Raw genomic sequence first — 57,671 nt, 5'->3', positions numbered from 1 at the left:
CCTGGGCGAGGTTGGCTCCGCTGAGGTCGGCGTTGCTGAAGTTGGCATGGTCAGCACGCACCTGGGCAAAGCTGGCCCCAATTGCCCGGGCCCGGGTCAAGTTGGCCCGATCGAGCAAAGCCCCTTGTAAATCAGTCCCCACCAAATCCGTGTCGCCCAAGTAGGCATCGCTGAGGTTTACCCCCGCCAAGTTGGCATAGCTGAGATCGCAGTGGCGGCAAACGGTGTTCCGAAACAGCCGTTGCAAATCCGTCAGGCTCTCGGCCCGTACCGGCAACGCCATTAACCCCCAACCCCACAACAACACCCCCGCCATCAGCAACCCTCGCAGCACTTGGGCGGGGCGAACTCGCAACCACCCGGCCCGATCGATCCCGATCACCCAGCAAAACAACGGGCGGCGATGATTGACCACGGGCCCCGAATCCGGGTCAGCGTTGGTCATTGGGGCTGAAATTAGAGGCATTCGTTCCTTGAACCTCGGTCTAAGACTGGTGGCTGCCCGCTAACGGGGGAGGCCGCGATAGCGTTGGTTGCGGTTGTGGTTGCGGCTATATTCCCGACCAAACACGAAGGTGGGCATATCGTCGCTGTGACCCATCACGATCAGCGTATCGCCCGGATAAAGTTGCGTCGATTGGGGTGGGTGAATGATGGTGTTGCCGTCCTTTTGCAGCAGGGCCACAACGATGAACGTGCCATGGCCACGCACTTCCACGTCCCCGATCGTCCGGCCATCCAAGGGGGATTGGGGACGCACAGGCACTTCGTCCAGCTTCACATCCAACCGCGACAGCATTTCGCTGAGGGTGGCTCGGCCCTTGTCTTCTTCCAAAAAATAGAGGGCAGAGGGGTGATTCAAAATTTGAGCAATCCGCTCTGCCCCAATATTAGCTGGCAAAACCACTCGATCGGCCCCGGCCAGCTTCAGCTTGTTTTCGGTGCTGGCCGCTTCGCCCCGAGCCACGATCGTCATGTGAGGATTCATGCCCCGGGCGGTCAGGGTAATGAACACATTTTCCGCATCATCGGGCAACACTGTGGCGAGGGCCTTGGCCCGCTCAATGCCCGCCGCTCGCAAAACCGATTCATCGGTGGCGTTGCCTTCATAAACCAAATAGCCCAGATTGACACCCCGCTCCACCCGATCAGGATTGGAGTCAATCACCACGAAGGGTTGGCCCGTTTCCACCAGCTTGCGGGCCAATAGCCGACCAATGCGGCCCAACCCGCAGATGATCACATGATCTTTGAGGCGATCGATATCTCGACTCATGCGCCTGGCCCCCAGTAGCCGATTCATTTCGCCCTCGGCCAGGGCTTGGAAGACCCCCCCTACAGTGTAGACCGCCGAAGAAGTGCCCGCGATGATCACAAAAATCGTGAAGGCCCGCAAATGGGGGGTCATGGGGCCAATTTCCCCATAACCCACGCCAAAGACGGTGATGATGGTCATGTAGAAGGCATCAAGGAACCCCCAACCGGCGATCATGTAGCCCGTGACGGAGATGATGAGGGTGACTGCAAAGAACGCAGCCCCAATCCAAATTTTTTGGAACGGTCGTTGGTCGATCGGACGAAAACGGCGACGTTCAGACACCTGGAAGGAGGGGGGAGAAAGGGGAGGAGGCTGAGCGATCGACCCGATCGCGATCGAGAATCAGCACCCGTGCATCGTAACGGCTAACAATCGCAGGGAAAAGAGTCTCAAATTCAGGAAATTTTCAGACTACTTCCAGACTAATTTCAGACCATTCTGTGGCGGTTGCTCAGCTAATCGTAGGGCGAATTCCACTTGTAATCAGCCATCCTGGACACAACGACAGGCCGATGAGGCTTCGCAAAACTGACAGGCTTTGTATTCCCGATCGGGATCCACGGGATATTCCCCTGCGGCCAGGTGGTGGCGCAACCGTTGCACCAAGGCTCCCACCTCTGGGTTGTCACTGGTGAGCGATTGAGGCGAGACGAGTTTCGCTTCCCGCAGGCTGTAGTAATAGGCCTTGGCGACGGGGGTTTCGGGAGCCAGTTGGGCGGCGGCGCTGGCATAAACCAACAGTTGCACATCCAGGTTTGCTTGGCCGGTTTGGTCTTTGACTTTGGCTCCTTCAGCTTTGCCGGTTTTGTAATCAATCAGAACCAAGCCATCGGGGGACTGATCCACCCGATCGATCATGCCCTTCACCTTCAGGCCCAGCCACTCCCCTTCAAAGGGCACTTCGCAATGGAGGATTGTGGACTCGGCGGGTAAAAAGGTGTCTTGCAAAATTAACCACTGCAATTGGGACAGGAGTTCTTGGCGCTGGGCTGTCCAAGTGAGGTGGCGCGGCAGTTGCAGTTCGGTGGCCGCTTCGGTCAGCCAGGTTTCGAGGGCCGCCAACCGTTGCTCAGGGTCATTGAAAACGGGCGCTTGCCGATCGCGCTGTTGTTCCCCCAGCTTTTGCAAAACGCGGTGGTAAAGGTTGCCTTTGCTGTTGCGGGGCAAGTCGGCTTCGGCTTCTTGGGGTTCTTGGAGCCGCAGAACGCGCCGCGCGAAGTATTTGAACGGACATTGCCCCAGATCGGTGATTTGAGAGGCGCTGAAGGTATGTCGATCGGGATCCATGGCAGCGAGGGAGCCAAGGAAACCGTGAAACGCCAAATCTTCCGGGCGATCGGGCTGGCCGCCGCGCAATCGTTGGCATTCCATCCGCCAAGCTCGCTCGATCGCTAGGCCTAAGGGATCCTGGGCCAGGTCTGCGGGGCGATCGGGGCGGGTTAAAAACCGCTGCCAACTGGCCAAAGGGCTGACATCGGGAACCGGCTCCGGCTCGGTGGGTTTGATTTGGGGATTGCAGAGCAGGGCGCTGGGGGATTGGGGTTGCTGGCCGTGCCACTGGGGATAGCTGAACACCAATTGCTCTTGGATGGTGGCAAAGGCGGCGCTGTTGTGGAGGCGTTCTTGATCCGCCAGTTCGGCAGTGCCAGCCATCGGAAACCCGGCTTGGGTGAGGGCGCGTCGATCGAACCAGTCGAGGGCTAGATCTGGGGCGATCGGGGCGGGCCACCAGCCTTCCACCATTCCCAGGGCAAATCCGTAGCGATATTGGGCCCCAATCAGGCTGGCGGGGTTGTGCAATTCCACGCCCCCTCGGCCGGGGTGACGGGGCACGGAAATGAGGCTCAACAGTTCCCGCAATTCCTGGGCAAAGCTGGCCAGGGTTAAGGTTTCGTGGCTAGGACGGGCTAGCTCAATCAGGTGGTGATTTAGGCTGCTGAGGGCGTTGGCTTCACTGGGCCAATGCTGTGCGCCCGATCGAATCTCCAGCGATCGGGCACAGTCCTGCACCCAACTCACCCACTGCTCACGGGTGGCACTGCGGCGGGCCGATTGGGCCGGTGGGGCCAAATCGGTGAGATCAAGACCGGCATGAATCCAGGCCTTGGGGCGATCGGGGCGTAGGCGGCGGGCCGTTTCCCATTGACCTTCTAGGCGATCGCGCCCGATCGGGTGGCGCAATAATTGCACTGCTGGCTCATAGGCCCATTGTTGTTGGGCCGCTTCCAGCAGGCATTGCACCCAATGGCCCACCCGCGTTTGCGTGAGGGGCACGCCATACAGCAACCGCACCGGAACTTCAAATTCCTGCGCCACCTCCAACAACTTGGGCCCGTAGCGTTGCTCATCGCGGGCAATCAGCACCATTTGGTTCGCCGGTACGCCCTGATGAAGATGCTGTTTGACCTTGGCCAGAACCCAGCGCACCTCATCCTCCAGGGTGGGAAAGGCGATCGCCCGTTGCCAGGCTGGGCATTCGGTTGGGGAGGCTGTTGCCTCAGATTCCGCAGAGAATTCCGCAAAGAATTCCGCAGCCGATCGCACCGTCCAGCCCCGCTGTTCCCAGGCCGGCAGCAGCCGATGCAAAGCCGGGTGGTCGGGCCACCAAAGGCAACTGCCGGGCCCCGCCAGGGCATCGATAAGGGCGATCGCATCGGGAGCCAAATAACCATAACCCCACAGGCCCAACGCCAGGGGATCCACTGCGCCCTGGACGATCGCCTGAGCCGCCTGTCCATAAATTTGGGCCGCATCTAGTCGATCGGCTGGTCGATCGACAGCCCGCCGCTGAATGGATTGATCGCCCAGTTCTTGATCGCTTAATTTTTGATCGCCCGCTAATTGCAGCGCTTGCAAATAAGCCTGGGCGATGGTCACCAACCGCCGCGCCCGATCGCTCAAGGTAGGTTCCTGGGCCGCCATCGCCAGAGACCAGCCGTTATGCAACATTTCCCGAATCACAGGGGCGATCGTATTGGCATATTGACCCGCTTCCACCTCAGGCCAAACCGCCGCCACGGCCGATCGCAAAGCCCGCTGACGCATCAGCACCGGAGCCAGGTTGCCATCCAGTCGCAACCGCTTCAGGAGTTGATCGAGCGATTGGGCCTGCACCCCGATCGCCCGGGCCGCTTGCCGAGTAGGGGTCAGCACCCAATCAAATGGGCCCCAAAGACCTTGGGCGATCGCCCGCTGCACCTGGGCGGCCTTGGCTCCCAGCCAGATTGTTCTTGAGGTGTTGACGCTCGATCGGTTCGCGGTCATGGACAGTTGGGGATCCTGAAATTGGGCATCCTGCGGGCATCGGGGAAAGTAGTCGATCGCAAAGCCTAGCGGCGACGGCGACCAGAGCGGCGCACCCGATCCCAGGTCGATCGCACATCCTGCAACGAGAGACGACGACGGCGTTTGTAATCGTCATCATCATCGTCATCGTCCTCCACCGCCACTGCTGGATTGTCCGGCGGGGCAGATTCCGTCACCGGCAATTCAGCGGGCGGCAATTCAGCGGGCAGTTGCGCCAGCAGGGTGCGGGCTTGGGTGGCAGCATCAAAATCTTTCTGTTGCGAAAACAGCTCCACAGCTTTGTTTAAGTCCGATCGGGCTTGATTGGCTTGGTCTTCGGCAAAATGGATCACCCCTCGCAGCAGGTAGGCCGTCGCCCGCTGGTTATCCAGGGCAATGGCTTGATCCAAGTCCGCCATGGCCCCGGCCGCATCACCAAATTCATAGCGAGTTTCCGCCCGATAGAGATAGGGATCAACAAAGTCACCCTTGGCAGTAATCGATCGATTGAAGGACTCCAATGCCGATCGATAGTCTTGGAGGGCCACTTGCGCCAATCCTTGCCCCAACAGGGCCTCCGCCATCTTAGGATTGTGAGCCAGGGCCTGCTGAAACCAAGCGATCGCCTCGCGGTAGCGTTCGTTGTTCAGTTCCTCAACCCCACGATTGTTAAATTCCACCGCCTGCACTGCCACAGCCAATTGCTGTTCGATCGCCGCCAGGTTCGATCGATAGGTGGCTAGCTTGCTTTGAATCACTGCCCCCGTCAACGCATCCGGCGGCAGACTCGCCAACGTTTGAATGGCCAACTGCCATTGCTGCTTGGCCTGTTGCCAAACATCTGGCGGGTGGGGCGGATTTTGCACCAAGCGGGCGGCTTTCATGGCCGCATTTTCAGCGGTGTTCAGGCCCCGGGCGATCGTCAGCTCGCGGTTAATGGCGGATTGCTGTTCTTTGAGCGTGGGCAATTGGGCTTGGGCCTGGTCATGGGGCAACAGGGGCCAAGGGGGAATCAATTGCAGCCAGTTGATTTGCTGGGTGAGTTGCTGGTTGGTTTCCGCAAGGCGGGGAATTGAAGGAGTCGATCGCGCTTGGCGGGCCTGGGTGAGCAAGGCGGGCGATCGACCCAGCAGCCAGCTCGTTAGCCCCCAAAGCCCACCCCCGATCGCCCCCACACCCAACAGCAACCAAACCCAACCCGAACCGCCAGACTCAGACGTTGTGGTTGTGACTTTTGGCATGGGCGAATGGTTCGGCCCTGAAGCATTGTGAGTGAGCCGATAACCTACTCACGAAATTTTATCACCGCCAATATAGTGCTGGACAATCTGGACAATTAGGATGCTTCTGATTTGCCGGTGTTTTTAACTCGCATGATTTTGCCCAGTAGGTCAAACCAAAAGGGTGCGCCCATCGCGATCGCCAAGCCCGTGACCAGCCAGCCCAAAGCCGTGCGAATTAAGACCCAAATCACTTCTCCTTGGTTTTTGGGTTTGCGATTGTCGTAGCGCAGTTGCTCATTTAGTTTGTTGGAATCCCAGCCGATCGGGAGGGTGGTTTCATCCAAAGCCGCCTGCATGTCCTGGCTAACTTCCGACCACTTGGGCAGCATGGGCCGCGAAGGAACTCCAGGGGCACTGCCCGTTTGGACGACTCGATCGGCGTAGGCGTTCACCGCTTGCCGCAGGGCCGTATCCCGAGACAGCTTGCTCACAATGTTGAAGGTGTCGGCGTTGCTGGCCACCGCCAGGATAATGCCCAACAGGATCGAAACCCCGCGCGCATTGCGGCGATAGACCCCCGATGCCCGATCGCGCGCTCGATCGTACCAACCTTCCACTTCCTTTTGGAATTCCTGGAAATCCTCTTGCACGGAGGTCGCCCGCGATCGGGCCCGTTTTGCCAGCAGCAACAGGTTGTCTTGCACAGGCTCGGGTAACAGGTTCAGGGCCTCTTCCAATCCTTTGCGAGTGGGGTCATTGGCATCGCGCAATTCGGCAATCACCGATTGCACTTCCTGGTAGATGGCGCGTTTGTGGCGCAACCCATCCAGCACTTCTTCGGTGGAGGGCAACAGGGCCGCCAGCAAAATCGTGTGGCCCTCGCGGTCTTCAAAGGTGTCGTCCCGCAGGATCACCAGTCGATCGACCTCGGGCACATGGGCCGCTTGCAGAATGCTAATGAGCCGATCGACGGAGTTCAACACTCGAGTGAGACTGATTTTGAGGTCAAATTTGCCCGATCGATAGTCGGTGGTGATGTCTCGCAGGCGTTGTTCAAAGCGATCGAGCAGTTGGGTCAATCGCGAATCGCTCAGTTGTGGTTGCAACAGTTGGCGGGTTTGTCGCCCCAAATCTTGGGTAAATTGCTCAAACCGCCGCAGGCTGACAGTACGAATTAGCTCGGGAATTTTGGCCGAAGACAGCAACGCATCGGCAAAGGAACTGGGCGGAATATGGGAAGGGGCGCTGGTATGTTGCCCAAAGATTGGATTGCTGAGGCCAATCAGGTTACAGAGAACCCGAAATCCCTTGCGAAAACCGGTGGCTAACAACCCCCGAGCCTCTTGGTTCAGGCTGTTGATGGTGGGGGAATCGTAGAGGCGTTCGGTCAGTTGTTCGGCACGGGTGCTGTCGCCGGGACGCTGGGGGGCGCGGCCGTTGACGGTGGATTGGCTGCCGCCGCCCAGTAATTGGGCGATCGACTGTTTCAGATGAGCGGCTCGCCATTGCAACAGGGTGGCAATCAGTTCTTGAATTTCCGAAGCCAACAGACTGAGGGTTAAGTAAACGAATAGGAGGCCGATAACGATATCGACGATGGGTGAAAGCTGCATCTTAAATGGTTAGGTTGAATGGCTAGGTTGAATGGTTCGGTTGATTTAGCTGGAAATTTTTGAAGACGCTATGGGGCCCACGATGCCAGCCAGTATAAGCCGGCCGATCGGGGTCGGGCGTGCGGTCTGGGCCCCACGAATGGCACCGTTGCCAACGACCATTTCAACGGCCATGTCAGCCTCCGAAAACGGATTGATTCTGGGTTTTCGGGCCCCTTAATTCGCTAGATTGGGCATTGATTTCAACCTCGCGATCAATTTCCCAATCCCTTTTCCCCATCCCTATGGCCCCTAATCCTGACCCGGCTGGTTCTTCGGCCTCGGTGCGATCGTCCCGTATGGGAGCCATGGCCCGGCAACTGTGGCGCAGGGACGATCGGGCGGTGGATTGGGCCTGGGCGATCGGGCTGGGATTGTTGGCCCTGGTGTTGTATGGCATCAATTTGGGTGGGTTGCCCCTGCGCGATTGGGATGAGGGCACGGTGGCCCAAGTGGCCCGGGAGTTGGCCCGCGTCCCGATCGGCTCCGAGGCTTGGTGGTTTCCCACCTTGCACGATCGCCCCTATTTCAACAAGCCGCCCCTGCTCCATTGGGCGATCGCCCTGTTGTTTCGGATTTTTGGCGAAAGTGAATGGGCGGCAAGACTGCCCGGAGCCTTGCTGGGTGCGGCGGCCGTACCGCTGGTTTTTGCGGTGGGGCGGTTAATTTTCACCCACCGGGCCGCCGCCCTCTTCAGCGCCTTGGTGTATCTCACCTGGTTGCCCGTGGTGCGCCATGGGCGGTTAGCCATGTTGGATGCGGCAATTGTGGCCTTTGGGTTGCTGGCCTGGTGCTGTCTGTTGCGGGCTCGGCGGGATTTGCGGTGGACGCTGGGAATTGGGTTTGCCCTCGGCGCGATCGCCCTGTTGAAGGGGCTGGTGGCCCTGTTGTTTGGGGGGCTAATCTTCGGTTTTTTAGTCTGGGATACGCCTCGGCTGTTGCGATCGCCCTATCTCTGGCTCGGGGGGCTGTTGGGCTTGGCCCCAGCCCTGGCTTGGTATGGGGCCCAATGGCAACACTATGGCCCGACCTTTTTTGAGACCAATTTGCTGAATCAGTCCCTGCGGCGGGTTTGGGATTCCGTGAGCGATCGGGGCGGCCCGCCTTGGTTTTATCTGCAAGAGCTGTTGGAATTGGCTTGGCCTTGGCTGTTTTTGTTGCCAGCGGGCTTCCAAGCGGCCTGGCGCGATCGGGATTGGCCCTGGGGCAAGTTGGTGCTGGTTTGGAGCTTGGGCTATCTGCTGCCCATTTCCGTGATGGAAACCAAACTTCCCTGGTATGGTCTGCCGCTCTATCCCCCCTTGGCCTTGGCGATCGGGCCCTTGCTGGGGTCTTTGTGGGAAGAACCGCCGGCCCGATTTGGGCGATCATGGCAGGTGATTTTTGGTTTGTTGGCCTTGGGTGGCGGAGCTGGAGCCGTTTACTTCAGCTTCTTGGCCACACCATTGGAGCCGATGCTCGCCCTGGCGCTGGCGGCCTTGGGGCTAACGGGGGGAGCCGTGGTCTTGTTGGCCCAGCAGGGCGATCGACAACTGATCCCCGTGGCGTTTTGGGGCATGTTTGTGGGGTTAACGCTGTTTTTTTCGTCGGGCAGTTGGCTTTGGGAACTGAATGAACAATATCCCGTGCGGCCGGTGGCTAATCTGCTGCGATCGGTCGCCCATTCTGGCTCAAAGGTTTACACGAGCGATCACACCCAACGCCCTTCCCTAGATTTCTATTGCCATTGTGAAGTGATTCCCGTGCCTCAATCGGAACAGGCCAAACATTGGGCCGATCGCCGCGTGTCCCTGTGGGTAATTCGGCCCCAAGATCGCGATCGGCCTCCGTTTAAAGCAGGAATTTTAATTGGCAAAGCGGGCGATCGGTTGGTGATTCGTCGGAGTGAATAATCGCCCCCAAACTTCCAGCGCTGCGGCTTGTGACCCTGAAGCTTTGATTGCTGAAATCAGCATTAACAGGCTATGAGCGAAATTTCCCCGAAACCTGCTTTCAATTGCTTTAATTGGGAGTGCTTTTGGGTGTGATCTTGGGTGCCATTTTGGGTGTGAATTGAGCCACCGATTCCACTTGATCAAAAAATCGGTAATCAATACAAATGACCCCATTGGGCTGATGGGTCAGCATATCCACAAATCGGTGATTTTCTAAAACATCAGAAATTGCATAAATATGGCGAGCATGAACCGTTTGGCTCAGTTCATCATCAATTCCAGTCAAGGACACCACAAAGGTAGCATTGCTATTGCACAAAGACTCGATCGAGCGGTCAAACAAGGGACTTTGTTGATCGATTCGATGCATCACCAACCAAGACAGGGCAAACATGGGCGAAGTCGATCGCACCAACGATAAGTCCTGAATCTTGCGTAAATATTCCCCTTCCTGAGTGACCGTATCCTCAATGAAAACCAAACTCACCTGGGCTTCAATAATCTGATTTTGCCGCTGATTGGCCATCCGAAACAGCAACGTGGGTTGACCTTCATGGGTTGTTTTCAGGAGCGCCTGACTAAAGCGCACTTGAGCGGTGGGCCGCGAAAATCGGGCAAACATTAGCCCCGTTGCTCCCGAAAATCCCATCAGCCCCACCAAGGCTTCAACGGCCGTGAGCATCTGTGTCCAAGGCTTGGCCGGATACATTGCGCCATAGCCGATCGTTGCCATGGTTTGCACACTAAAAAAGAACGCATCCATGAAAGATTGCGGTTTGGCATTGGCGATTCCTTCGGGTTCCAAAAGGTATAACCCAGCAAAAAGGAAATTGGCCAGCCCATAGCCCACAATAATCGCTAGCCAAAACTTCGGCCAGCTCAAGGTTAGTAATAAATGGTAGGCATCTTCCCAAGGGTGGAAACGGTGTCCCATACGCACGATGCGTAGCCGTTTGCGATCGGAAGTCACTTGGCCATGGGGTTCTTTGGGGGCGCGAGCTTGACCCGATCGCTTGAAATTCAACATAGATAGACCCAGAGAAGATAGACCTAGACCCAGAAAAATAGACTCCCCAAGGATAAATAAATATCTAAAATCTAAAAATAGATGTCTAAAAATAGATTTTCAGAAATTTCCCAAAAATCAATCTTGAAAAAGAGATCTCGAAATAAATCCCGAAAACTCGTAGGGTGGGCATTGCCCACCGAAATACCTACCGAATCGTTGCTTCATATCGAAACAGAAAAGCCCCAACGGGCGATCGCCCCATTCCCACCCGCATCTTAGCAAGGGTCTTGTCCCACTGAAAAACCCAAAAAAATACCCCCAACCTGCTCAAGGAGCACTGGGGGCATGGGGCTAACGCTCACTGAAATATTCGAGTTTCGCAAAATATCAGCCAGAACAAATTCAGGAAAGAGTCCAAGGCAGCCAGCCCGCAAGCCAACTACCTTGGATCAGAACCTTTCATTCAACCGATACCCTGCTCTACCGAACAGCATTCGAGAAAGAGTTCACAACAAAAAAGGTTTGAGACAAGTTCAAGACAATTCAGCTTAGGAACCACTCAACGAAACCCAAATGACTTCCGGGTGGCTCAAACCCCAGCGAGGGTTGCTTAGCTCATGGCGACGGAGCTGGGTTCGCAGGAGATGGCGATGTCGTGCTGCATTTTGCCTTGGATGCGGCTGAAAGTAGACGACAGGTGGCCCAGACCCAATTCGGCTGCTGCGCGATCGAGTGCCAATTGTTCACGAGCAGCGGCTTGATGATGACGGGACATCATTTGGACACGAGCACGAGCGGAGATCGATTGGGTAGACATAACAGAACCTGCGGTAAGGGGTTGGCTGATCGGCGAAGTGACGGGGCGGCTAGCGGGGACGCTGCTGGGCGCGAAGGCCTCAGCGCCCGTGCGATAGGCGACACCCCGATAGGTCAGATCATTGACTGGTTGCGGCGGAATGCTTTCGGCATGGCGAAAATGCACTTCCAATCCGCGATATCGACCAGTGTGGCCCGTTTCTACCGTGGGCAGAGGGGTTTCTGTGCTGTCGTACCGGACACCGCGATAAATGAGTTTCATGAGGATCGCCTCCAGGAGATGCGTTCAGGATCTGACTGAGGCGCGTTCCTTCGGGATTTGCGGGTTGTGGATCGGTGGTTAGGACTTAACCCAAAATCGACATTGACCTAGAATCCCTACTTCCGTCTTTCTTTCTAACTAACGGCTGCAAGGGTGACCTGCGAGCTGTGGTGTTAGCGGGGAAAGATGAACGATTGGTTTCTGTATCTAAAGATACGGTTTAAGCCCAAAATAGTCAAGGGGCACTTAATATTTTGTGAAGCAAAGATCGCTGGGGCTGATGAATGGGCGGCGATCGAACCGTTGGCCCTCGCCCAAAACCCTTGCCTGGAAGCTGCTGAGGGCGATCGAGAGCCTTGGAAACTGCATCATGGATCGATCGCAAGTTGAGGATTCGATCGCGATGATCTGGCGAAAAGTTTTCTGAAAGGTTGCTGAAAGGTCGATCGGTTCCCGCCTTGCCTCCTTTCTTGTCTAAATTGCTTGTCTAATTTCTTGCTCAATTGCTTGCCTAGTTTTTGGGCAATCCCACTCATCACCACCACAGATCGTCACTGATCTCTACTGATCGCCACTCATCACCACCGCCATCGGCTCGCAAATCTTGCAAAATCCCGGTACCGCGCCGCTTGAGATGAATCAGCGGTTAGAATAGACCTCCTATCGATCCCGGTCAGGCTTGAGTCCAGTGACCAACCTGCAAATTTCCGACTGGGTTCAGAGCGCGACGGAGGGTTAATCAACAGCGTGGCCGACAAGCAAAGTGGGTACAAAATTGTCGCTGACAACCGCCAAGCCCGCTACGAGTACGAAATTTTGGCAACCTACGAGGCGGGGGTTGAACTCAAGGGCACTGAGGTGAAGTCCATTCGGGCTGGTAAGGTGAACCTCAGGGATGGTTTTGCCCTCATCCGCAATGGCGAAGCGTTGCTGCTGAATGTGCATATTTCACCCCACGACACCACGGGCAGCTACTTTAACCACGACCCTCGCCGCACGCGCAAGCTGCTGTTGCACAAGGAAGAAATCCGCAAACTGGTAGGACAGGTGGATCAAAAGGGGCTAACCCTGGTTCCCTTGCGCATGTATTTGAAGGGGGGATGGGTCAAGGTGGCGATCGGGCTGGCCCGAGGCAAGAAACTGCACGACAAGCGGGAAGACCTTAAGCGCAAGCAAGATCAGCGCGATATGGAACGGGCCCTCAAGCGGTAGCTCGGTTAGTCGGTTAGTCGGTTAGTTTGATGGTTGATTGGCCATGAATTGCGATCATGGATTTCGATCATGCGTTTTCGAGCATGAATCTTCGATCATGAATTTTCATGATTTGTTTTCATGATTTGATCGTCATTTGCTCGTTTGAAGTGGGTTGATTTTGCGGGTGTGTCTCGGGCCGTTGGTATAACACAGCAAGGCGGACTCCTTGCTTGACCGCCCATGAGGCGTTTTGGATGCGTTGTTTCATAACTGGCGATCGGGTGAACACAGCAAACGCGGGGAGCCTCAGCACCCGGTGGCCGTTTGTTATCTTCCTGGGGAGGGGCCTTGGCCAAACGGGTCAGATAGGCCCAAAACCGATCCAAAAAACGATGGGAAATTTGCGGCGAAGATGGCTGGCGGCGGGCTGTTGTGCTTGGCTTTGGGGAGGCGCTGCCGGGGCCCAAGTGGGGCCGATCGCCCCTGATGGCACATTGCCGGAACCGTCGCGCATCCAAACCACGGGCGACACCATCCAAATCGACGGGGGCACCCGATCGGGTGGGAATCTGTTCCACAGCTTTGAGCGCTTTTCGGTCCCTGAGGGCATGACCGCTTGGTTCAACACGGGCGCGGAGGTGCAAAACGCCATCACTCGGGTGACCGGTGGCCAAGGGTCGGAGATTTTGGGCACGCTTCGGGCCAATGGCTCCACCAATCTTTTTTTGCTGAATCCAAACGGAATTCTGTTTGGGCCCAATGCCCAGTTGCAACTGGGGGGCGCATTTTGGGCCAGCACGGCCGAAGGGTTGGTGTTTGGTGATGGGGTGACTTTTGATGCGGGGCGATCGGGTGGGCCCCCGCTGTTGTCTTCCCAGGTTCCCTTGGGGTTGCAGTTAGGTCAGCAACCGGCTCCGATTCGGCTGTTGGGGAGCTTGGTAGTGGCTCCGACCCAGCGGTTGTCGTTGGTGGGCGGGGCGATCGATCTGGCGGGCGGGCGGGCCGTGGCTCCCCAAGGGCAAATTGATCTGATCAGTGCGGCCGGTGGTACGGTGCGCTGGCAAACCAACGGGCCGATCGGCCTGGGTACGGCCCAACGCAGCGGCGTGATCAATTTGGATCAGCAAGCCGCGATCGATGCCAGCGGCCCCGGTGGTGGCCTGCTGAATCTTCAGGCGGGTCAAGTGGCGATTCTCAACGGCTCCACGGTCACGGCCCTCACGCAAGGAGAAATAAACGGCCGAGGGATCGCGATCGGGGCTAATCAAGTGGTGGTGGCGGGCATTGATCCCACTGGTCAACAGCCTAGTGCGATCGTGACTGACACCAGCGGCTCCGGCCGAGGTGGCTCGATCGTCATTGAAGCCAACCGTTTTAACACCCAAGGGCCCGCCCTCCTCTCCGCCAGCACCTTTGCCTCCGGCCAGGGCGGCGACATTGATGTTCGTGCCACCGATGCCATCACCCTCAGCGGCCTGGGATTGCAGTTTGTGAACGAGGTAATTGTTGGCGGCAGCCTGGTGGGGCAAATTACCCCCGAAGTTCGCATCGCTGGCCTATACATCAACACCGCCGGTCTGGGGAATGGGGGTTCCATTCGGCTCAATACCAGCAACCTCACAGTTGCCGATGGGGCCGTTGTGTTTGCACCTACCTTTGGCACAGCCCGAGGCGGCGACATCATCATCGATGCCGAGCAAATGAATGCCGCCAGTTCCCTGATCAGCACGGGCAACGCTCGCGAGTCCACGGGCGAAGGCGGCACCCTCACCATTCGTGCTGGATCCTTGCTGGTGCAAGGGGGAGCGCTACTGGTGACGGTGAATTTAGGTAATGGCCCCGGCGGCGCTTTGACGGTTCAAGTCCGGGACGGTATTGAAATTAAAGATGCAGTGCCCCTTGCTTCCGTGGCCAGTGGGATTTTTACGAACACCATCGCTGGCAATGGTCGGGGCGGAGCCATGCTCATTGAAACCAATACCCTCACGGTGCGTGATGGGGCATTTATTGGGGGGCAGAGCGGGGCCAACATTCGGATCGGGGTGTTCGCAATGGGAGGAGTACCCGGTGAAATCACGATTCGGGCCGCCCGCCAAATTGACCTGATTGGTAGTTCCGGCGATCGCTTGTTCTCCAGTGGGATTGCCACCGATACCTTCACGGAATATCCGGCCGGCAACGTGTTGATTGAAACGCCATTCCTACGGGTTTTGGACGGCGCAACCCTCTCTAGTTCCTCGTTGGGGTTGGGCCAAGGGGGAGACATCACCATCAAAGCCGATCGCATGGAAATTAGTGGGCGATCAGCCGATGGTTTCCGCAGCGGGCTGTTGGCGGTTTCCGGGCGGGCAGATTTGCCCCAAATCACTGCCACGGGCAACAGCGGCAGCTTGAACCTACAGGTGGGCGATTTGGTGATTCGCAACCAAGGAGAAATTGCCGTCAACAGCAGCCTAACGGGGGATGCGGGCAGCCTCAGCATCACGGGCGATCGCCTACGTTTGGAAAACGGCAACATCACCGCCAACACCGCCTCCGGTCGTGGGGGCAACATTGATGTGCAGGTGAACACGCTGCAAATGTTGGCCGGCAGTTCGATCGCCACCAACGCCGTGCGCAGTGATGGCGGGAACATCCGGTTTCAGGTCTCTTCCCTGGCGGCCCTGCAAAACAGCGATATTACGGCCAATGCTCAGGCGGGGCGGGGCGGGCGCGTTGAAATTCAGGCGGATACGGTTGTGGGAACAGCCTTTCGACAGCAGCTCACCCCCCAAAGCGACATCACGGCCACTTCGGGGCTGGGAGCAAATTTCAGCGGGGCGGTGCAAATCAACACCCAAAATTTCAATGATGAATCGGGGTTGATTGACTTACCGGAAGATACTTTGGATCCAACGGCGGCGATTATTATCGGTTGCGCAGCGGATGAGGGTAACCGATTTGTGGTGACAGGGCGAGGGGGAGTCCCGGCGGAACCCGATCAGCCAGCCAGCAGCGCGGGGGCCTACTGGGATGATGTGCGGTGGTTGGACGGTAATCTGGCGGGGGAGGCGACGGGTACTCCTGATCGGGCGATCGCCCCGAATCCATCCGATCGCCCAGTGCCTACCGCAGCGCTTTCTGAGCCAGTTTCTGAGTCAGCACCTGAGCCAGTTTCTGAGCCAATTATTTCTGAGCCAATTATTGAAGCCCAGGGTTGGGTAACTCGGGCCAACGGTTCGATCGCCCTTGTGGCCAATCCGGCAACGCCCCAGTTGGGTTTCCCGTTGAACTGTCGCCAATTCCGCCAGCCCCACTAATCCAACCCAATCCCCATCAGGCTAGTTGCCCAATACCTACAAATCCCTAGCGCACTTCTACCTAGCGCACTTCCAATCGTTCCGTAATCCAAGTCATGCCCTCGGGGCCCACCAAAACAGCGGAAATCCAGCGAGATCCTGGGCTGTTGGGCGCGCGCCCCACCTTGAACAACCCTCCAGCGGAAATAGGTTCTAGGGCTGCATTTTGGGGAATGGCATACAGTTCCGGACGCACAGGCGTATCGATCGCGCTGCCAGCCAACAGGGTGTCGCCCAACGGATCTTGAACGATCGCATCGAAGGTGTAAGTATCCCCTGGGCGCACTCGCTCCGGCAGCCGCACCCTCACGCGGGGTGGTTTGCTGCCCCATTGGGTGGTGGTGCGCTCATCAAGCAGTTCTTGACGGATCACCAGGCCGTTTTGAATGGTTTGGCGGGCCCGCACTTCCGTGACCAATTTGGCGGGCCCGAGGGTGGTGTTGGCTTTGGTGGCCGTGATGTCGGTGCGGGTTTCGAGAATCCAGGTGTCCCGATCGCGATCGGCCTTTTCAACGGTGGTGCTGTAGGTCACCTGATCAAAGGATTGCCAAAACTGACTGAGGGAGCGGCCCAACTCGTCGCGGCTGAGGCCATCGGCGCTGCGGAAGTTGGGGGCGAACCGTTGCAGCAAACCGGCATCTTTGGCGCTGGCGGCGCGATCGATGTCGCTCAACAGGGCTTGCACGCTGGGATCGATCGTCACGGCGGCGGCGGGGTTGACGGCAGTGCCCATGGCCATCAGCAGACTGGCTCCGAGGGCGAGTCCCCACCGGCTAGCCCACTGGATCGGTTGCGGATTTCCCAAGACGTAACAAGCGCGAAGAAGCATGGAATGATAATTTAGGAAGTCGGGAAGTGGCCGGATTGATGACTCAAAGGGGGCGATCGGCCGGATCGCGTCGCTTTGGGATCAAGTCCCGCCTTGCCTGTCCGATTGTAGCGGTTGAAAGAGAGAAACGGTTTGACAGCAACCGCCCCGCAGCGATTGTTAGTGGCTGCCAGTGGCACGGGGGGGCATCTGTTCCCGGCGCTGGCAGCGGCCCAAGAGTTGACCGATCAATGGACGATCGAATGGCTTGGTGTGCCCGATCGCCTGGAAACCAAGCTGGTGCCCGATTGCTTTCCATTGCACACTATTCCGGTGACCGGTTTTCAGGAGCGATTGAGCTGGAAAACCCTGGCCACGGCCTATGGCTTGGTGAAGTCTGTCTTTGCGGTGCGTCGGCTGTTGCAGCGAGGGCAGTTTGCTGGCGTGCTGACCACCGGGGGATACATTGCCGGGCCGGCCATTGTGGCCGCTCGATCGCTCGGGTTGCCCGTGGTGTTGCACGAGTCCAACGCCATTCCTGGCCGGGTCACGCGCTGGTTTGGTCCCTGGTGCGACACGGTGGCCGTGGGATTTGAGGCGGCGGCCCAGCGGTTACGCCAACGAAAAATTGCGGCCCTCTGTACCGGCACACCGGCCCGCGATCGATTCTGGAAGCCAGAACCGCTGGCCTTGCCCGTGCCGGAGGACGCGCCGTTGATTGTGGTGGCCGGCGGCAGCCAAGGGGCCGTGGCCCTGAATCGGTTGGTGCGGGAAGTGGCGGCGGCTTGGTTTGCGATGGGGGCTTGGGTGGTGCATTTAACGGGCGATCGGGATCCGGATGCGGCCAGCTTGGAACATCCCCAATACATTGCCCTTCCTTTCTATGACGACATGGCCAGCCTGCTGGGGCGGGCCAATTTGGCCGTTAGTCGATCGGGCGCAGGCACGCTAACGGAATTGGCCGCCACCGCCACCCCTTCGATTTTGGTGCCCTATCCCTTTGCGGCGGATGATCACCAAACGTTTAATGCGCAAGTCTTTGTAGAAGCGGGGGCAGCACAGGTGTTTCCTCAGGGGCAACTGTCTCCCGATCGCCTGCGGGATTTGGTTTTGGAGCTGCTGGCGAATCGATCGCGCCTGGACACCATGGCCCAGCGGGCCCGCGCCCTGGCTGTGCCCGACAGTGCCGCCCAGTTGGCCCAATTGATGACGGCGGCGATCGACCGCGCAGCCCGCCGCCCATGACGGCCCCACGGTTCACCCCTTGGAGCGATCGGCTCCGGTGCTGGCTGTTTCCGGCCCAGCCCCAACGGCGCGATTGGTGGGGCTGGCTGTTGGCCAGCGGGGCGATCGCCCTGGCCATTGGCTGGGCCGGCTATCGCCAGGCCACAGGCGGCCCCTACATTGTCCAAGACGATGCCCGCCAGCATGTGTTTTGGATGCAGCGCTGGCTAGACCCCACCCTCTTTCCTCAGGATTGGATTGCGGACTATTTCCAATCCGTGGCCCCGGAAGGCTATCGCACCCTCTACCGGTTGCTGGCTTGGGCGGGGTTGAATCCGCTGGCGGTGAGCAAAATTCTGCCGATCGGGCTGGGGTTGGTGGTGGCGGGGTTGGCTTTTGGTTTAACCACGGCCCTGTTGCCGATTCCGGTGGCTGGATTTTTGGGATCGGTGCTCACCAGTCAAGTGCTGGCCATGACCGATGACTTGGCCTCCGCCACCCCCCGATCGTTCCTCTACCCACTGTTTTTAGCCTTTGCCTGGGGTTGGATACGCTCCAGCCTGGGTTGGGTTTTGGGCACGATCGGGCTGCTGGGCCTGTTCTATCCCCAATACGTCTTGGTGGCCTTGGGTATCTTGGCGATCGACTGGTGTTGGCGCTGGCGCTGGCAGTGGCCGGCCGGATTGCGAGCGCTAATGGTCAGCCCTTGGGGCCCCGCCGCCACCCTGACTCAGCGGCGCGATCGGCTGGCCCTGGGCGGTGGGATTGCGGGGATCGCTGTTCTGGGTCTCTATGCCTTGCAAGCTTCGGACTATGGCCCCGTGGTGACCGTCAGCCAAGCACGATCGCTCCCGGAATTTTTCTCCAGCGGCCGGGCCAACTTTTTTGATGACAACTGGTTTGACTTTTGGATTTTGGGGCAACGCAGCAGCCTGTTGCCCAAGGATCCATTCACACCGGCCACCTTGGTTTTGGGGTTGCTGTTGCCGGTGGTCTGGTGGCAGCGCGATCGCTGGCGTTTGGGTCAACAACTGAGCGATCGTCTGGCCCTGTTGCCCATTTGGCTCGCCTCTGGCATCGGTTGCTATACCTTGGCCCATTTGCTGCTGTTTCGGCTCCATCTACCCGGTCGCTACACCCAACACAGCATTCGGATGATGTTGCCGATCGCGGCGGCCTTGGTGTTGACGCTGCTGCTGGATCAACTTTTGGGCGCTGGTCGATCGCGTCCTGGCTTAACTGATCCAGTGATCAGCACCCAATTCACCAACCCCGAAGCCCACGCCCCATTCCCTAGCCCAGACTCAACCCCAGCGATGCCCCCAGCCTCATGTACTGGCCGAGGGTTCAAGCGCTTGTTAGCGGTGCTCTTGGCGATCGGGCTATTCAGCGGCGCAGTACTCTATCCCCTCAGCCTGAAACGCTTCCCCAAGGCCAACTACGTCGCGGGAGAATCGCCGGGCCTGTACCAATTTTTTGCGACCCAGCCGGTGGATCTGCGGGTTGCGTCCTTGGCCAAAGAGGCCGATAATCTGCCCACCTTTGCCGGGCGATCAGTTCTGGTGGCCCGTGAATATGCCATTCCTTACCACTGGGGCTATTACCGCTTGTTTCGACAACGGATGATGGATCTGCTGCAAGCGCTCTATAGCCCAAATCTGGCAGCGGTGTTGGCCTTCAATCAGCAATACAGCATTGATTTTTGGCTGCTCGATCGCGACACCTTCACGATCGATTACCTGAGCGCAAAGGAGCGGCGGGCTAACCGCTGGTTACGCCAATTTCAACCGGTGCAACAGGAGGCGCTCGATCGCCTCAATCGCGGCGAAAAGCCAGCCCTGAGCAGCTTTTTAGCCCCCGATCACCCCTGTCAGGCCTATCAACAACCGGATTTGGTGGTTCTCGATGCGAAATGCCTAGCCAAGGTGGCCGTCGCGGCCAGCCGTTGATTAGCCCTCGGCCACCCGCCTGATTTCGCTGAGCACCGCTAGACATGAGCGATTTTGCCCCTTTGCCGTTGCCCCTAACCTTGCCATGTATGCCCTAAGACGATCGAGCTGGCTGCTGTCCCTGGTTTTGGTTCTGGCGATCGGGCTGGGCCTGGGGTTGCGGGTCACCAACTTGTCCCAGAAATTTCACTGGATTGATGAAATCCATAGCGCCATGCGGGTGGCCGGCGTGGGCAAGGAAACCGCCGTGGCTTGGGCCACTCGGGCCGCCAGCGCTCGCCAGCCGGTGACCATGGCCGACCTGATGCAGTTCCAAACCCTGCCCGCCAATCAAAATCTGCTGGAGGGCTTGCGAGCCACCACCGTGGCCCTGGCCACGGACAATCCCCAACATCCCCCCCTGTTCTATGGATTTGCCAGGGTGTTAGCCGGGTTTGGCGGCCGGGCGATCGATCAAATTCGTCTGACTGCTGCCCTGATCAGTTGGCTCACCTTTCCGGCCATGGTTTGGTTGGCCTGGGAACTCTTCCGCTCTTGGGCCGTGGCGCTGCTGTCGGTTTTGCTGCTGAGTCTGTCGCCGCTGCACTTGGTCTATGCCCAAGAGGCCCGGGAATATAGCCTAGTGGTGTTGTTGGTGTTGGTGTCCGGGGCCCTGTTGGTGCGGGTGCAGCGGGCTTGGCATGAGTCCCGCGCCTTTGACCCGGCAGGCCGACTGCGACGGGTGCAGCGGGGATGGCTGGCCTATGGCGGGGCGATCGCCCTGGGTTTGTATGCTCACCCCACCTTTGCACTGACGATTTTTGGCCATGGGCTGTGGATGACCTGGCTGGAACGGTTTCGTTGGAATCGTCAAATGCGTGCTTGGGCGATCGCGGCGACGCTGGGTAGTGCGGCCTTTTTGCCTTGGTTGGTGGTTTATTTGATCCACTTTGACGGCATGGCTTGGGTGGGGCGCGATGTGGGTTGGCTGACGATCGGCCGGCGCTGGTTGATTGGCTTGGTGGGTTTGTTTGCGGATGTGCAGGGCCTGACGAGCGATCGGCTGGTGAATGTGGAAACGGGCCAAGACGAAGCCCAATTGGCAAGCTGGGTTTGGTGGGGCGTGCTGTTGCCAGTGGGGGGCTTGGTGGTTTGGAGTTTCCGGATTCTCTGCCAATTTGCCAATGAAGCGGCGAAATGCTTGGTGCTTTGTGGGTTGGCTGTGCCCTTTTTGGCCCTGGCAATTCCCGACTTGATTGATGGGGGGCAGCGATCGACCGTGCCGCGTTTTTTGTTGGGCCCCTCGATCGGGGTAATTTTGGCAGTGGCCTACAGTTTGGCGGAATTTTGGGTCACGCCACGCGCTTCCCGTTCCCTGGCGGGGCAATATGGCCGGCGAGTGGGTCAAGTCGTTACCGTGCTGTTGGTGTCGGTTAGCCTTGCTTCCAGCATCGCCATGGTGCGAGCGGATACTTGGTGGAACAAATACAGCAGTTTTTACGATGGTCAGGTGGCCGCCGCCCTGGCCAACCGCCCTAACCAATGGGTGCTGACGGGGCCGGAAAAGGTGGGCCGGGCGATCGGCCTGGGCTATCGCACCGATCCCGCCGTGCAGTTTCTATTCGTGCGATCGCCCGCTGATTTGGCGGACCAGCCCTTGGGCAATCGGGTTTGGCTTTATCGCCCCTCCCGCGAAATCCTGGAATCCCTACAGGGCCGGGGTTGGCAAATTGCCCCCACCGTTGAGCGCGGACAACTGCTAGAAGCCACCAAGGACTCCTAGGCCGGCCCGATCGTGGAGCTACCTGATTAACCCGATTTAGAAGCTGGCAAGGGGACTTGAACCCCTGACCTACTGATTACAAGTCAGTTGCTCTACCAACTGAGCTACGCCAGCGATTGGCCATCCTAGGGATGACGTTTGATACTTTAACCCACAACCGATCACGCTTCAAGGGTGGCGATGAAGTTTGATGAAGTTTGCGGAAACTGCCCCGATCGATCTCGCCAAGTCTTGCGCGCCAAGTGTTGCCCGTCCTCACTCAGCACTAGCCCAAGGCCAAATGTAATTGAGCCTAGTAGCGTGGCTGCCTTAATTCGCTGGGTTAAATTACATGGCTGTTATCGCCACCAAATCGTTAGGCAGCAAGGGGCTTAAGCCCCTTGTTACTACGACTGGCTCCGTAACTTTGACCCAATGTATTAAGCCTGTCATGCCACTAGGGCGCGACCGATGGGCGATGGGATTCAATCAGGGCCTCAATAATTTCCTCAGCCTTCGCCTTGCTGCTGACCGCAATCCCCTTATCTTTGGCGAGGGTTTTGAGCTTGGCCAACGCAACCACACTGTAAATTTTCCGCAGTTCGGCTTCCTGGGGATCAACAACTGGGGCTGGCGACTTGGCCGGCGGCTCGATCGTCAGGGTGATTTTTGATCCTTCGGTCACCACTTCGCAAAGGCGATGGATCGATCGCTCCAAAGAAGCAACTATTTCCTGTGCGGCGCTGCTGGAGCTGGTTTCGCTTGTGGGGCTGGGTGGTTGTGGCTGCGCGATCGGGTTCCCAGTCTGGCTGAGGTTTGCCAACTGTTGGCTGAGATCGGTCATTTGGCTTTCTAGCTTGGCCAATGTTTGCGCTGAGTTGGCATCCCCCAAAGCCTGGCGATCGGCAACGGTCACTCCCGCAAGAGACTGGGTTAGTTTTTGATCGAGGAGTTGCTCCAACCGTTGGGTTAATTGTTCTTCCAGGCGCTGGCCAAAAGTTGGATCGATACCTGGTTCTACAACTGGCTGAGGGCTTGGGTCGGGGTTGGCAATCGAGGCCGACGGGGGATCGCCTTCTAACAAAACCGCTAGCTCTTCTTGGGCTAATGCCGCTTCCGCATCACTCAGGTCAAAAACCCAAGCCCACAGCATCCCAATGTCTAAATCATTGGCCACCACCACCCAATCAGCCCCGTGGATTACCTCATATTCCACTTCATCCCCAAGCTGATCGGTGCGGCGAACCAAAATCGGGATCAAATTGCTGTTGTGATTCTGCAAACTCCACCGCAGCTCCTCATAGCGATCGGGTGAAATTTTCGGTTGCGATCGCATCCCCACCAAACAGGTATGAACCTGACCATGGTTAACGGGTTGAATCTTCAAATTTTCGCGAATCAGGCGGCGACGTTCTTGATAATCGCTCATGGGTTAGGTTCAGCGCCAACACTAACTTTTTGAATCAAATCTTTGGCCAAATTTTCAAAGGCCGCCAGGGCATTTTCAACGGAATTGCGATCCTGAGATCCCAGATTCTCATCAAAATCAGCCGCGCAAAGAGGATAGCCTTTCGACTGGGATTTGGACAAAACATTTAACCGAGGAACCCAAGTGGCCTCGCGAAAAAGCGCCGTGCGATCGCCCCCCGGGAGCCGATCGAGCTTGGCGTTCAAATCATCCACCATCGCTTGATTAAAAGTCTTGGACTGGCGATCATACATACTGACGGCAATACCCACAATTGGCAGGGGTGTTTCTCGGAATTGCCCCACCTCTTCCACTTGGCTGAGCACATACTCCAAGGCGCGAATGGGATAGGGGGAAAGCTGCGTGGGAACCAGAACTCCCGCCGAAGCCATCAGAGAAATTCGGTTCACTTTCCCAAAGGAGGGCGGTGGGTCAACGAATACAAAATCATAGTCATGGTTTTTGAGTTTTTTGGCCAGGATTCGATCGCTATCCACTAACTGAATGAGCTGATTTTCCATATTGCTAAGCCGAATATGGGAAGGAATCACATCCAAAGTCACATTGCCCCAACGTTTACTGATGGTGACGGAGGCGGCCGTGGTTTTGGGTTCCGTCAGCAGGTGGGTAATATCCTTGCGTCCCGCTTTTTCAATATCTTCCAGGGGATCAATTCCGAGGCCGGTGGTTAAATTCGCCTGAGCATCAATATCAATCAGCAAAACTCGCTTGCCCATTTGGCTTAGGGCAGCGGCTAAGTTGATGGTGAGTGTCGTTTTACCGACTCCACCCTTGTTGTTAAAAACCGTGATGATCATAGACTCTCGCCGTTGAGGTTCTGGGTCTGAGGTTTGGCGATCGTGAATCGCCAACAGGCTCATCATTTTGGGATCGTGAGAAAGCCGCGCGATCGCCCGAATGAATTGGTGATGAACCTTTCGATGGCTATCGGCAAAGGCGGCCATGACCCGATCGCAATTGCGCTGCCACAGCAACGATCCCAGCAGCCGATAGTTATCGTAAAGATCGGCTCGCTCAAACTCCCACAGAATGTGAATTGCCCTACCATCGTTATAGAGCAACTTGAACTGATTGCCATTGGTTAATAGGCCCAACAAACTGCCTGATTCACGGAGATATTCCCGCAGTTGCCAGCTATTGTGGGCGATCGATTTGTGGGGCGCTTTGGCCTCAATGACCAAATAGTGGCTAGAGGGAGCCGCTTGCTGGGCCTTGACTAAAAAATCAACTCGTTTTCGCCCAAAGGGAACCTGTTGGGTCACATCGGCTTTGTCATAGCCGAGCAGCATCAGCAGCGGGGTCAAAACTCGATCTTCTAAGGCTTTTTCAGTGGTGCAGGTTTCCACCCGATCGAGCAGGGCTGTCCATTGTTGCTGAAACTCCTCGGGCGTGAGCATCATCGATCAAGAACTCATCGCGAACTGACGACATCAACAGAAAATAGAGAGCCGCTGAGCGGCCATAATTCTAGCAGTTATGTTGCAGTTGTAAGCACACCTGATTGGTGTGAGTCGCACCGGGATCAAGCCATAGCAATTGTTCGCCCGTGTTTAAGGCATTGCGCGGCCCTGTCCAGGGTTCCAGACAATAGAAAGGTTTACCCTTCAACGTCCAAAACACCAAGGTGCGGTAACTGGCATCAAACTCCAGGCTGAGGGTTTGTTGTTGCTGACGATCTGTGACCGTGGCCGACAGGCGATCGACCACAGGAAATCGCAGATCTAATTCATCTTGCTCAAAATCCAAATTGCCATCAAACGCCCCAGTTGATTGGCGCTTTTGATCAAAATATTCAGTAACAGGAAGATCGATCGACAGGGCCGATTTATCCGCCACGTTGAAGTAGGGATGCAACCCAGAAGAAAAGGGCATGGGGCGATCGCCCAAGTTGTGATGGTTTTGAATAATTTCTAACTGATTGCCCTGCAATCGATAGGTGAAATCCAATCGAAACTGGAAGGGATAAACGGCGAGGGTGGCGGGCGTGGCATCGAGGGTGAGGGTAATGCTCGCTGCGGCGCGCAAGTCGGAGCCAGTGACCATCCAAGGCAAATCGCGCGCGAAACCATGCTGCTTGAGAATGCCCGTTTCTCCGCTGGGTAGCTGATAGCGATTGTCCGGCAAGTTCCCACAAATGGGAAACAGAATGGGGATGCCGCCACGAATGCTGAGGTTGGGATCTTGATAGCGATCGCGATCGAGATAAAGCAACTCTTGGCCCTGAATTGCCCAGCGGGTGATGATGCCGCCGCGATCGGGAACCACTTCCAAAACGGACTGGGCAGCCCCATCGGTCAAGCGAAAGACCGGCCACTGTTCAGCTAATTCTTCAACTTGAAACATGAGGTTCTGAATCCTGAATGAGTGGCAGAGGCTAGAGCGGGGCTGCCCTAGTTCATAGGGTCAAGGTTGCGGGATCAGTCGTTATCACAAGGGGCTTAAGCTCCTTGCTGCCTAACCGTTTGGCGGCGGCAACAGTCATTGGGACTGACCTATCAAAATCCGCTTGTCATGCGACTAGAACGGGGCTTGACCAGTGAAATTCCCCGGCGGTGAATAGCGACAAACCAAGGTATCGTTACCACCGCCCGAGGCCAGACCGCAGCCCACTTGCGTTGTATTGCGCCAAACGATTTGGGTGTAGTGTCCCACATCGGCCCAGTTGCCGGTGGTGCTGACGTTGGGGAAAATTCCCTGCTTGAAAAACCGCTTTTCGGCTCCCCACAAATCCACCAACGCTTTGGTGGAATAGGCCCCACTGGTTCCTCGGGCTAAATTTTCGCCCTGGCCGGTGTTTTGGGCATGGTTAAAGGCTCCGGTGGATGCCAACTGGTTCGCCCAGGCCTGGGCATCCCTGGCCAAGGAGTCTGACCAAGTGAGAGGAGCAACGCCCACGGCTGATCGATAGCTGTTGTGGGTGGTGAGGATGTCGTTCGTGAAGGTGCTGGTTCCGCCGCCGCTGGTTCCGCCGTTGTTGGTGGTAGTACCGGCCGCGCGGGCCACAGCATCGGGGGTAGCCCCCAAAAAGAAGGCAATTTCTTGACCGGCCGCATTGGTCACTAGCGTGCCGGTAATGGAGCCGTCGCCGTCGGGATCAATGTCCACGCCCACGGTGCTCTGGATCGTTTGGCGAATGGTGGCGGCGGTGGCATTGGCCGGCAGGGTTAAACCCGGAGGCAAGATGCCGCTGCTGCCTTGCAGGAGACTGACCAGGAAGCTGAGGGAATAGCTGGTGGCTTGGAAGCGCATATCGCTGGCATTCAGATTGTTGAGTTGCAGGCGATCGACCGTGGGATCAAAATCCAACACCACGTCCACATTGCTGAGACCAGTGGCATCACCCCGCAGGCTGAAGGTATCGGTTCCTGCACCGCCGATCAGCACATCGCTGCCCAAATCGCCGCTCAGGAAATCATTGCCCGCCCCGCCCAGGAGCAGATCGGAATCGCGCCCTCCCACTAGCGTATCGTTGCCGTCGCCACCCGCAACCCAATCGTTACCCAAGTTCCCAGCCACGAGGTCATCCCCCAGCCCGCCATCGAGGTCGTCTTGGTCGCGACCGCCCAACAGGCTGTCGTTTCCACCGTTGCCTCGCAGCCGATCGTTGCCCAAGTTGCCATAGATAAAATCGCCCCCTTCGGAACCTTGAACGCTGTCTGCACCTTCCAGGGCCCGCAACCCTTGGGGGGCGGTGGCGAGCAAGTTGGCCGGAACGGTGTAGTTATCGTTACCGGTACTCAGATCAAAAAATCCTTCGGGAGAAAGACCAGCCATAGCTAGGAACACCAGGGGAATGGAGGATTGGGATTGGGGCGATCGAGTCGGTGTGGGTGCTTGAGCCAAATCAACCCAGCCATTAACCCAGCGATCGACCCAGAGATCGACCTAACCCCAAGGCCAACATACCCAGGAAATCCCCAAGAATCAGGTTAGGAACGCACATCGATCGACCCGTCGGGCCAAAAAACCACTCGAAACTGAGCCAAGGGAGCCAGTTGCACCTTGCCGTTGTCGCCTTTGATGGCGCTGGCGGCTGGGTTCAGCAATGGGCCCAGGGGGAAGGGTTTTTGGGCCGCATTGCGATTGGCGGGATCCGCGTCTACGGCGATGCCAACAGCGTTGGTGCGCACGTCATACATCAGGGGCATACTGGGCGCAGATTTGCCCTGCCAGGCGGTTTGCAAGCTCTTTTCGAGCTGGGCGCGGGCAGTTTCACGGGCGATCGCGTCGCTGAGGCTGGGATTCTGAATTCGGTTAACAGCGGCATTGCTGGCGTTCACCGATTCCATGGGGATCACTTGCACCCCCTGGGCAGCGCTGAAGGAGACCTGGAAAGTGGCTAGGGGTTCCCCAGTATTAGCCCGATCGAGGGGCTTAAACAGCAATTTGGGCAACGGGGTACGGGCGATCGCCTCTTGGGCCATGGCGTTTTCCGGCAAATAGCCCACGATCGAGCCATCTTCGCCCACGCTCACCCGGTAGTTCAGGGTCAGGGCCAAATTCTGGCGATCGGTCCAAGCCTGATCCAACTGACCGAGGAGATATCGCTCCAAGGCTGCCAACTGTTTGGGATCCGTCACCGGCTTAGCAGGAGTCAACAGCGTATCGGCTCCTTCTCCGGCCAGGGGCGAGGGCACTGGAACCGACGAGGGGGGAATGGCTGCACTCGTGCTGGCTGGGGATGCCGCCGGGATCGATCGGGTTTGGGTTTGGGGTTTGGTGGGGCTGGGGGCGGTGGCCGGTGAGGGCGCGGGCAAGGCCGACTGATTTTGAGGCGTGGGTGTGGGCGTGGGCCGCAACAGATCCTTGGGTTGTTGCACCTTGGGCACGGGCAACATGAACAACAACCCCGCCGCCACGGCCAACCCGGAAGCGCCCAAGGCCACGGGAGCCGCCCGTTGCACCAGCGGTTCCGCCTGCACCAGGTCATGGCGAGACACCGGAGAGAACACCTGCTGGATGTCGGGCAAGGTTTTGGGATCGCCGTAGAACTGGTCGATCGTTTCCACCAAGTCAAACAGTTGCAGCGGGGTCAGCAATAGCTCGATCGGCTGCGGCGGGCCATCGCCGGGCCCCTCCGGATTCGGCGGCGGCATCACCAACAATCGATGTTTGCCTCCATCGGCTGCCACAACCGCCACATTGGGCTGACTGGGATCGATCGCTGTGGGTAACTGGGGCGATTGAATGCCGCTGAAGCAACCCTGGGCGTATTGACTCACCACCTGGGCAAACCGCTCAAAAAAGCTGCGATCGCACAAAAATCCCTGGCCATGGGCAGGAAACTGACAATTCACCGTCAACAGCACCGATAAAGTCGGTCTTGCTTCCCCCACCTCTGCCAATGAATCCATGCCCTCCAGGGTCAGGACACAATTGGGCAAGCTGTACTGTCGTTGAATTGTCACGCCACTTCTCCGTCAAACAAACTAATCCAAAAGCGTTCCAGCCCCGCCGTTGACGAACAGTACAGTAACTGTTCCAGCAAGCGGAGGGCCAGGGTATTCAGGGCCTCGTCGGTGTTGTAAACCGTCACGGCCGATCGGCGTGGATTCATCCGGGCCCGGAAGTGGGCCCGGAACCGCTCCAGATAATCCGCCAGCCGAAAATGGTGCTCGAAGGATAGATCCTGCTCCTCCAGCCGCTCGCAAGCCAGAAGTAATTGCCGAATCAGCACCGTCAGTCGCTTGGCCAAATAAACCACAATCGTGGTCAGGGCCTTGGCCTCATTCAAGCTCAGGGGCCGCCGTTGCACCGCCCGCCGCAAAGGATTCGTGGCTCGCAGTCGCCACAGGTTAACCTTTGTGCCAACCACGCTCGTGATTCCCAGCTCTTGGGCACAGTAAAGAATGGCCTCAGACCCGCTGAGATCAAGGGCTTCGATCGCCAGGAGCATCAAGTCCAGTTGTTGGCGGGCCCGCCGGGGACATTCACCATCTTTCACGGGCGGGTTGGGCAACCGCTCCAAAATCGGCGGGATCTCCGGTGAATCTGCGGGAACAGGCGATCGATCGGCAAACATTGCACTCGAAGAAGTCATCGGCACAGAATCACATCAGCAATTCAATGAAACCATTGATTAGAAAATCATTTCGATCCATCGGTCAATCCGTCCAATTGTCCTTGCGGGGGCTGGGGGTCAATCCCGCCCAAACGAAGACCCCAGGGATCTGGGGCGATCGGGAAGGATCAGGCAGCCTGTGCCACTTGGGCGATCGGACTCTGAACAATCCTGCAATCATCCCGTAAGCACCACCCCCCGGACGATCGGTTGCAAAATTCAGCCCTGCAATTCAGCGATACTGATTTCGCGCTGAATTTCACACTGAACTTCGCCATGATTCCGCCGAATGATCCCCACCAGTTTAAGCAGTTTTAGGCAATCTCCTGGAGAAAACTCAGATGACCACACCCCAATCCCAGCCGACGGATTTGCATCGTCTGGTTCGTGCTATTCCTGATTTTCCACAGCCCGGAATTGTTTTCCGAGATATTACAACCCTTCTGCGTGATCGGGATGGTTTGCAACAGGCCGTGGATCACCTACACGATCGATGTCATGACCTACGCCCGGATTTTGTGGCCGGCATCGAAGCGCGCGGGTTTCTGTTCGGCCCGGCTTTGGCGTTGGCCTTGGGTGTGGGCTTTGTGCCCCTGCGCAAACCGGGCAAACTACCCGCCGCCACCCATGGTGTGGAATATGACTTGGAATATGGGCGCGATCGCCTGGAAATTCACCAAGATGCGATCAGCCCCGGTTCACGGGTGTTGGTGGTGGATGACGTAATCGCCACCGGGGGCACTGCCGCCGCCGCTGGGCAACTGATCCATCAAATCGAAGCAACCCTAGTGGGCTATGGCTTTTTGATTGAACTCCAAGACCTGAAGGGGCGCGATCGCCTGCCCGATGTGCCGGTTCGATCAGTGCTGGTTTATTGATCAGCAAATTGACCGGCTCCTCACCCCTTTGACTGGGCCCTGAATCAGCGCTGGTTCGTTGAGCGGGAGATTAGGAACTAAAGATTGGTTTGTTGAGCAAGAATGTTGACTGGGTGTGACCAGTTGGGATGGACTCCGATTGGTAACTCTTAACCATTCTTAGCAACTTGATCGAGATGCGTATTGGCAACCTTATTTTCTTGACTTGCTTTGGAATGGTCTATTCATTGCGATTTTTTTCGCAAACTCACTCTGTTTGATTCATCCGAGCATGTGATGTGTGATCGAAATCAACGATCAAAGAGATCAATCTCAGATCCCCATCGCAAGGTGTGATCAAGATCAATCATCGAAGCTTTCAGCAAAACTTCATCAACTCCTTAAGAACCATCTGCACAACTTTATCCAGTCTTTACCTAATCGCCCTGGCCCTTCCCATAGGATTACATCAGTAGCAGGTTAAGTCAGCCCAGTGCGCCCAAAACCCTGATGGCTGACCAGCGCAAAAACAAGCGCGTCCTAGCTGGGTGCTCCTTAAAAACAAGCCCAAAATTTTTAGCCCAAGTTAGCTCAAGACTGTTGGAGTCGAAAACATGGTTGGACTTTTCCCCAAACTGGTCGTAAGCGCCTCAATGGCCGCTGGCGTGGGGTTGTTTGCCGGAGCACCAGCCCTCGCCGCCAGCCTCCAAGGTGCCAGCACCACCGGCAATATCCTGGTGTATTGCTCGAACGGCACCAACACCTTTCTGTGCGATAACAGCAACCTCGGCACTGCCCTGCAAGGGGATTTGACCGCGCCGGGTGGCAACGTCGAGCTATTCGCAGACAGCGAAACTGCACCCGGTCTAGCCAAGTTCCTGAGCGGTACCTACAGCACCCTCACTGGCACTCTGAATGGTCAAGCCATTGAGTTCCGCAGCCTGGTTAAGTCCGACTGGACAGCCCAATTTACCCAAGCTTGGCTGACGGATGTGGCTGCCCAAAACGGCATTAGCAGCATTTTGACCGGTAATTTTCTGTCAGAAGCGGTTGGCTATTTCACCTCCAACACGACGGAAGCCAATGCTGCTTTGGCCAGGCTGAGTGACCCGAACGTCGCCTTCGTGAACCAAGACCTGGTAAGCGGGGTGATTTCGGTGGGTCTAGCGGGTCACATGGACGTGACCAGTATTGTGTCGGGGCTGATTGCCACCAGCAAAACCCTGACGAATATTCAAAAAACTCAGTACAGCAACGTCATCAAGGCCCTGGGAACGCAAGGGGTGAAGCTGCAAGCCAGCGAGCTGGTGAAGGTGCTTTACGATGGGCAAGAAACTGTCCGCTACGGTGGTCAGGGGATCGCTTCTGGTCAGGTGGAAGCGGGTGATGGCAAGTCCCACAACGGAACCTACTTGGTGCAGTTCCAAGGCAAGTTGCCGGAACCGCCGGCCGCCACGCCGGAGCCGTCTTTGATGGTTGGTTTGGCTGCGGTGGGTAGCTGGGTGGCGCTAAAGCGTCGCCAAAACCGCGCCTAATTCGCCTCAGAAAGTCGCTCTTGAAAATTGAGCTGAAAAATGGGGGGTGATGCCATGAACTTGGTATCACCCCCCATTCGTTTTGGGACTTGTTTTGAGTCTGATTTTGATTCTCGGGGATCAGCGATCGGGTCTGGGATCGCTGATTTTGACTGTAGTTGGCAATCTGAATTGAGTATTGACATCCTCCCCAGCCTAAAGAGGATTGAGCAGTCAGTACTGACCAATTTTGACCAGTACTGACTGATATTGAATCTGCCCAGTTGACGATCGCTAAACTTCGCTCCAACCCGTGGGGGAAGGGAGGGGAACCTGTTCGCCGGGGCGCGATCGAGATACTTGCTGCATACTGGCCGAAAGCCACAGAAACAGCTCCTGGAAGCTGAGACCTTTGAGCTTCAGGGGCGATCGCACCGTGAGGGATCCCAGCCGCTCCATGTCTGCACCTTCAACACCCACGGCAAAAAAGGCGAGTGCTTTACGGGCTTCTTCATCGCGAATTCGGGTGGCGGCGGCTCCCAGCACTTCCGCATCATCACTGGGCGCACCGTCAGTAATTAAGAAAATCCAAGGACGGTAGTAAGCCACGCCATTGCTGCGATACTGGGCTTTACGATCGCGCAGCAAATCCAAGGCCGCATGGATTGCAGCTCCCATGTAGGTCATGCCGCCGGCTCGGAGCCGAGGCGCTTCAAAACTATCGGCCGTCACAAAGTCTTGAAGCACTTCCACCCGATCGGCAAAGGTTGCGATCGCCACTTCCACCCGTTTCGCTGCTAGGGAGTCGCCGTTGAGATCAGCCTGGAAAGCTTGCAAGCCAGCTTCCAGAGCGGTTAAAGGCGCGCCCTGCATGGAGGTTGAGACATCCAGCAGCAGCACGCAAGGGCAGCGCGGCTCTGGGTTTTCTGCGAAGGCGATCGCCTCTTCAAAGTCAAAATTTCCAGACACCATTAAAACTTCTAGACACGACGGAAGCGACGAAAATGACTCGGCTAGACTAGGACTCAACCTGAGGATGATCAACCGCTGACTCCCTGCGGACTGCCAGAGCTGACCACAGCTCTAGTTTTCCAAGCAAGACGAGGTTAGAGTGCATCCCAAGGCCTGATCCGCATCATTTGTTTGAGGAGTGGGGTCATAACCCAAGCCAATAACTTCAGTTATCAACTGCTCCCCACGCACCATTGAGTTTCCCAGACCCGGCTTTTGGGTGTTACTTTCCCCTAGACCCGGTTTGGGGTGATGGGTTCCACTGGCCACAATCAACTAACTCAATTAGACAACATCAATCCAGTTAGAAAACAGTCAGCCAGCGCCAGTGACTCCTCCGACCCGATCGCCCTGTTCGATCGCCCTGGTTAATCCGGGCCTCGATCGGGAACCCCGATCGCCACACCCGATCACCACGATTGAGATTTCCTAAGATTGAGATTTCCGAAGGTTGATACCCCAAAGGTTTGATTCACTGCACTGGTTGATTGAGTTGATAGGCAGTTTGGATATCCGGTGGGGATCGCTACGATCGGGATCAAGTCTATTTTCCCTTGACCCTTGGGCAGTGCCAGGGCCGGTTCCGGCTCCCTGCCCATGCCTGATCGTCCCCTTGGCCCCCACGGCCGTTCGGCCTCTCACCTGATTTCTTTACCCACCGCCGCCCCTATGACCTCTACCGGACAACCGCTCTCGAATTACACGGAATCATTTGACATTCAGGGAAACTACTGCCCGATTACCGTTCACGTGGAGGACGATCGCACCGGGATGGCCCCCGACACGTTGCGGCGTGCCTTTGCCGACAACCTGTACTACATCCAAGGCAAAAACGAACTCACCGCCACGCCCTTTGACTACTACATGGCGCTGGCCTACACGGTGCGCGATCGCCTGTTACACCGCTGGATCGCCAGCAACACCACCTACATGCAACAGGACGTGAAAACGGTCTGTTACCTGTCAGCGGAATTTTTGCTGGGGCGACAGTTGGGCAAGACCATGCTCAACCTGGGGATGTACGAAAAAGCCAAGCAGGTGGTTACGGAAGCTGGCTTAGACTTCAATCACCTGTTGGAATTGGAGCCAGAACCGGGGCTTGGCAATGGCGGTTTGGGTCGGCTGGCGGCTTGCTTTTTGGACTCGCTAGCCACCTTAGAGATTCCGGCGATCGGCTACGGCATCCGCTACGAATTTGGCATCTTTGATCAGCGGATCGAAGATGGGGCCCAGGTGGAGCGGCCCGATAAATGGCTGCGGTTCGGCAATCCCTGGGAAATTCGTCACCCGGAATTGACCGTGGAAGTGGGCTTTGGGGGACACACGGAACAGTACGTGGACGAGCATGGCCATGGTCGTTGTCGCTGGGTTCCGGCCCGACGCATTTTGGGCACGCCCCACGATGTGCCGATCGCGGGGTACAACAACAACACCGTCAGCACCCTGCGCCTGTGGAAAGCCAGCGCCAGTGAAGAGTTTAATTTCCAGGTGTTCGATCGGGGTGACTATACCGGAGCCGTGGCCGACCAAATTTTGTCGGAAAACATCTCCAAGGTGCTTTACCCCAACGACAACACGGCCCAAGGGAAGCAACTGCGCTTTGAGCAGCAATACTTCTTCGTGAGCTGCTCCCTGCAAGACGCAATCAACCGCTACCGGCGCGATCGACGGCGGGGACTGGAATACCTGCACGAAAGCATCGCCATTCAGCTCAACGACACCCACCCCGCGATCGCCGTGGCCGAACTAATGCGGCTACTGATCGATCGCTACGATCTGGGTTGGAACCGCGCTTGGCACGTCACCCGCCAATGTTTGGCCTACACCAATCACACCCTGTTGATGGAAGCCCTGGAACGTTGGCCCGTCAACCTGTTCGAGCGGCTCTTGCCCCGCCACTTGGAAATCATCTACGAAATCAACCAGCGCTTCTTGGACGAAGTGCGGCTGCAATATCCCCACGACGAAGCCCGCGCCGGTCGGATGTCGTTGATTCAAGAAAATCCAGAGCGGATGGTGCGGATGGCCCATCTGGCCTGCGTTGGCAGCCATGCGATCAATGGGGTTGCGGCCTTGCACACGGACTTGCTGCAAAAGCACGTCCTCAACGACTTCTACACCTTCTGGCCCGAAAAGTTCCAGAACAAAACCAATGGCGTAACGCCCCGCCGTTGGCTGCTGTTGGCCAATCCTCGGCTGTCCAAGCTGTTTACGGAAAAAATTGGGGACGATCGCTGGGTCAAGGATCTGGAGTTGTTGCAATCTCTGGAGCCGTTGGCGAATGATCCCGAATTCCGACACCGCTGGGCCGAAATCAAACAGGCCAACAAGCGGGAACTGGCGGACTATCTGTTGCTGTACAACGATTTGGAAGTGGATCCCCGAGCCATTTTCGATATCCAAGTGAAGCGAATTCACGAATACAAGCGGCAACTGCTGGACATTTTGTATGTGATCTCGCTCTACCAACAGCTCAAGCAAAATCCCAGCATGGATTTGCATCCTCGGGTGTTTATCTTTGCGGGCAAGGCGGCCCCTGGCTATTACTTGGCCAAGCTGATCATCCGATTGATCAACGGTGTGGCGGAGGTGGTGAACAACGACACCTCGATCGCCCGGCGGTTGCAGGTGGCCTTTGTGGCCAACTATTCCGTATCCTTGGGCCAGCGCATCTATCCGGCGGCGGATTTGTCGGAGCAAATTTCCACGGCAGGCAAGGAAGCATCTGGTACGGGAAATATGAAGTTTGCGCTCAACGGGGCCCTGACGATCGGGACGTTGGATGGGGCAAACATCGAAATTCGCGAAGCCGTGGGGCCCGACAACTTCTTCCTGTTTGGACTCACGGAAGCGGAAGTGGTGGCCCTCAAGGCCGAAGGCTACGATCCCATGGGCTACTACTACGGTGATCCGGAAATTCAAGGGGTCTTGAATGCGATCGCTGAGGGACAATTCAGCCGGGGCGATCGGGAGCTGTTCCGCCCCCTGCTCGATGCCCTGCTCTATCGGGATGAGTACATGGTCTTGGCGGACTACCGTGCCTATGCTGAAGCCCAAAGCAAGGTCGATCAGGCCTATCGCGATCGGGAATGGTGGACAAAATCCTCAATTCTCAATTCCGTGCGGATGGGTCGCTTCTCCAGCGATCGCACCATTCGGGAATATTGCCGCGATATTTGGCATGTGTCGCCCGTGCCCGTGTCCCTGGAGACCTATTCCCAATCCAATGCCGGTCTGAAAGTCAGCAACAATGCCTAGCTGATCCCACTGATCTCTTGAAGATATTCCCTATCCCAACACCGCCCGATCGCAAGATTTGGCGGTGTTTTGTCGTTTTATGCCTATGGGAATAGAATCCAAATTTGAAACCAAAGGTTTAAGCAAAGTTCAAATAGAACAAGAAATATTCATAGAGAAAATCAGTATGATCTCCTAATGATCTCCTATTAATTGTTCATTAAAATAATCGACATTCATAGTTTTCATCAAATACAGTCAGTTCAAGCCCTTTCAGCACATCGATCCAAACATCGATCCAATTCTATCCATATCTGACTTGTAGCATTAATTACATCGTCTGAACATTATCAAGACCTGCCTTGTAGCATTAATTACACTGCTCATCACCTATTCTGCACTCTCTTTCCTAAAAACGAGGCTCGGTCATTGGATATTAATTCGCACTGTTCTCAGGAATCAGTCATGGTTACTAATAATAATGCTACTGCGTTTAATATCAACGCAAATGCATTTCATGATCTCCAAAATGCCAACAGTCTGGGTGGAAAAGCAGAAGGGGATGATAAAACCTTTGATGCTTGGTTGGGCGATTGGGAATATGCGATCGATCGGACAGCCATCGTGGCCATTACCGATCACAAGGGTCAGATCATTTATGCCAATGACTATTTTTGCAAGCTTTCAAAATATGAACTCTCGGAACTGATGGGGCAGAATCATCGAATTCTGAACTCTGGCCATCACTCTGCGGAATTTTTCACGGAACTGTGGCAAACCATTTCACGGGGGAAAATCTGGCGCGGCGAAATTAAAAATCGTGCCAAGGATGGATCTGAATATTGGGTTTACACCATCATTGTGCCAATTGTGAGTCAACGAGGAAAACCCGTGCGCTATTTGTCAGTGCGCACGGATATTACCGATCGCAAGCGCATTGAAGAGGCCCTGCAAGCGTCAGAACTGGCCCTGCGGCAACGGAACGATGAGCTACAAAAAGCCCTGGCGGATTTGAAGGCGGCCCAGGCGCAAATTGTGCAACAGGAAAAAATGTCGAGCCTGGGGCAAATGGTGGCGGGCGTTGCCCACGAAATTAATAACCCCTTGAATTTCATTGCGGCGAATATCAGCCCTGCCCAAACCTACACGAAAGAACTGGTGCAGTTGGTGGAGCTATATCGCAAAAGCTATCCCCAGCCAACACCGGAAATTGCTGCCAAAATTGAAGAAATCGACTTGGATTTCATGGAATCCGACCTCTTGGATATTTTGAATTCCATGAAGTTGGGCACTCACCGGATTTGTGGAATCGTGAAGTCGTTGCGCACGTTTTCACGCTTGGATGAAGCAGAGTTGAAATTGGCAAATCTGCATGATGGCTTAGACAGTGCGCTGACCATTTTGGGTCATCGTTTGAAAGCCCACGACGATCGCCCTGAAATTCAAGTCTTGCGGCAATATGGTTCGCTGCCCAATGTGATGTGCTATTCGGGCAATATGAACCAGGTGTTCATGAATATTTTGGTGAATGCGGTTGATGCGATCGAGGACTATCACCAGCAGCTCAAGCGGGGATTGATGCACCCTCGTTCCGGCAATGCAATTCCCTACAGTATTCAGGTCAGCACGCGCCTATGTGATCAAAATTGGGTTGAGGTGCAAATCACGGACAGTGGTTTGGGCATGAATTCCAAAACAATGGAGCATATTTTTGATCCCTTTTTCACCACCAAGCCGATCGGGAAAGGCACGGGTTTAGGCCTTTCCGTCAGCTATCAAATCATTGTCGATCGCCATCAGGGCGAACTGATTTGCACCTCTGAACCCGGCGAGGGCAGCACTTTCCTTATTCGCATTCCCGTAACACCGCCCCCAGGCTCATTCACGTCCTAAGACGCTGTTTTATGCTTACCACCACCAGCGCAATCCTTGGGCTTTCATATGTTCACGCACCAAGGAAAACCGATTTTGGGGCACAATTTCGGCCGCAATTAAACTCTTGGGTTGCCGGTGCAACCAGCCAGCGATCGAACCAGCAGCGGCCCCCGAACTCCATTCGCTGTAGTGAATGCGGGTGACCCCGTTCACAATGTGGGAAACAGCGATCGCCTTGCCACCAATCAACAAATTATCCACGCCCCGAGGAATCAGTGCCTCGATCGGGACAGCCACCGGGCGCACATGGGCAATATCCGCACTGGCGTTGGTGGCCTCGCCGGGGTCTTCCCAGTTGCGATAGGCACAGCCCTGGATATCAATGTCGTAATGCACCATGGAGATTGAGGTGGCGGAAAAGTCGCGCATATTCTCAATGCCCCGATGCACGTCGTTTTCCCGAATCATGAAGGCATTTTGGCGATAGGCACTGCGGCCCAAAATGCGTCGCCCCTCACGGATATAGGGCATCAGGCTCAAGCCCGATCGCGTCCCCATCGGTGTGTTGGGCCCCGCCAAATGCATCAGGGGAAATTCTTTTGTGGCCAGGGTTTTTAGCACCCATTCTGAAAAAATAAGCGCCCGTTCCTCGCCGTGGTGCAAGGCTTCCGTGGAAACGCCGCCCATCCAGTTGCGGTACTGATCCGTATCCATCAGCCGATCGCCCGTCAGGATCAAAGGCGGGTTCATCAGGTTCCAGTTATTGCCATAGCCCCAATTGATCATGGCCATGTCCCCGGGGCTGGGCTTGCCGGTAATTCGATTATCCAGCCGCATACTCACGATCCGCCGATATTTGAAAAAGCTGCGATCGAGAAAGGGTGGAAAGCCCCAGAGGGAAAAGGTGCGTTGGTGTTCGTGCTTGGGGAAAGTGGGTTGCAGTCGGCCCAGTTGCTTCAGGCTGCGACCCTCATCATTGGCGATCGCCACCACAAAGGGGAACGTAAAGGCCTGGGTGCATTGGGGATTGTCCCAATTGGCCGCATTCGGCTCACCCAAGGTGCGGCGCGATTCCGATCCCAACCGGTGCGGCACACGGGCCCAGGCCACCAGCTCACCGGTATCCGTGGCATCAATCACCGTGAATCGCTTGCCCGGCACTGGTTCTAGGCGAATGGGTGTTTTCCGAAATGTGTCGTCACTGTTCCAGGAATACCAAGCCGGCAGTTCCTGAGATAAGCGCCCCGAGGGCACATAGTCCGCCCGAGGTGTGCGCCGCACTGCGTAGATCGCCGTAATATTGTGGCCCGTTGCATCAAAAGCTGCGCCCTTGAAGGCTGTGGCACTGCTCCAGCGGCTGCCGGGAGCCAATTGGGCGGCCGCGGCCAACGCCTCTCGCGCGGCCACATCGCCGGCCGAAGCGGGAAAGCATAGGGAACCAACCCAGCAGCTATCCACCTCGCGCACGGTTTTGATCGGCTGGTTGCGATCGGCCCAGCGTGGAATCTTGACCGGTTGGCGATAGATGCGCGATTTAAAGGCTTTCCAGCTTTCCGAGAGGTTCCCAGCCAAAATCATGTCCGCCGACTCATCGATCGCCGACACGCCTTGGGTGCTAATTTGCCCTCCAATCCAGGGCGACACCTCAATCACGCAGGTTCGTGCGCCCGACTGCATGGCATGAACGGCGGCCCCCACGCCCCCCAAGGATCCGCCCACCACTACCACTTCGCATTGCCAAACCTCTTGGGCCTGGGGCAGGGGCGACAATACGGGCCGGCCGTTGCTGCCAAAGGAAGCCGTGATCCGGAGTTCGTTGGCCAAGTCCTTGGCGGGGCCCGGGGTGACGCTGAGGGGTTGCAGATCGTTCGGCGGTGGCAACTGTGAGTTGATGGCATCGGGGCGATCGAACGCGGCCAGGGTTGCGCCCGCCACAACAACCCCCAGCCCCAGAGTCACTTGTCCAAACCGTTGCCACAACCCAATCAGTCGCTGCATGTTGCCGTCTTATCCTTGGTTGCCGAAAGGCGAGGGGAATGGAAAAGGGTGCGATCGCCCGCGAAAATCACAGAAATTACGGAAATTAATGCTGACTGGCGACGCGCTCGTACTAGGCTAGCGCTGAAAGAGGACGATCCCACCGCGATCGAAGGCGATTTTGTAGGCCGGATTCGATCGCAATTCCCGATCCAATGATTGAGCAAACTCATGGGTGCTGCCCCAACCCGGATGTTTCAGGTTCAGCAACACCCAATCGTATTCGCCCCAGTTGGGCGGCGGCGCGGTGGCGATCGTTTGGCGCAGCATGGTGCGGTGGCTGAGGTGGGGCCCCAAATCAGCGGTGGTGAGGATGCCGCCCCGTTGGCTAGCGGGGATCGATCGCTCCTGGGTTTGGATCAAGGTGATCGCCGCGCGACTGTCCGCCCAAGTGTCCAGTTCCGCCAAATAAATGGAGCCAAAATAGCCGAATTTGGCCAGGGCTAAAAAGCCAATCAGTGACCAAACCCAAATGGCCCGTCCGCTGGCGATCCAACTACGGAGCCGATCGCCCATTGATCCCAGGCGATCGAGCCAATCCCAACGCCCTCTAGCCAAGCTATCGATCGCCGCCACCAGCAAAAATGGCAAAATCGGCAGGGAATATTGATGCACCAAATCCCGCTGCTCGGCCACCGTGGACAGGGCATTCAACCCGATCGCCGGAGCTGCCGCTGCCCAGGCCCGCAGCCGGCCGCCCCCGAACCAAGGCAACAACGGCCCCAAGATCAGCAGCAAATAGATCAGCGTGTCCCCTGAGAACAGCTTCCCCAGCACCACTTGCGGCTTCAGGAACAGATTCAACGCCGCCTCAGAAACACTAGAACCCAAGTAGGCATAGCGCCCGATCGCATCGTGGCTCAGGCCATGATTAAAAGCGGGGATCACGGCCTGGTTCACCACCACAAACCAACCAACCCCCATCGCCAGCGCCACCAGACCGGGCCACCGTTTGCGATCGAGCAACAACAACCAAGCGCCCATGGCTGCCACCGTAATCGACAGCACCGCCTTGCAGCCCATCACCCAGACCAACACCAGCGCCAAGGTGATCGGCCGGTTGGCTCGCCCCAGCCAAATCGCCCCCAGCAGCCCCGCGATCCCCATCACCTCCGGGTGGAAGTCAAACAAATTGACATTGAACACCACGGGATAGAGCAAATAGGCCCAGGCGATCGCCAGGGATTGGCCCGGATTCAGCCCCGCCTGTTTCGCTAGCGCCCAAGCGGGGATCGCCCCCGCCGCCAGCCCGATCGCCTGCACCAAAAACAGCCAGTAAATACTCGGAAAAATGGCGTAGAGCAGCCCCACCCCAAAGAAGCTGTAGGCCGCGTGGTTGCCCATGTGGTGCATGTCCGACACGGTGGAAAACGGCGTTTCGCCGCGCCCCATCAGGTAGGCCACTTGGTCATAAATCGCCAAATCAAAGGCCGTTGATTGAAACAGCTCGTGGCGCACCACGCTGCAAACCAACAGCACGATCGCCCAAATGCCCATCGACCACCAGAGCGATCGGGGGATCGATCGAAACCAACCGGCAATCTCTGTGGTGGCGATCCAGTTAGAGATCCAGGTTATAGATGTCCAGCGGGGCGATCGCATCTCGGGTTCCTGCGGCACAAATCGCCAACAGCCTACCACCGCCCGGCCCGTCCGCAGGGGGCCATGGCTAGAATCGATCAAGCCGCCGCCCCATTCCTCAGCCGCTCCCGCCCATGAACTATCAACAATGGCGCGATCAACTCTTTGGCCAGCCGGAACAAGCCGATCCCGTTTGTGCTGAGATGAGTCCCGAGTTTGATCGACTGCCACGAGATCGCGCCTTTGATTACATTGATCAGGTTTTGGTTGATTCGGAAATTCACCAGCGATTTTCCCGCAATCAAATTGGCTTCGGCTTGAACTACATTTTTTTTAATAGCTGTAGCGATCTGCCCTTTTGCTATTTGCGCTGCTCAGAATCTCGCATCATTAAGGGCATTCAGAACCTCAACTATCTCTATCAAAACTATTTTGATCGATACTGTTTTGCGTCGAGTCAATCGATCCAAGAAATTGGGGCGATTCAAGCGGGCGATCGCCTAGAGTTTCTGTGCTATATGTTCTGGGATTTGTTTGTGGTTTACCCTGGCAGTGCTTCTCCATCGGTGATTGCAGCCAGCTTGGAGGTGATGAGTGCCGCTCTCGATCGCAAAAATGGCAACGCGATCGTCTCGGCAATTCATGGATTAGGTCATTGGGCATTACATGATCAGCAAGCCGTCGCCATTTTGGAGCGCTGGTTAATGAGTCCCGGCACGCAAAATTCCGTGATTCGCAACTATGCCCTCCAGGCCAAAACAGGCTACATTCAGTAATTGAAAGTTGTCTATGATGACTCATCAATCAATCTTAATTACTTTCCCAAGATAGTTACGATATGCTGGGAAAAATTGCGCGATTGTTCCACAATCATGATTGCTGCTCCCCAATTCCTTAGCCCTGACGAGTATTTGGCTCTTGAAGCCCAAAGCGATATTCGGCATGAATACCTCGATGGGCAAGCCTATGCCATGGCCGGTGGTACAGATGCGCATACGACGATCGCGCTAAATTTGGCAAGCGAACTGCGATCGCACCTGAGAGGAACTGGTTGCCGTGTCTTTATGTCGGATATGAAGGTGCAGATTAATCAGGACACGAAGTTTTTTTATCCCGATGTGATGGTGACTTGTGATCCGGGCGATCGCGATCAACCACTTTACAAATCAGCCCCTTGTTTGATTGTGGAAGTGTTATCAAATTCCACAGAAGCCTTCGATCGGGGACGCAAGTTTGCCGCCTATCGTCATCTCAACAGCCTACGAGAATGCGTTTTAATTTCTGCTCAACAGCCCCAAGTAGATATTTTTCAGCGCTCCGCAGCGGGCCAATGGATCTTGGAAAGTTACGAAAGCATCGAGGCGGAATTGGTTTTGGAAACCGTCAAGTATCGAGCCGGGTTCGATCGCCTTTATGAAGATGTAATTTTTGATCAGACCCCTCCGGAACTACTTGAAATTTAAAAAATTCCAGTTCCTCTCTCTGGTGATTGATTTCAGAATTGGAAGTTTTCAGAGGCTAGTGAATGACTAGACCTCTTGCACGAATTGACAGAAAGAAGATCTATAGAAAAATGAGCAAGTTGGAATTCAACTTTCAAAAAAATTTTTGAAAACCGTGAAATAATTGGTAATAATTTTGATAACAATCTTAAAAAAACCAGTATAACTTACTGACATTTCCTATGTATCCACTAAACTAATAGGCGAAATGGTCAGCATTCATTTCAATTAAACAGTAGCCCAGTTTACAAAATACCTTTTCGCTTTGAAACCTTTGATCAACACGCAGCGGTCAGTTTTTGATGAATTTATCATCACTGGCTGTCAGCTTCATGAATGGTGTTTCGTCGGGTAATCGGATTTTGAAAAATCGGCTCGTAAACGGTTGTTCCTTCATGAAATATCGTTGCTATTGGTGACAATGTTAATAGTGACTAAATCGCGAAATTTATGATAATTATTGACCAATAGACCGGTATATTCAATCAATTGACAGACTTTTGACCAATATGTTGGAGTATCTCCCCCCGCTCAACGATCATAATTTGCCTTATCCAGATACGATGCACCCAATCGTGGTGCATTTTGTCATTGCGATGGTGTTATTTTCGGTTTTATGCGATGGTATTGCCTACTTCACTCGCAATCCACGACTCTATGAAGTGAGCTGGTGGAATTTGTTTTTTGCAACCATTTCGATCTTTATTGCCATCATTTTTGGGCAAATCGAAGCGGGCTTAGCTGAACCCTACAATGCTGCCGAAGCTACTTTGAATCTGCACACGCTTCTGGGTTGGTCGCTGTCGGGAATTATTGCAGCAATGACCGCTTGGCGCTATGTGTTGCGATCGCGCGATCCAAAAACCTTGCCTAATGCTTTTTTAGGGGTGGGAGTTTTGATGACCGTAATCGTGTGTTTCCAAATTTATCTGGGTGATGTTTTGGTTTGGGTCTATGGACTTCATACCGTGCCCGTGGTTGAGGCAGTGCGGGAGGGATTATTGTAATGAATAATGATTTGATTGAGCAATTACAAAATCAGTTGGGGATCAATGGATTACCCTACACAATTCCGATTCATCCCAACTTGGTGCATTTGACCTTGGGCTTGTTTATTGTGGCGATCGCCTTTGATATTGTTGGCGTTTTTTTTCCCCTCGAAAAGCCGGTTTTTAAGTTTTTAGCGATTCCCGCCACGCGCTCCAATTTTTTTGATGTGGGCTGGTACAACATGCTGGCCGGGGCGATCGTCACCTTTTTGACGGTGGCTGCGGGCTTTTATGAAATGTTGTTGGCTCGTCCACCGGCAGATGTGAAAAGTGCCTGGGGTTTGCAGGCCATGGAAACCATGTTGTGGCATGGCGTGGGTGGCGTTGTCCTGTTGCTGTTAATTGTGGGCATGACCGTTTGGCGAGGATTTCAGCGATTTGTTTGGCTGAAAGATCGATCGCGCCAAGTGCAATGGAGCTATCTTTTAGTGGGGCTAATCATCTTCGGTTTGATGTTTGTCCATGGAACTTTAGGAGCACAATTAGCCGCTGAATTTGGTGTGCATATCACCGCTGATCGCCTGTTGGATTTGGGTGAAAATCCTAACCTCATTTTGAAATCATTCAATCCATGAAGATTCGCACCATCCTCACCTTAGGAACCCTAGCGATCGCACTGGCCCTCATCAGTTGGTGGATGGGAGAGCAGTCCTATACCTGGTTTCCCCCCCAAGCCTCGGCGGAGTCCCAACTAATCGATCGCCTATTCAGCTTTTTAGTGGCGATCGGGACGTTCATTTTCCTAGGCGTAGTCGGAACGATCGTCTATGTGGTGCTGTTTCAACAAGCTAGTAAATATGACACCAGCGATGGCCCGCACATTGAAGGAAACGTCACGTTGGAAATAGTTTGGACGGCGATTCCTTTCATCCTCGTCGTTGGAATTGCTGGCTACAGCTACCACATTTACGATCGCATTTCTATCTTGGGCCCCATGGAGCATGTGCATGAATCAATGGCACATGATATGGCATCAGAGGCTCCAGCGATCGCCCCGGTTGCTGCTGAATCAAGCGATAGCAATGCGATCGCAAATCCAGAGGTTATGATTGCTGTGAAGTCTCGACAATGGGCTTGGGAATTCTATTACCCCGATCGGCAAGTCACTACGGCTGAATTGCATTTGCCAGCCGACCAACGGATTAGTTTGCAACTCACCTCGGAAGATGTCATCCACGGGTTTTATATTCCAGCCTTTCGGGTGAAGCAAGATATCATTCCAGGGCGTGCTATTACCCTGAAATTTACGCCCATCCGCGAAGGTCGATATCGTTTGCGCGACTCTCAGTACAGCGGCACTTACTTTGCGGCCATGCAAGCCGATGTGGTAGTGGAATCCTCTGATTCCTATCAACAATGGCTGACGGATGCGGCAAACCAACAGCCCACCGCCGCCTATAACCAAGCCTTTGATGAATTCCAGCGCTCCCCCGGTGGACGCACTGGCTGGCAAACGGTTCAGCCAGCGCCGCCGCCCCTCGTGAACTATCCCGGCAAAGGAACCAGTTAGCCATTAGTCGTTTTCGCTCAACTCCGTTTCACCAGGCTTTGAGCAAAGATCTCGGCATTTCAGAATAGTTTCCTCCAACCGATTTATGACCAATCTTGCTACCGAATTGATCGCCGCTTCTCAGCCACCTATGCCCGGTACGCCCAATGACTGGAAGCGTTTTTTTAGCTTCAGCACCGATCACAAAGTGATTGGGATTCAGTACCTAGTAACCTCCTTCTTTTTCTTTCTAGTAGGTGGCATTTTTGCCATGATTATTCGGGGCGAATTGATCACACCGGAAGCGGATTTGGTCGATCGCACCGTTTACAATGCCATGTTCACCATGCATGGCACGGTGATGTTGTTTTTGTGGACATTTCCTTGTCTATTGGGTCTGGGAAACTATCTCGTGCCCCTAATGATTGGCGCAAGGGATATGGCTTTTCCTCGGCTGAATGCGATCGCCTTTTGGATGGTGCCTGTCTTCGGCACGATTCTGATGGCGAGTTTTTTGGTGCCGGGCGGCCCAGCCCAAGCCGGTTGGTGGGCCTATCCACCTGTCAGCCTTCAAAATCCCACGGGCAACCTGATCAATGGTCAAATGCTATGGCTATTGGCGGTGGCGATTTCCGGCGTTTCGTCGATTATGGGTGCGGTGAATTTTGTCACCACGATCGCCCGCATGCGCGCCCCTGGCATGACTTGGTTTCGGATGCCGGTTTTTGTGTGGACGGTGTTAGCCGCCCAAATTATTCAACTGTTTGGTCTGCCCGCTTTGACCGCTGGCGCGGTGATGCTGTTGTTGGATCTGACCGTGGGGACAACGTTTTTTGATCCGGCCAAAGGTGGCGATCCGGTGCTGTTTCAGCACTTTTTCTGGTTCTATTCTCACCCGGCCGTTTATGTCATTATCTTGCCGATTTTTGGCATCTTCTCTGAGGTTTTGCCAGTCTATGCCCGTAAGCCCCTCTTTGGCTACAAAGTAGTTGCCATTTCATCCCTCATTATTACGGGTTTGAGTGCCATTGTTTGGGTTCACCACATGTTTGCCAGTGGCACACCGGGCTGGATGCGGATGATTTTCATGGCCACAACCATGCTGATCTCGGTGCCCACGGGGATTAAAGTTTTCGCCTGGGTTGCCACCATTTGGGGGGGTAAATTGCGCCTCAACACAGCCATGCTATTTGCCCTGGGCGGGCTGGTGATGTTCGTGTTTTCAGGCATCACCGGCATTATGTTGGCAGCAGTTCCGGTTGATATCCATGTGAACAACACCTATTTTGTGGTGGGGCATTTTCACTATGTGATTTACGGCGCAGTGGTGATGGGAATTTATGCAGCAATCTATCACTGGTTTCCCAAAATGACCGGGCGCATGTATTCCGAAGGGCTGGGGAAATTGCACTTTGCCCTAACTTTCATTGGCACTAATTTGAACTTCTTTCCCATGCATCCTTTGGGGTTGCAAGGGATGCCGCGCCGGGTCGCGTCTTACGATCCCGAATTTACGTTTTGGAATGTGGTGGCTAGCCTAGGAGCCTTTTTGTTGGGGATGTCTACCCTGCCGTTTATTTTGAACATGATTGGTTCTTGGGTGCAGGGTGAAAAAGCGCCCAAAAATCCCTGGCGGGCGATCGGGCTGGAGTGGCTGTTGTCTTCGCCGCCAACGGTTGAGAACTTCGAGGAACTCCCGATCGTGGTTTCTGAGCCTTATGGCTATGGCAAATCTGATCCCTTGGTGTCTAATCCCGACGAATTAGAGGTGGCCCATGAACCCAACTGAAACGAACTTGCGAGACGATGCATTGCCGGGAATTGCGGAGGCCCATGATGACGCACACCATGCGGCCCATAGCCATGGATCCCCCGGCGACCAAATGTTTGGTTTTGTGATTTTTTTGCTGTCTGAAAGTGTTATTTTCTTCAGCTTCTTTGCGGGCTATATTGTCTACAAAACCACTGCCCAAACCTGGTTACCAGAAGGTGTTTTGGGTTTGGAGGTGCGCGAGCCAGCTATCAACACGGTCATTTTGGTGTCTAGCAGCTTCACGATTTATCTAGCTGAGCGCTATTTGCACGTTAAGCAGCTCTGGGGCTTTCGGGCATTTTGGTTGCTGACGATCGCCATGGGTAGCTACTTCTTGTATGGCCAGGCGATCGAGTGGAGTCACTTAGACTTTGGGTTCACCGATGGGGTGTTTGGCGGCACGTTTTATTTGCTGACAGGATTCCACGGTCTGCACGTTTTTGCGGGTGTGTTGCTGCAACTGATCATGTTGGTGCGATCGTTCATTCCGGGTAATTACGATCGCGGCGAATTTGGCGTGGCTTCGACCTCATTGTTTTGGCACTTTGTGGATGTGATTTGGATTATTTTGTTCCTGTTGATTTACATCTGGCAGTAACCAAAACACCGATCAAGATGAGGGTGATCGGCGATTTTGGAATGAGATGAGCGATCGCCCAGCAACCCCTTCGCAATGCCAGTGAATCGGTAAGCAATCGTTTCAATCGTTGAGTAGTCAGGACGATCTAATTATGATTATTGATGATTGCCATTACGACGTGATTATTATTGGTACTGGGGCTGGCGGTGGGACGCTGGCTTATAAATTAGCACCCACCGGCAAGCGTATTTTGATTCTTGAGCGGGGAGATTTTATGCCCCTCGAAGAACAAAATCGCAGCAATGTGGATGTTTTTAAACGCGAGCGATATCACGCGCCGGAACAGTGGTACGACAACACGGGCGAACCCTTTTCGCCCCAAATGAACTACGCGATCGGGGGCAACACCAAAATCTATGGAGCTGTGCTGATGCGGCGGCGAGAACAGGATTTTGCTGCCGTTACCCATCGCGAGGGAATTTCACCGGCTTGGTGTGTGGACTATGCGGAATTCGAGCCTTATTACACCGCTGCCGAAGCGCTTTATAAAGTGCATGGTCAGGCTGACCAAGACCCCACCGAGCCATTTCGGAGCAGCGACTATCCCTTTCCAGCAATCGAATCCGATCCGCAAATTGCCGCCATTACGGGAGCGATCGCCCAGCAAGGATTGCACCCATCTGCCTTGCCCTTGGGGTTAACTCGCCAGGACGATGACCCCACCAATGATTCCGAAGTGAGTGGCGTGTTGCCAGCGGTGGAATATCCCAACGTCACCCTCAAAACCAAGGCAAAAGTCGTGGGCTTGCATACCAACTCCTCAGGACGCTTGGTGAAAGCCGTTGAAGCGGAGATTGATGGTAAACCCTATCTCTTTTTGGGAGATTTGGTGGTCTTGGCCTGCGGGGCGGTGAACTCTGCGGCCCTGTTGTTGCGATCGGCTAATGATTGTCACCCACAAGGACTAGCCAATAGCTCCAATTTGGTGGGCCGCAACCTCATGAAAAATCTGATGACTGCGATCGTGCAGGTCAGCAGCAAAGCCAATTCCGGGGCATTTCAAAAAACTGTTTGTGTGAATGATTTCTATTGGGGAGATGCGGATTTTCCCTACCCCATGGGTCATATTTACAATACGGGCGGCTTGCTAACCGATGTGATTTTTGCGGAAGCGCCGCCGATGTTTTCAGTGCTGGCGAAATTCATGCCGGGATTTGGGTTGCAACAACTGGCGACCCGCTCGATCGGTTGGTGGATTCAAACGGAAGATTTGCCCAATCCCAATAACCGAGTTTACCTAGATCAACACAAGCTTTGTATTGACTATCAACCCAACAATACCGAAGCGCACGATCGCCTTACTCATCGCTGGATTGATGTGTTGAAATCCCTAGAAAAGCAACTTGATGGTTTTCCGGTGGGCACAATCCATCCTCGCGGAGAAATTCCGGTGCAGGTGATGGCCAACCAATGCGGCACTTGCCGGTTTGGGGACGATCCGGCGACTTCCGTGCTTGATCGCAACTGCCGCACCCACGATGTGGATAATTTGTATGTGGTGGATGGCAGCTTTTTCCCCTCAAGTGCCAGCGTCAGCCCCGCCCTGACGATTATTGCGAATGCGCTGCGGGTGGGCGATCACCTGCTCGATCGACTGGCTTAACTGGCTGAATCGAAGTTTGAGGGCGAATGACCCGCAGCAAGACGGGGCGATCGCAACAATCCTTCACAATCTAATCTGGGTGATCGGGCACAGTGCCAAACCGTCGCCGGTTGTCGGCAAGTCGCGGCATTTCTCAGCGGGCCAAGCCGCGCGATCGGGGTAGGATATTGGACTTGCACCCCAGCGCATTTGCGTTTCGTCAAGATTTTTGCGAACTGACGCAACCGTCACGAGTGGCTTGGGGCAAGGGGCAATTGATCATCTAAAACCCTGATCCGCCAGTGCGAGATCGTAGGGAGCAAGGGGCTTAAGCCCCTTGTCTAGGTCGTAGCAACAGCTCCTTTCCTATCCAGCAACCGCGTCAGTTCTGAATTCGTCCAGTTAAGTTCCAGTCCCATTTTGAGTCACCATGCGTACCCACTACTGCGGTCAACTGCGCGCCGAACAGGTTGGTAAAACCGTCACCCTTTGCGGTTGGGTCGATCGCCGCCGCGACCACGGGGGAGTCGTGTTTGTGGACTTGCGCGATCGCTCGGGGATCGTTCAGGTGGCCTCGAACCCGGACTTGCCCGAATCCTTTCAAATTGCCGACTCCCTCCGCAATGAATATGTGGTGCGGATTACGGGAACCGTCACCCAGCGGCCGCCTGAGTCCGTGAACCCCAAGCTGGCCACCGGGGAAGTGGAAGTGCTGGCGGATCAAATCGAAATCCTCAGCGCCGTCAGCAAGCAACTACCGTTCCAGGTTTCCACCTCCGAAAACGAAACCGTTCGCGAAGAATTGCGGCTGAAATATCGCTATCTGGATTTGCGCCGTCCCCGGATGCAGCAGAACCTGCAACTGCGTCATGCGGTGGTGAAGGCCATGCGCCGGTTCCTGGAAGATGCCCAGGGCTTCATGGAAATCGAAACGCCCGTCCTAACCAAATCCACGCCAGAAGGGGCGCGCGATTACCTGGTTCCTTCGCGGGTGAATCCGGGCGAGTGGTTTGCCCTGCCCCAGTCGCCGCAGTTATTTAAGCAATTGCTGATGGTGTCCGGGTTCGATCGCTACTACCAAATCGCCCGCTGCTTCCGCGATGAAGATTTGCGGGCCGATCGCCAGCCCGAGTTCACCCAGCTTGACATGGAAATGAGCTTCATGTCCCTGGAAGAAATCCTGGACTTGAATGAGCAACTGGTTTGCCACATCTTCAAAACCGTCAAGAACATTGACCTGCCGCGCCCCTTCCCGCGCTTGACCTACGCCGAAGCCATGGATCGCTACGGCAGCGATCGCCCCGACACCCGCTTTGGCATGGAGTTGGCGGACTGCTCGGATTTGTTCAAGGGCTGTGGGTTCAAGGTGTTTTCTGGCTCGATCGCAGCCGGTGGGATCGTCAAAACCCTGCCTGTGCCCGGCGGTAACGATGCCGTTTCCAATGTGCGGATCAAGCCCGGTGGGGATTTATTCGCGATCGCCTCGGAAGCCGGAGCCAAGGGTCTGGCCTTCATCCGCGTGCGCGACAACGGCGAAGTAGACACGATCGGGGCGCTCAAGGACAGCCTGACCCCAGAAATCACCGCCGAACTGCTGCAACGCACGGGCGCACAATCGGGCGATCTGCTGCTGTTTGGCGCGGGCCCGGCGGAGATCGTGAACAAAACGCTCGATCGCCTGCGGTTGGCCCTGGGCAAAGAGCTGAACCAGATTGATCCCGAAGCGATCAATCTGCTGTGGGTCGTCGATTTCCCAATGTTCGAGTACAACGCCGACGAACAGCGATTGGAAGCCCTGCACCACCCCTTCACGGCCCCCAACCCAGAAGATTTGGCGGATCTGAAAACCGCCCGCGCCCTGGCCTACGACATCGTGCTCAACGGCACGGAAATCGGCGGCGGCAGTCTGCGGATCTATCAACGGGATGTGCAGGAGCAGGTGTTCGCGGCGATCGGGCTGACCGACGAAGAAGCCCGCGCCAAGTTCGGCTTCCTGCTCGATGCCTTTGAATATGGCACGCCGCCCCATGGGGGAATTGCCTACGGTCTCGATCGCCTGGTGTCGATTTTGACCGGCGAAGACTCGATCCGCGACGCGATCGCCTTCCCCAAGACCCAACAGGCCCGCTGCTTGTTGACCGATGCGCCCTCCTCGGTGGAAGCCAAGCAACTGAAGGAATTGCAAGTGGCTTCGACCTACAAACCCAAGAAGCCGGAAGCCGAAGCCTCAGCCTAGGAGGGTGTCGCAAAAGCCTCAATTGCGACCTTGCGGATCTGGCAAACCGATGAAGCTTCTGGTCTTCATCGGTTTGCCGCACGGCCGTTGATGCTTGGCCCTTGTCACCCGACAATTGGACAGACCTCCTCTCAGCCTCATGACCTAAATCTCGTCACCTAAATCTCGTCGCCTAAATTACAAGGGCTGTCATCAGTAACTCGGTGACAGCCCTCTGTCTTTTTAAAGTGTTTTTAAAGATGGCTTGCGTTTGAAATCACGCAGACCTGTGACCTGTGACAACGGATCTGTTTCCCGATTGATGCAAATTAATCAGTACAAATAGACTGATTCGCTGTGCTTTTCTGGAACTACGATAGATTTCGAAGAAAACTCAGTAGAATTAATTCTTGAAAAAGGTTGAAAACCATACAAAAACATGATCGACTGTCATTTCTTGGGTTTCAGCTACTTAGTTTGATTTGATACATACTTTGCATTTTTACTCTTTTTTTACTAATTTTTCCGCTAATTTATATCTGTTTACAACTCGCTTGACTGACAATTGACGAAAGAGTTGGATCGCTTTGAGAAAATCAATGGGCGAAATGAGCAGCCCGGCGCTTTCTCCTTGGGTAGTAAATAATAGAAGAACTTCCCTTCTGCAATGCATATGGCTGCCTTGTCTGTCACCCTGACTCCTTTGGATCCGCAGGCTGCCTTGATTCAGAACCCGCTGATTGTTTCACCGGACACACCCGTGGTAGCGGCGCTCCATCGGATGAGTCAGGTGCGATCGAGCTGTGGAATTGCGGAATCCACCGATCCTGAAAACAACAACCAGCAGGTGCTGCGAGAGGCTCGGGGGAGCTGTGTGCTGGTGGTGGATCAAGACCGCCCGATCGGGATTGTGACCGAGCGAGATGTGGTGCGGCTGTTGGCCGAACAAACCTGCTTGGATCAACTCACGGTCTCCCAGATCATGATCCAGCCCTTGGTGACCTTGCAGACCAAAACTTGTGAAGACCTGGACGTGATGGCGGCCATCACGCTGTTGCACAAACACGGCATTCGCCATTTGCCCGTGCTGGATGCAGATCGCCGGTTGGTGGGCTTGATGACCCACGAAAGCCTCTGCCAAACCACCCGCCCGATCGACCTGCTGCGGATGCGGTTGGCCTCAGAGGTGATGACCCAGCATGTGGTGGCGATCGCGGTCACCAGTTCCATGCTTGATGTGGCGCGGCTGATGGCTGAGTGCCAGGTGGGATCCGTGGTGATTGTGGAGCCGGGTGCAGCAGATTCAGGACAGCAGCCCGTGGGAATTGTGACGGAACGGGACTTGGTGCAGTTTCAATCCCTGGGTTTGGACTTTCAGCAGTTCACGGTGCGAGAGGTGATGAGCACACCGGTTCTCACCGTGGCCGCCGATAGTTCCCTGTGGTTGGTTCATGAGTTGATGGCCAAGCGCAACATCCAGCGCGTTTTGGTCATGGGCGATCGGGGCGAGTTGGTGGGCATCGTCACCCAAACCAGTTTGCTGCGGGTTCTGAATCCCCTGGAGCTATACAAACTGGCGGAACTGCTAGAGCACAAGGTGAACCAGCTCGAAGCGGAAAAACAGGCCCTGGAAACGCTGCATCACCAGGAACTGGAGCAGCGGGTGGAAACCCGCACAGCGGCCCTGCGGGCCAAGGCAGAACGGGAACTGCTGTTGGTGGCGTTGGCCACTCAGATTCGATCGTCCCTGAGCTTACAGAGCATTTTGGATACCACGGTGCAGGAGGTGCGGCGGGTCTTGCAGTGCGATCGGGTGAATATTTGGCAATTTCAAACCGCCGACAAGGCCCGGGCTCGGGTGGTGGCAGAATCAACGGACTTGCCCATTTCCATGATCGGCACGGAACTGGAGGGTACCTGGTTTCAGCATGACCAAGAACCGGTTTATCGGCAGGGCTACATCCGGGTTGAACCCGACGTGGCCGCCAGTGACATGGGCGGGTGTCACCTCCAGTTACCGATCGAGCTGCGGCCCCGCGCCAAAATTCTGGTTCCCCTGCTTTATCAAGAGGAACTGTGGGGATTATTGAGCGTTTCCGAAAGCAAAACCACCCGAAACTGGTTGCCCGACGAGGTGAAACTGCTCAAGGGCCTGTCGGTGCAATTGGAAGTGGCCCTCAAACAGGCCATCACGCACCAGCAACTGCAACAGGAATTGGAAACCCGCACGCAAGCGGAAGCCTTCCTGCGTGAAAGCGAGCAGCGCTATGCCAATCTCGCGGCCGTTGTGCCCGTGGGCATCTTCCGCATGGATTTGCAGGGACGGCTCACCTACGTGAACGAACGCTACTGCCAAATTTTAGGCTGCTCCATTGAAGAGGGTCTTGATTGGGATTGGGAGCAAGCCCTGCACCCGGACGATCGGGATTGGGTGTTGGCTCTGCGGGAGCAAAATCTGCGGGAACAATCCTCCTGTCAGTTGGAATGCCGGTTCCAATCACGCGATCATCGCCACGGCCCCGACCCCGATCGGGCCGTCACGTGGGTGGATATGCGGGTGGTGGTGGAGCGGGATGCCACGGGTCAACCGATCGGCTATGTGGGAACCCTCACGGACATCAGCGATCGGAAGCGATCGGCCCTCGAACTCCGCGAAAGTCGCCAGCGATACGCCAGTCTGTTGGCCGTGGCCCCCGTCGGGATTTTTCGCACCGACACTGCCGGCCATTGCCTATACGTCAACGATCATTGGTGTGAAATGACCGGCCTCGACCATCGGGCCGCCCTTGGTCATGGTTGGCAGCTCACCCTGCACCCGGACGATCGCGCCTTAGTCACCAATGGCTGGATGCAAGCCATCCAGACCAATCGCCCCTGGAAGGCCGAATATCGCCTGGCACGTCCCGATGGAGAAGTGCTTTGGGTCTATGGCCAATCGGTGGTAGAGCGCAATTTCAACGGCGATATTGTGGGCCATGTGGGAGCCATCACCAACATCACCGATCGCAAACAGGCTGACTTTGCCCTGCAAAACCTGATCGAAGGAACCGCCGCTACTGGCCTTGATTTTTTCCCTGCCCTGGTCAGACATCTGGCCACCGCTCTCAATGTTTCCCACGCTTTTGTGGCCGAGCGCATGGGCAATCGAATCCAAGTGTTGGCCTTTTGGAATGCGGGACCCGTAGAAACGATCGCCACCTGTGCCCTCAACCACTTCGATCGAGAACTGCCCTACCCCTGGCACGGGGACTGCCACCCGCAGTTGCTTCAGTCTTTGTTTCCCCAAGTGCCTGGTCTGACGCAAATCACCGACAACAACTATCTGAGCGTTCCCCTCCAGGATTCCCACGGTCTGGAAATTGGTCACCTCTGCATCTTGAACCAAGGGCCCATTCAAGCGCCCCGCCGAGCTGAAACCGTCTTGCGCATCTTTGCGGCTCGGGCTGGAGCCGAACTGGAACGCCAGCAAGCCACCAACGCCCTTGAGCAGCTCAATCAGGATCTAGAAATTACGATTCAACGGCGAACCCAAGAGCTTTGGCGCGTTCACAATCTGCATAAGGCCATTCTGAACTGTGCCCCCTATGCGGTGATCGCCACCGACATCCAGGGGCTAATTACCACCTTCAACCCGGCCGCCGAGCGCATGTTGGGATATCGGGCCGCCGAAGTGATCCGCCAGCTTACACCGGAAATTTTCCACGACCGTCAAGAGGTGGCCGCCCGGGCCGCCCAGCGATCGGCAGAGTTGGGCGAGCCGATCGCCCAAGGGTTTGAAGTGCTCGTGGCCCGGGCCCGCCAAGGCATTGTGGACGAGAACGAGTGGAATTGTATTCGCCAGGATGGTTCTCGGTTTCCCGCCGCCCTTTCCGTGAGCTGCCTGAGGGATCGCAATGATCAAATCATTGGCTTTTTAGGCATTGCCCAAGACATTACCGATCGCAAACGTACAGAACAGGAAAATCGACTGCTCAAGGAACGGTTGGAGTTTCTGTTGGCTTCCAGCCCCGCTGTGATCTACAGTCGCAAGCTCGATCGACGCTACACCACAACCTTTGTTAGCCCCAATGTGGAATCCATCCTCGGCTACACGCCCCAGGAGTTTATTCAGGATGCAAACTTCTGGATTAGCCGAATTCATCCCCAAGATGTGGACAGGGTGCTCAGTGATCTCAGTGGTTCATTTGAAGCAGATCGCTACAAGTATGAGTACCGATTACTTCATGCGGATGGCTATTATTTGTGGGTGCGGGATGAAATTTACTTGGTGCGCGATGAGCAGAATCAGCCCCTAGAAATTGTGGGCTATTTTGCGGATATCAGCGATCTCAAGCAAACGGAAGCGATCGTGGTTCAGCAGGCCAAGCGCGAGACCCTGCTCTTAGAAATTACCCAGCGAATTCGTCAGTCTTTGGATCTTTCGATCGTGTTTGAAACGGCTTGTCAGGAAATTCGGCAGCTCATGGAGTCCGATCGAGTTGGCATCTTTCAGTTTAATCCCGAGTCCCAATGGCAAGATGGCAGGTTTGTAGCGGAATCCGTTGATGACAAATATCCATCGGTGATTGCGGTTTCGATGGATGATCGCTGTTTTGGCGGAAGCTATTTCCAGCGCTATGCCCAAGGACAATATTGTGCAACCGACGATATCTATGACGGCAGCCTCAGCACCTGCCATGCGGATGTTTTAAAGCGGCTTGCGGTGCGGGCTAATTTGGTGATGCCTCTGCTTTGTAATGGAGCCTTGTGGGGGCTGCTTTGTGTGCATCAATGCATGAAAGTCCGGCATTGGGAGCTTTCGGAAATTGAATTAATTAAGCAAATCGCCAATCAATTAGAAATTGCCATTCAACAGGCCAGCCTCTATGACCGAATGCAAGCCGAATTATTAGTTCGCAAGCGAGCAGAGAAACGAATCGCCCTCCAACTCCATCAACAGGAATTATTAGGCGTTATTTCCCAACGAATTCGAGAATCGTTGGATGTGGCTGAAATTCTGCAAGTGGTCACCGACCAAGTGCGGCAGGTCTTTCAGTGCGATCGCGCAATCATACTTCAGGTGTTCCCAGATGGCCACAGCCAAATTTTTGAAGAATCTGTTGCGCCAGGTTTCCCAGTTCTCAAAAACCGCCAGTGGGATGATGAGCATTGGTCCATAGAAATCTTGGAGCATTATTGGCAGGGAGAGCCACGAATTGTGCCAGATGTGATGAGCGATCGGTGGACAGATTGCCTACGGGAATATTCCCAAGCAGGACAAATTCAGTCCAAAGTGGTGGCTCCTATTTTGCAGGAGGTGCATGTTCACAGCGAAGATCGCTGGGTTTCCATGGGGCACAATAACCGCCTGTGGGGAGTGTTAGTAATCCATGCTTGCCAGGAACAGCGGGTGTGGCAGGGGGCCGAGGCCAAACTTTTGCAACAAATTGCGAACCAATTGGCCACGGCAATTCAACAGGCTAATTTATTTGAACAATTGCAACGGGAGCTTCAAGAGCGCCAGCAGGCTCAACAGCAATTGACCGATCGCAACCAAGAATTGGCCGTTTCTAATCAAGAATTGGCACGGGCCACTCGGCTAAAAGATGAATTCCTGGCGAACATGAGCCATGAGCTGCGAACGCCGTTGAATGCCATTTTGGGAATTACTGAAGGGCTTCAGGAGTCAATTTTTGGTCCCATCACTGAGCAACAGGAGCGCGTGCTGCAAACCATTGAACGCAGTGGCTCCCATCTTTTATCATTGATTAATGACATTCTCGATGTGGCCAAAATTGAAGCCGGACAGCTAGAGTTAGACATTGCAGCGGTTCCTGTTTCGCCCCTGTGCCAATCTAGTTTGGCATTTGTTAAGCAACAGGCTTTCAAAAAAGGAATTCAATTGGCGATTCAGCTTCCTCCCAAGTTGCCGGACTTGCTGGTGGATGAACGCCGGGTGCGTCAGGTGCTGATTAATCTGTTAAATA

General features: G+C 55.5%; 38 protein-coding genes, 1 tRNA gene and 1 riboswitch (2 of these 40 running past the window's edge). Of the genes, 20 read left to right on the top strand and 19 right to left on the bottom strand.

Going from position 1 to position 57,671, the window contains the following annotated elements; translation table 11 throughout:
* From ACZA91_RS15175 to ACZA91_RS15155, 5 genes are all read right to left on the bottom strand, one after another.
* On the bottom strand, positions 1–445 hold the 5' portion of the coding sequence (locus ACZA91_RS15175; RefSeq protein ID WP_463183164.1) for a pentapeptide repeat-containing protein. The gene continues 383 nt to the left of window position 1, outside the view; the window shows 445 of its 828 coding nt (coding positions 1–445); its start codon is at positions 443–445; its stop codon lies off the left edge, out of view.
* A gap of 60 nt (positions 446–505) precedes the next feature.
* The gene (locus tag ACZA91_RS15170; RefSeq protein WP_370567733.1) at positions 506–1,600 is read right to left on the bottom strand and encodes a potassium channel family protein; all 1,095 of its coding nucleotides are present in this window, start codon (positions 1,598–1,600) and stop codon (positions 506–508) included.
* A gap of 201 nt (positions 1,601–1,801) precedes the next feature.
* Positions 1,802–4,582: a PD-(D/E)XK nuclease family protein gene (locus ACZA91_RS15165; protein ID WP_463183162.1), complete on the bottom strand. Its 2,781-nt coding sequence runs from the start codon at positions 4,580–4,582 to the stop codon at positions 1,802–1,804.
* Between the two features lie 65 nt (positions 4,583–4,647).
* Complete coding sequence (locus ACZA91_RS15160) at positions 4,648–5,844, bottom strand: tetratricopeptide repeat protein (protein WP_463183160.1); 1,197 nt, start codon at positions 5,842–5,844, stop codon at positions 4,648–4,650.
* Between the two features lie 95 nt (positions 5,845–5,939).
* A complete protein-coding gene (locus ACZA91_RS15155) occupies positions 5,940–7,439 on the bottom strand; it encodes a hypothetical protein (RefSeq protein ID WP_463183158.1) in 1,500 nt (499 codons plus the stop codon).
* A gap of 284 nt (positions 7,440–7,723) precedes the next feature.
* Here ACZA91_RS15155 and ACZA91_RS15150 point away from each other — a divergent pair, with 284 nt between their 5' ends.
* Entirely contained in the window at positions 7,724–9,370 is a 1,647-nt protein-coding gene (locus ACZA91_RS15150; RefSeq protein WP_463183156.1) for an ArnT family glycosyltransferase, read from the top strand.
* 109 nt (positions 9,371–9,479) lie between these two features.
* Here ACZA91_RS15150 and ACZA91_RS15145 read toward each other — a convergent pair whose 3' ends face one another.
* From ACZA91_RS15145 to ACZA91_RS15135, 3 genes are all read right to left on the bottom strand, one after another.
* Positions 9,480–10,439: an ion channel gene (locus ACZA91_RS15145; protein WP_463183153.1), complete on the bottom strand. Its 960-nt coding sequence runs from the start codon at positions 10,437–10,439 to the stop codon at positions 9,480–9,482.
* A 592-nt stretch (positions 10,440–11,031) separates the two neighbouring features.
* A complete protein-coding gene (locus tag ACZA91_RS15140; RefSeq protein ID WP_099532475.1) occupies positions 11,032–11,499 on the bottom strand; it encodes a DUF4278 domain-containing protein in 468 nt (155 codons plus the stop codon).
* Between the two features lie 39 nt (positions 11,500–11,538).
* A riboswitch (Glutamine riboswitch) is annotated at positions 11,539–11,694 on the bottom strand.
* Between the two features lie 51 nt (positions 11,695–11,745).
* A complete protein-coding gene (locus ACZA91_RS15135; RefSeq protein ID WP_463183149.1) occupies positions 11,746–11,871 on the bottom strand; it encodes a hypothetical protein in 126 nt (41 codons plus the stop codon).
* Positions 11,872–12,246: 375 nt separating this feature from the next.
* Between ACZA91_RS15135 and smpB the strand changes: the two genes are divergently transcribed.
* Together smpB and ACZA91_RS15125 are read left to right on the top strand one after the other, a co-directional pair.
* Positions 12,247–12,711: an SsrA-binding protein SmpB gene (gene smpB / locus ACZA91_RS15130; RefSeq protein ID WP_099532473.1), complete on the top strand. Its 465-nt coding sequence runs from the start codon at positions 12,247–12,249 to the stop codon at positions 12,709–12,711.
* Between the two features lie 374 nt (positions 12,712–13,085).
* Positions 13,086–15,992: a two-partner secretion domain-containing protein gene (locus ACZA91_RS15125; RefSeq protein WP_463183145.1), complete on the top strand. Its 2,907-nt coding sequence runs from the start codon at positions 13,086–13,088 to the stop codon at positions 15,990–15,992.
* A gap of 61 nt (positions 15,993–16,053) precedes the next feature.
* Here ACZA91_RS15125 and ACZA91_RS15120 read toward each other — a convergent pair whose 3' ends face one another.
* The gene (locus ACZA91_RS15120) at positions 16,054–16,860 is read right to left on the bottom strand and encodes a nuclear transport factor 2 family protein (protein WP_463183143.1); all 807 of its coding nucleotides are present in this window, start codon (positions 16,858–16,860) and stop codon (positions 16,054–16,056) included.
* 132 nt (positions 16,861–16,992) lie between these two features.
* On the opposite strand from ACZA91_RS15120, the gene murG reads away from it, so the two are divergent.
* The 3 genes from murG (at position 16,993) to ACZA91_RS15105 (ending at position 21,774) form a co-directional block, all read left to right on the top strand.
* Complete coding sequence (gene murG / locus ACZA91_RS15115) at positions 16,993–18,084, top strand: undecaprenyldiphospho-muramoylpentapeptide beta-N-acetylglucosaminyltransferase (RefSeq protein WP_463183142.1); 1,092 nt, start codon at positions 16,993–16,995, stop codon at positions 18,082–18,084.
* Positions 18,081–20,012 carry a hypothetical protein gene (locus ACZA91_RS15110; protein ID WP_463183140.1) on the top strand — a complete coding sequence of 644 codons (1,932 nt, stop codon included), beginning with the start codon at positions 18,081–18,083 and terminating at the stop codon, positions 20,010–20,012. Before murG ends, ACZA91_RS15110 begins: the two co-directional genes overlap by 4 nt.
* Positions 20,013–20,097: 85 nt before the next feature.
* Positions 20,098–21,774: a glycosyltransferase family 39 protein gene (locus ACZA91_RS15105; protein ID WP_463183138.1), complete on the top strand. Its 1,677-nt coding sequence runs from the start codon at positions 20,098–20,100 to the stop codon at positions 21,772–21,774.
* Between the two features lie 41 nt (positions 21,775–21,815).
* Here the strand turns inward: ACZA91_RS15105 and ACZA91_RS15100 are convergent.
* From ACZA91_RS15100 to ACZA91_RS15070, 7 genes are all read right to left on the bottom strand, one after another.
* A tRNA-Thr gene (locus ACZA91_RS15100) sits at positions 21,816–21,888 on the bottom strand.
* 322 nt (positions 21,889–22,210) lie between these two features.
* Positions 22,211–23,182 (bottom strand): hypothetical protein, encoded by a 972-nt coding sequence (locus tag ACZA91_RS15095; RefSeq protein ID WP_463183136.1) that lies wholly within the window; start codon positions 23,180–23,182, stop codon positions 22,211–22,213.
* The gene (locus tag ACZA91_RS15090) at positions 23,179–24,642 is read right to left on the bottom strand and encodes an AAA family ATPase (RefSeq protein WP_463183134.1); all 1,464 of its coding nucleotides are present in this window, start codon (positions 24,640–24,642) and stop codon (positions 23,179–23,181) included. Before ACZA91_RS15090 ends, ACZA91_RS15095 begins: the two co-directional genes overlap by 4 nt.
* A gap of 67 nt (positions 24,643–24,709) precedes the next feature.
* Positions 24,710–25,585 carry an aldose epimerase family protein gene (locus ACZA91_RS15085; RefSeq protein ID WP_463183133.1) on the bottom strand — a complete coding sequence of 292 codons (876 nt, stop codon included), beginning with the start codon at positions 25,583–25,585 and terminating at the stop codon, positions 24,710–24,712.
* Between the two features lie 174 nt (positions 25,586–25,759).
* Positions 25,760–27,085, bottom strand: coding sequence for a CAP domain-containing protein (locus ACZA91_RS15080; protein WP_463183131.1), 1,326 nt, complete (start codon positions 27,083–27,085; stop codon positions 25,760–25,762).
* Between the two features lie 86 nt (positions 27,086–27,171).
* Positions 27,172–28,650: a DUF4335 domain-containing protein gene (locus tag ACZA91_RS15075; RefSeq protein WP_463183129.1), complete on the bottom strand. Its 1,479-nt coding sequence runs from the start codon at positions 28,648–28,650 to the stop codon at positions 27,172–27,174.
* The gene (locus ACZA91_RS15070) at positions 28,647–29,282 is read right to left on the bottom strand and encodes a DUF3038 domain-containing protein (protein ID WP_099532463.1); all 636 of its coding nucleotides are present in this window, start codon (positions 29,280–29,282) and stop codon (positions 28,647–28,649) included. Before ACZA91_RS15070 ends, ACZA91_RS15075 begins: the two co-directional genes overlap by 4 nt.
* Positions 29,283–29,644: 362 nt before the next feature.
* Between ACZA91_RS15070 and ACZA91_RS15065 the strand changes: the two genes are divergently transcribed.
* Complete coding sequence (locus ACZA91_RS15065) at positions 29,645–30,181, top strand: adenine phosphoribosyltransferase (protein WP_099532461.1); 537 nt, start codon at positions 29,645–29,647, stop codon at positions 30,179–30,181.
* Between the two features lie 593 nt (positions 30,182–30,774).
* Positions 30,775–31,695, top strand: a complete 921-nt coding sequence (locus ACZA91_RS15060; RefSeq protein ID WP_190531060.1) for an NF038130 family PEP-CTERM protein — start codon at positions 30,775–30,777, stop codon at positions 31,693–31,695.
* Between the two features lie 273 nt (positions 31,696–31,968).
* Here the strand turns inward: ACZA91_RS15060 and ACZA91_RS15055 are convergent, their stop codons facing one another.
* Entirely contained in the window at positions 31,969–32,646 is a 678-nt protein-coding gene (locus ACZA91_RS15055; protein WP_099532458.1) for a vWA domain-containing protein, read from the bottom strand.
* A gap of 708 nt (positions 32,647–33,354) precedes the next feature.
* On the opposite strand from ACZA91_RS15055, the gene ACZA91_RS15050 reads away from it, so the two are divergent.
* Complete coding sequence (locus ACZA91_RS15050; protein ID WP_099532483.1) at positions 33,355–35,943, top strand: glycogen/starch/alpha-glucan phosphorylase; 2,589 nt, start codon at positions 33,355–33,357, stop codon at positions 35,941–35,943.
* Between the two features lie 444 nt (positions 35,944–36,387).
* The gene (locus ACZA91_RS15045; protein WP_463183126.1) at positions 36,388–37,815 is read left to right on the top strand and encodes a sensor histidine kinase; all 1,428 of its coding nucleotides are present in this window, start codon (positions 36,388–36,390) and stop codon (positions 37,813–37,815) included.
* A 15-nt stretch (positions 37,816–37,830) separates the two neighbouring features.
* On the opposite strand, the gene ACZA91_RS15040 is transcribed toward ACZA91_RS15045, so the two are convergent.
* Positions 37,831–39,795: an FAD-dependent oxidoreductase gene (locus tag ACZA91_RS15040; protein WP_099532456.1), complete on the bottom strand. Its 1,965-nt coding sequence runs from the start codon at positions 39,793–39,795 to the stop codon at positions 37,831–37,833.
* Positions 39,796–39,912: 117 nt separating this feature from the next.
* Positions 39,913–41,517, bottom strand: a complete 1,605-nt coding sequence (locus ACZA91_RS15035) for a DUF2079 domain-containing protein (protein WP_463183124.1) — start codon at positions 41,515–41,517, stop codon at positions 39,913–39,915.
* A gap of 32 nt (positions 41,518–41,549) precedes the next feature.
* On the opposite strand from ACZA91_RS15035, the gene ACZA91_RS15030 reads away from it, so the two are divergent.
* The 10 genes from ACZA91_RS15030 to ACZA91_RS14985 all read left to right on the top strand — a co-directional run.
* A complete protein-coding gene (locus ACZA91_RS15030; RefSeq protein ID WP_463183122.1) occupies positions 41,550–42,191 on the top strand; it encodes a hypothetical protein in 642 nt (213 codons plus the stop codon).
* Positions 42,192–42,287: 96 nt separating this feature from the next.
* Positions 42,288–42,878, top strand: a complete 591-nt coding sequence (locus tag ACZA91_RS15025; protein ID WP_463183121.1) for a Uma2 family endonuclease — start codon at positions 42,288–42,290, stop codon at positions 42,876–42,878.
* A gap of 548 nt (positions 42,879–43,426) precedes the next feature.
* Positions 43,427–43,924 carry a DUF2231 domain-containing protein gene (locus tag ACZA91_RS15020; RefSeq protein WP_463186452.1) on the top strand — a complete coding sequence of 166 codons (498 nt, stop codon included), beginning with the start codon at positions 43,427–43,429 and terminating at the stop codon, positions 43,922–43,924.
* Entirely contained in the window at positions 43,924–44,541 is a 618-nt protein-coding gene (locus tag ACZA91_RS15015) for a DUF2231 domain-containing protein (protein ID WP_463183119.1), read from the top strand. Before ACZA91_RS15020 ends, ACZA91_RS15015 begins: the two co-directional genes overlap by 1 nt.
* Positions 44,538–45,476: a cytochrome c oxidase subunit II gene (locus ACZA91_RS15010; protein WP_463183116.1), complete on the top strand. Its 939-nt coding sequence runs from the start codon at positions 44,538–44,540 to the stop codon at positions 45,474–45,476. Before ACZA91_RS15015 ends, ACZA91_RS15010 begins: the two co-directional genes overlap by 4 nt.
* Positions 45,477–45,561: 85 nt before the next feature.
* Complete coding sequence (ctaD, locus tag ACZA91_RS15005; protein WP_190531078.1) at positions 45,562–47,244, top strand: cytochrome c oxidase subunit I; 1,683 nt, start codon at positions 45,562–45,564, stop codon at positions 47,242–47,244.
* A gap of 94 nt (positions 47,245–47,338) precedes the next feature.
* Positions 47,339–47,866 carry a cytochrome c oxidase subunit 3 gene (locus tag ACZA91_RS15000; protein ID WP_347278348.1) on the top strand — a complete coding sequence of 176 codons (528 nt, stop codon included), beginning with the start codon at positions 47,339–47,341 and terminating at the stop codon, positions 47,864–47,866.
* 133 nt (positions 47,867–47,999) lie between these two features.
* Positions 48,000–49,511: a GMC oxidoreductase gene (locus ACZA91_RS14995; RefSeq protein WP_463183114.1), complete on the top strand. Its 1,512-nt coding sequence runs from the start codon at positions 48,000–48,002 to the stop codon at positions 49,509–49,511.
* Between the two features lie 409 nt (positions 49,512–49,920).
* Positions 49,921–51,726 (top strand): aspartate--tRNA ligase, encoded by a 1,806-nt coding sequence (gene aspS, locus ACZA91_RS14990; RefSeq protein WP_463183113.1) that lies wholly within the window; start codon positions 49,921–49,923, stop codon positions 51,724–51,726.
* A gap of 652 nt (positions 51,727–52,378) precedes the next feature.
* Positions 52,379–57,671: the 5' portion of a PAS domain S-box protein gene (locus tag ACZA91_RS14985; RefSeq protein ID WP_463183111.1), read on the top strand. It continues 791 nt past the right edge of the window; 5,293 of the gene's 6,084 nt are visible here — the first part of the coding sequence; its start codon is at positions 52,379–52,381; the stop codon falls past the right edge of the window.

It is taken from the genome of Limnothrix sp. CMB-01 (assembly GCF_055193175.1).
The sequence above is the reverse complement of the archived record's forward strand: the minus strand, read 5'-3'. Positions and strand labels throughout refer to the sequence as shown.

Bases quoted from the DNA above. Each gene is read 5' to 3' on its own strand.
- ACZA91_RS15110 (WP_463183140.1), top strand. From the start codon at position 18,081: ATGACGGCCCCACGGTTCACCCCTTGGAGCGATCGGCTCCGGTGCTGG.
- ACZA91_RS15030 (WP_463183122.1), top strand. From the start codon at position 41,550: ATGAACTATCAACAATGGCGCGATCAACTCTTTGGCCAGCCGGAACAA.
- ACZA91_RS15050 (WP_099532483.1), top strand. From the start codon at position 33,355: ATGACCTCTACCGGACAACCGCTCTCGAATTACACGGAATCATTTGAC.
- ACZA91_RS15070 (WP_099532463.1), bottom strand. From the start codon at position 29,282: ATGACTTCTTCGAGTGCAATGTTTGCCGATCGATCGCCTGTTCCCGCA.
- ACZA91_RS15160 (WP_463183160.1), bottom strand. From the start codon at position 5,844: ATGCCAAAAGTCACAACCACAACGTCTGAGTCTGGCGGTTCGGGTTGG.
- ACZA91_RS15085 (WP_463183133.1), bottom strand. From the start codon at position 25,585: ATGTTTCAAGTTGAAGAATTAGCTGAACAGTGGCCGGTCTTTCGCTTG.
- ACZA91_RS15120 (WP_463183143.1), bottom strand. From the start codon at position 16,860: ATGCTTCTTCGCGCTTGTTACGTCTTGGGAAATCCGCAACCGATCCAG.
- ACZA91_RS15055 (WP_099532458.1), bottom strand. From the start codon at position 32,646: ATGGTGTCTGGAAATTTTGACTTTGAAGAGGCGATCGCCTTCGCAGAA.
- ACZA91_RS15165 (WP_463183162.1), bottom strand. From the start codon at position 4,582: ATGACCGCGAACCGATCGAGCGTCAACACCTCAAGAACAATCTGGCTG.
- ACZA91_RS15025 (WP_463183121.1), top strand. From the start codon at position 42,288: ATGATTGCTGCTCCCCAATTCCTTAGCCCTGACGAGTATTTGGCTCTT.
- ACZA91_RS15040 (WP_099532456.1), bottom strand. From the start codon at position 39,795: ATGCAGCGACTGATTGGGTTGTGGCAACGGTTTGGACAAGTGACTCTG.
- ACZA91_RS15010 (WP_463183116.1), top strand. From the start codon at position 44,538: ATGAAGATTCGCACCATCCTCACCTTAGGAACCCTAGCGATCGCACTG.
- ACZA91_RS15045 (WP_463183126.1), top strand. From the start codon at position 36,388: ATGGTTACTAATAATAATGCTACTGCGTTTAATATCAACGCAAATGCA.
- ACZA91_RS15105 (WP_463183138.1), top strand. From the start codon at position 20,098: ATGTATGCCCTAAGACGATCGAGCTGGCTGCTGTCCCTGGTTTTGGTT.
- ACZA91_RS15125 (WP_463183145.1), top strand. From the start codon at position 13,086: ATGGGAAATTTGCGGCGAAGATGGCTGGCGGCGGGCTGTTGTGCTTGG.
- ACZA91_RS15150 (WP_463183156.1), top strand. From the start codon at position 7,724: ATGGCCCCTAATCCTGACCCGGCTGGTTCTTCGGCCTCGGTGCGATCG.
- ACZA91_RS15145 (WP_463183153.1), bottom strand. From the start codon at position 10,439: ATGTTGAATTTCAAGCGATCGGGTCAAGCTCGCGCCCCCAAAGAACCC.
- ACZA91_RS15090 (WP_463183134.1), bottom strand. From the start codon at position 24,642: ATGATGCTCACGCCCGAGGAGTTTCAGCAACAATGGACAGCCCTGCTC.
- ACZA91_RS15155 (WP_463183158.1), bottom strand. From the start codon at position 7,439: ATGCAGCTTTCACCCATCGTCGATATCGTTATCGGCCTCCTATTCGTT.
- ACZA91_RS15095 (WP_463183136.1), bottom strand. From the start codon at position 23,182: ATGAGCGATTATCAAGAACGTCGCCGCCTGATTCGCGAAAATTTGAAG.
- ACZA91_RS15140 (WP_099532475.1), bottom strand. From the start codon at position 11,499: ATGAAACTCATTTATCGCGGTGTCCGGTACGACAGCACAGAAACCCCT.
- ACZA91_RS15000 (WP_347278348.1), top strand. From the start codon at position 47,339: ATGTTTGGTTTTGTGATTTTTTTGCTGTCTGAAAGTGTTATTTTCTTC.
- ACZA91_RS14995 (WP_463183114.1), top strand. From the start codon at position 48,000: ATGATTATTGATGATTGCCATTACGACGTGATTATTATTGGTACTGGG.
- ctaD (WP_190531078.1), top strand. From the start codon at position 45,562: ATGACCAATCTTGCTACCGAATTGATCGCCGCTTCTCAGCCACCTATG.
- ACZA91_RS15065 (WP_099532461.1), top strand. From the start codon at position 29,645: ATGACCACACCCCAATCCCAGCCGACGGATTTGCATCGTCTGGTTCGT.
- ACZA91_RS15060 (WP_190531060.1), top strand. From the start codon at position 30,775: ATGGTTGGACTTTTCCCCAAACTGGTCGTAAGCGCCTCAATGGCCGCT.
- ACZA91_RS15135 (WP_463183149.1), bottom strand. From the start codon at position 11,871: ATGATGCAGTTTCCAAGGCTCTCGATCGCCCTCAGCAGCTTCCAGGCA.
- aspS (WP_463183113.1), top strand. From the start codon at position 49,921: ATGCGTACCCACTACTGCGGTCAACTGCGCGCCGAACAGGTTGGTAAA.
- ACZA91_RS15020 (WP_463186452.1), top strand. From the start codon at position 43,427: ATGTTGGAGTATCTCCCCCCGCTCAACGATCATAATTTGCCTTATCCA.
- ACZA91_RS15015 (WP_463183119.1), top strand. From the start codon at position 43,924: ATGAATAATGATTTGATTGAGCAATTACAAAATCAGTTGGGGATCAAT.